The organism is Pseudomonas sp. 2, assembly GCF_056627435.1.
In genome coordinates this window covers 1-57,671 of record NZ_JBWXNG010000007.1, presented here as the reverse complement: position 1 = coordinate 57,671, position 57,671 = coordinate 1, and the positions used below count along the sequence as shown (strand labels likewise).

Here is a 57,671-nt window from a genome sequence, read left to right as displayed (position 1 = left end):
CAACTCCGTTTCGCCGAGTTCAGCGCCAGTGGCCCGCGCGCGGAAAACCAGGACGCCACGCGCCTGGTGACGCCGGCCCCAGCGCTGGCCGCCAGCAAGGGTTACCTGTTTGCCCTGGCCGACGGCGTCAGCCAGTGCGTCGATGGCGGCCTGGCGGCACGCTCGACCCTGCAGGCGCTGGCAATGGACTACTACGCCACGCCCGAGACCTGGGGCGTGGCGCAGGCACTGGATCGCCTGCTGCTGGCTCAAAATCGCTGGCTGCAAGCCAACGGCCTGCTCACCACCCTCAGCGCGCTGGTCCTGCGCGGCCGGCGCTTTACCTTGGCTCACGTTGGCGATTGCCGGGTGTATCGCGGGTTTCAGGGCCACTGGCAGCGCATCAGTGAAGATCATGTCTGGGAGCAGCCGGACATGCAGCACGTGCTCAAGCGCGCACTGGGGCTGGATCAGTACGTGGTGATGGATTACCGCGACGGCGAACTGCGCGAAGGCGAGCGCCTGATGCTGGTCAGCGATGGCGTGTGGGCGGTGCTGGGCGACGATCGCATTCGTTCGATCCTCAATGACCAGCCAGACCTCAATGCGGCCGTGCGTACGCTGGTGCAGTCGGCGCATCTGGCAGGCGGCCAGGACAATGCCAGCGCGGTGCTGATCGAAGTCACCCGGCTGGGCAGCGACGCACTGGGCGACACCTTGTTGCAGCTGCAACAGTGGCCGCTGCCGCCACCTTTGAGGATCGGCCAGATGTTCGAAGGCTGGAGCGTCCAGGCACGTCTGGGTGACTCGCGTCAGTCGCTGTTGTACCGGGTCCTCGACCCGCAGCAGCGGCCCTGGCTGCTCAAGACCCTGCCCGAGACCCGCCACGACGAGCACGGCGCTGGCCAGGCCCTATTGCTGGAAGAGTGGTTCTTGCGCCGCGTCGCCGGGAAGTTCTTCCCCGAAGTTCACCCGCTGCCCGATCGCCAGCATTTGTATTACGTGATGCGTGAATACCCCGGACAAACCCTGGCGCAAACCTTCGCCCGGCAAGGGCCAATGGATCTGAGCCGCTGGCTGAGCCTTGCCCGGGACCTGATCGGCGCGCTGGGCTTGCTGCACCGGCGCAACATCGTGCACCGCGATATCAAGCCGGAAAACCTGCTGATCGACGAGGACGGCGAATTACGGGTGCTGGATTTCGGTCTGGCCTTCTGCCCGGGGCTTTCCGTGCACATGCCGGGCGAAGTGCCCGGCACTCCGAGCTTCATCGCACCCGAAGCTTTCGAAGGTGCCGAACCTGCAGCGGCGCAGGACCTGTATGCTGCCAGCGCGACCCTGTATTTCCTGCTGACGGGGCATTATCCCTACGGCGAGATCGAGGCGTTCCAGCATCGACGATTCGCCCAGCCTGCCCCCGTCACCCGCTACCGGCCGGACGTCCCGGAATGGCTGGAAAGACATATGAATCAAGCACTTAATGCAAAACCCGCGGGGCGTTTCGAAACGGCTGAAGAATGGCTGTTGCAGTTCAAACAGGGCGAGCTTGCCACGCTGGAGAATCGTCCGCGACCGCTGCTGGAACGCGAACCTTTACAGGTCTGGAGGACCCTTGCGCTGCTTTCATTAGCGCTGAATCTGTTGCTCTGGATCTGGCTGATACGGCACTGAATAGACGTTCAATCACCGTTAAATAGCCGCCGAAGTTTGCGGATATGCATGGATATTAAATGGCCATTAACCAGACAGTTCATCAGTAGTAATGCCGATACCTTCCGGCTACATATCGGACAATATCCGGCTAATTCAGAAGCCGAATCCCGAAAAAGAAAAACCCGGCCGAGGCCGGGTTTTTCGCAAAGCGCGGGCTAATTACTTAGCTTGAGCTTCGACTTGTGCTTCTACGCGACGGTTAACAGCGCGACCGGCTTCAGTAGCGTTGTCAGCCACTGGACGGGTTTCGCCGTAGCCAACCGAGTTCACGCGGTTTGCACCAACACCATACTGGTTAACCAGTACGTTTTTGACAGCAGCTGCACGACGCTCGGACAGCTTCTGGTTGTAAGCGTCAGGACCGACGGAGTCAGTGTGACCTTCAACAGTGGTGGTGGTTTGTGGGTACTGCTTCATGAAGTCAGCCAGGTTCTTGATGTCGCCGTAGCTGTTTGGCTTGACGACCGACTTGTCGAAGTCGAATTTCACGTCCAGCTCAACACGTACGACTTCAGCAACAGCCGGGCAACCGTTGGCGTCAACGGTAACGTTGGCCGGGGTGTCCGGGCACTTGTCGACGTTGTCGCAAACGCCGTCGTTGTCGCTGTCGGAGCAGACTTCAGCCACTGGAGCAGGCGCAGCTTCGACTTTCTTGGAGCCGCCACCGAAGTTCACACCGATACCGACGCTAGGAGCCCACTCGGTGTCGCCCTGGTCGATGTTGTACTGAGCTTCAACGCCAGCACGGGCGTAGAAGTTGTCGGTGAAGTACAGCTTGGCACCGCCGCCGATGTTGGCGAAGGTGGAACGGTTACGGCCGCCACGGTCGTTCTGACCGATGCTCTGGTCGGAGAAACCAGCCGAGACGTATGGACGCAGCATGTCGCCCGGGTTGTTGAAGTGGTACAGAGCATCCAGAGCGGTGTTCGCGCCCTTGATGTTACGGCCGCTGTCGCTGCGAACGTTGTGCACTTCGTCGTAGCCCAGACGCAATTCAACGTCGTCGGTCAGGAAGTAGCCAACAGAACCGCCGAACAGGTTGCCGTTATTTTTGAAATTACGAGCGCTGTCGAACTGTTCTTTCTTGGCAAAGCCTTCGATTTCGACTGCGCCTTGGCCTTGTGCCAGTGCGCCGAACGAAGTTGCGGCAACAATAGTACCAATGGCCAAGCCCAAGGTGTTTTTCAGTTTCATCCGTTAAATCCCCATCTGGTGATTGTGAAGCAGTCCCCCTAATCGAGGGACAACTCATCGGCAAGTCTATCAGAACTTGCCTGCCCGTTAGAGATATTTGCTCCGAGTTAAGTTTCGGTAACGCCCGCAAATTTCTCACGTAATTTATCAAGTGCCCGTTTGTAGCGCATTTTCGTGGCACTCAGGCCCATGTGCATTATGTCCGCGATCTCCTGAAATTCCAGCTCTGCGACAAATCGCAGCACCAGGATCTCCCGATCGATCGGGTTCACATGCACAAGCCAGCGATCGAGCCCGCCCTTCTCTTCGGGTTTGGGCGTCTTGTCTTCTGACGCCTCCTCCAGAGGATCCAGGCTCAGGGCGTCCATCAACCGACGCTTTCGCCGCTCCTTTCGATACTGCGTGATGCATTCGTTGTAGGTGATGCTGTAGAGCCAGGTCTTGAATTTCGATTTTCCCTCGAAATTCTTCAAGCCATACAACACCTTAAGCATCACCTCCTGACAGACATCGTCAGCATCGCGATCGTTCCCTAAATACCGCGCACAGACGTTAAAAAGTGTCCGCTGGTAGCGCCGCATCAGCTCTTCGTACGCGCGCGTCACGTGAAACAGCTCGGCGTGCGAGCGCGCCACCAACTCCTCGTCGGAGAGCGCGCGGGGGTCGTAACGCAGTGAGTGCGATTGAGGCTTATTCAAAACAGGTCGTGCCGACAGTCAGGTAAATGTCCGCCAGATCCCGGCGTCCGGGATTTTGCGGCGGCATACATTAGCAGATTTGCCGGTTCAGCGGCTGCTCACTCGCTGTTCGAGAAGGATCCGGTTCGACAACGACACCAGTTCTCCTTCGTCGGTCAGCAGCGTGGTCTTGACCGTGCCAATCTCTTCGATCTGCCCTTCGACCTCTCCAATACGCACTTGTTGCCCTACCTGGTACAACTCCCTCACATAAATTCCTGCCAGAATCTGGCTCGCGATTTCGCGGCTGCCCAGCCCCATGGCCAACGCAATTGCCAGACCAACGGTAATCAATCCGATCACGATGACGTGGTTCAGCAGGTCGGTTTTCACCTCCAGCTGGCTGATCGCCACCGAAATGCTGATGATAATCACCAGCCACTGCGCCACTCGACCCAGGCCGCCGGCGTAATCCAGACCGACGCCTTCAGCCGCGCCCCGGACGACACCGTTGACCAGCTGCGCCAGCAGCACGCCGACCAGCAGCACCAGCGCTGCGCCGAACACCTTCGGCAGGTACAGCGCCAGCATGTCCAGTGTCGCCGAGACCCTTTCAAGGCCAAGGGATTCTGCCGCCGACACCAGGAAAATCAAAAGCACAAACCAATACACGATCTTTCCGATCAGCGTCGAAATCGGGACCTGGATCCCTGCGCGACTGATCAGTTTGGTCAGGCCGGTGCCCGCCATCAGGCGATCCAGACCCAGCTTGGCCAGCAGCTTGGACAACAGGGTATCGAGCAGCTTGGCCACCACGAAACCCAACAGAACAACCACCAGAGCACCGAACAGGTTCGGGATGAAGTTCGCGACTTTGGTCCACAACGCAGTCATTGCGGTGACCAGGCTCTGTGTCCAGAGATCCAATTCCATATTCAATCAGCCTTGTTTTCTGTAGTACCGGCAATCGTCGCCTTGCGACGCGAAACAGGTGAAACGTGAGCCGAGCCGTTGTTCACGGCGATCATCAACGCCTGGCTGCAGCGCCCGAGCAGGCTGAACAGATCCCCTGCCCCCACCTGACGGTTGGCGGTCTTCAACACTCGCCCCAGAACAGCGTCATCGTCCCGGCTGGCGGACGACGAGTTGAGCATGTCGCGCAGCGATTCTTCAAACGGGTCGCGCATAGGCACCTCACGTAATGTCACAGACAGACGCAGGGCGTTTTGCACAAGTCACACGAACGCACATGATTTTTCGCCCGTCACATCCAGCGCAGACGCTTGAACCACCAGATTTGCCCCACTGCCACCGCCACCATGACTGCGCAGGCGATCATGAACCCCCAGGGGCTGTCTGCACCCGGCATGCCGCCCACATTGATGCCCAGCAAACCGGTAATGAAGCTCATCGGCAGGAAGATCCCGGTGATGATGCCGAACCGGTACATGGTCCTGTTCATGCGCTCGCTGAGGCGTCTATCTTCGGCCTCCAGCACCAGCCCCACGCGCTCGCGGGTCAGTTCCAGCTCTTCCAGATAGCGGGTCAGGCTGTTGTTCAATTCGTTCCAGTAGTCCGCATCGTCTTCCACAAACCAGGGCAGCTTGCTGCGGGTCAACTGCGCGTAAATATCGCGCTGCGGCGCCAGGAATCGACGCATGCCCGCCGCTCTTCGACGGATGTGCACCATGTTGCCGTGCTCGGGCATATACCGTTCGTCGGCATCTATGCGATCTTCCATGTCGTCGACCAGTTCCGACAGCTCGCTGACCACCGCCTGCACCTTGTCGGTGAGCAGCTGAGCCAGGTAGACCAGCAGTTCAGACGCCGTTTTCGGGCCTTTGCCCTCGTGAAGCAGGCCGATCAGTTCGTCAGTGGCCCGCAGCGAGCGCAGGCGCAGGGAAATCACCCGTTGGGCCGCCGCGAAGATGCGCACCGAGACCATGTCCTCGGGCTCGGCACCGGGGTTGAGGTTGACGCCACGCAGGAACAACAGCAGCTCATCGTCCGGTAACGGCAACAGCCGCGGCCGGGTGTTTTCTTCGAGCATCAGGTCGCAAACGAATTCGCTCAGGCCACTGGCCTTGCGCAACCACGTCTGGGTCTGCGGATGGCTACGGTCCCAGTGGAGCCACACACTCTCGTGGGGCTCCAGTTGCAGGCTGTCCAGATCGGTGCGGGCGATCGAACGCGCCCCGCCCTTGCCGTCCAGCACCAGGGCATGTACCAGCCCCCACTGCGCATTGGTTTCATCGAACATCAGTTGTCCTTACTGTCCTCTAGCCCAAAACACCGGTCACTCCGGCATTTTCAAGGGGCTTGGCGATACGATGATGCCGTTGTTGTCGGCATACACATATTCGCCGGGGCGGAATGTCACGCCACCAAACGCCACGACCACATTCAGATCGCCCAGACCGCGCTTTTCGGTCTTGAGCGGGTGGCTGGCCAGCGCCTGCACGCCCAGATCGGTCTGCGCCAGGACGTCGACGTCACGTACGCAACCGAAGATGACCATGCCTTCCCAGCCGTTTTTCGCGGCTTTTTCCGCCAGCATGTCACCCAGCAACGCACAGCGCAGCGAACCGCCACCGTCGACCACCAGTACCTTGCCCTTGCCGTTCTGGTCGGCCTGCTCGCGTACCCGCGAATTGTCCTCGAAGCACTTGAGGGTGACGATCTGCCCGCCGAAGGAGTCGCGACCGCCGAAATTGCTGAACATCGGCTCGACCACCTGAACCAGCTCTGGGTAGGCGTCACACAAATCCGGAGTGATGTAGTGCATGGGTAACTCCTGTCGGTTAGGGCTCTATCGGAAGAAGGCCGGTCTGGCCTGGCATTGAGCGGCCCTCACGTCAGACCGCAGCGACCAGCACAATGCTTCCTTTATATAGAACAAAAACCTGACCGACGAGTATTCAGCGGCGGGTCCGTCAATTGGCGGCAAGCTTAGCGTCAAGTGACGACGAGCGGAATGGCTGACAACCGCTCAAGTCAGGGAGTTGCCACCATGTTCAGCGTTGATTCAGGCTGGGCGACGAAGATCTGCCGATTCAGCCAGTCTGCCACCTGCGGCCAGACCTGCGCCTGGGCGCCTTTGCTGACCAGCATCTGCACATGACCGAAGTCCTCGGCATAACCGTGTTCGCGGCCCAGACAGAGAAATTCTTTACGCTCGCCGCCAAACTGCTCGAACAGCTCGCGGCAGGCCCACTCAGGGTCCTGATGATCGCCGGCACCCGCCACGCACAGCAGCGGCACGTCGACATGGCGCAGGCCTGACCACCAGTCGTCCTTCTTGTCGCCGAAACGGCCGAACAGGCTCTGCCAGCCCATGGCCTCCAGCACGATGCCCATCGGCTCGTCCTCGGGACCACGCTTGAAGCGCGCGCCGGAGACATGATCGAAGCGCTTGAGCACCAGCCGGGTGCTCCACTGCAGCGGCGGCACTTTCAGCGGCCAGTAGCGACGACTGACCTGACTGCCGAACAGCGCGGCCGATGCCACCTGCCCTTCGGCAAAGTAATGCCCGCCCAAGGCCGCTGCCAGTGTGGTGCCACCCAGCGAGTGACCGATCCAGTGCGGCGCCTGCCCGCTTTGCTCGGCCACGAAAGCGGCAATCGCCGGCAGATCGTAACGGGCGTAATCGGCCACGCGATTGTATCGATACGCTTCATTGCGCGCAGACAAACCGTGACCGCGCATTTCCGGAATCCACACGTCGAACCCGGCGCGGGCCAGATAGGCGCCCAAGCCGATGCCCTTGGGCGAATACCAGAAACGTCGATTGGAAAAGCTGCCGTGCAGCAGGATTACCGGCACGCCCCGTACGTCAGGCGTTGCGACCAGGCCCAGGCGGGTCACGGCCAGTTCGACGGTGAAATCCATGCTGTTGCCGGGCTTGAGGCGGTATACGTCCTCGATCAGGTCGCCACGCCGCTCGGCGCTGATCAAGGCCACAGGAAAGAGATTGCTGCTGCTTTGCATAGAACTCGTGCTTGACTCGAAATTGTCGCGAAATCGGCCCAAGAAAAAGGGCGGACTCATCAAGGCCGCCCTTTTCAAGAGAACCGGCCCGCCGAAACGGGCCCGCATCTTACATCATTTTGGCGCTTCTTCTTCGGAGAGGAAGAACCAGGTTTCCAGAACCGAGTCAGGGTTCAGGGATACGCTCTCGATGCCCTGCTCCATCAGCCAGCGCGCCAGATCCGGGTGGTCGGACGGGCCCTGACCGCAGATGCCGATGTACTTGCCGGCCTTGTTACAGGCCTGGATGGCGTTGGACAGCAGCTTCTTGACCGCAGGGTTACGCTCGTCGAACAGGTGCGCGATGATGCCGGAGTCACGGTCCAGGCCCAGGGTCAGCTGGGTCAGGTCGTTGGAACCGATGGAGAAGCCGTCGAAGTACTCAAGGAACTCATCGGCCAGCAAGGCGTTGGACGGCAGCTCGCACATCATGATCACGCGCAGGCCATTGTCGCCACGGGCCAGGCCGTTTTCGGCCAGCAGGTCGACCACCTGGCTCGCCTCGCCCAGGGTGCGCACGAACGGCACCATGATCTCGACGTTGGTCAGGCCCATCTCGTTGCGCACGCGCTTGAGGGCACGGCACTCGAGCTCGAAGCAGTCGCGGAAGTTTTCGCTGATGTAACGCGAAGCGCCGCGGAAGCCCAGCATCGGGTTCTCTTCTTCCGGCTCGTACAGCTTGCCGCCGATCAGGTTGGCGTATTCGTTGGACTTGAAGTCCGACAGACGCACGATGACCTTCTTCGGATAGAACGCCGCGGCCAGGGTGCTGATGCCTTCAACCAGCTTCTCGACATAGAAACCGACCGGATCGTCGTAACCGGCGATGCGCTTGTCGACGCTTTCCTTGATGTCCAGCGGCAGGTTCGGGTAGTTCAGCAGCGCCTTGGGGTGCACGCCGATCATGCGGTTGATGATGAACTCCAGACGCGCCAGGCCGATACCGGCGTTGGGCAGCTGGGCGAAGTCGAAGGCGCGGTCGGGGTTGCCGACGTTCATCATGATCTTGAACGGCAGCTCCGGCATGGCGTCGACCGAGTTCTGCTTGATGTCGAAGCCCAGTTCGCCTTCGAAGATGTAACCGGTGTCGCCTTCGGCGCAGGACACGGTCACGCCCTGGCCGTCCTTGAGCAGCTCGGTGGCGTTGCCGCAACCGACCACGGCCGGAATGCCCAGCTCACGGGCGATGATCGCCGCGTGGCAGGTACGGCCGCCACGGTTGGTGACGATGGCGCTGGCGCGCTTCATGACCGGTTCCCAGTCCGGGTCGGTCATATCGGAGACCAGCACGTCGCCGGTCTGGACCTTGTCCATCTCGGACACGTCCTTGATGATGCGCACCTTGCCCGCGCCGATGCGCTGGCCAATGGCACGGCCTTCGGCCAGCACGGTGCCCTTCTCTTTCAGCAGGTAGCGTTCCATGACGTTGGCGGCGCTGCGGCTCTTCACGGTTTCAGGGCGGGCCTGAACGATGTAGAGCTTGCCGTCGTCACCGTCCTTGGCCCACTCGATGTCCATCGGGCAGCCGTAGTGCTTCTCGATGATCATCGCCTGGCGGGCCAGGTTGCTGACCTCTTCGTCGGACAGACAGAAACGTGCGCGCTCGGCGGCGTCGACGTCGACGGTCTTCACCGAACGGCCGGCTTTCGCTTCGTCGCCGTAAATCATCTTGATCGCCTTGCTGCCCAGATTGCGGCGCAGGATCGCCGGGCGACCGGCTTCAAGGGTGCCCTTGTGAACGTAGAACTCGTCCGGGTTGACCGCGCCTTGAACGACGGTTTCGCCCAGGCCGTAGGCGCCGGTGATGAACACCACGTCACGGAAGCCCGATTCGGTGTCCAGGGTGAACATCACGCCCGCCGTGCCGGTCTCGGAACGGACCATGCGCTGCACGCCAGCGGACAGCGCCACCAGCTTGTGGTCGAAGCCCTGGTGCACACGGTAGGAAATGGCGCGGTCGTTGAACAGCGAGGCGAAGACTTCCTTCGCCGCGCGGATCACGTTGTCGACACCACGGATATTGAGGAAGGTTTCCTGCTGGCCGGCAAAGGATGCATCGGGCAGGTCTTCGGCGGTGGCGGAAGAGCGCACGGCCACGGCGATGTCCGGGTTGCCGGCCGACAGCTCGGCGAAGGCAGCGCGGATTTCGGCGTTCAGCCGCTCGGGGAATTCAGCTTCCATGATCCACTGACGAATCTGTGCGCCGGTCTTGGCCAGGGCGTTGACGTCGTCGACATCAAGGGCATCGAGTGCTTTGTGAATCTGATCATTCAGGCCGCTCTGCTCAAGAAAATCACGATAGGCCTGAGCTGTAGTGGCGAAGCCACCAGGGACGGACACGCCTGCGCCCGCCAGGTTGCTGATCATCTCTCCGAGGGATGCGTTCTTGCCCCCCACGTGCTCAACATCATGTTTGCCGAGCTTATCGAGGGAAACTACGTACTCTACCAAGGTGATCTCTCCACTAACCGGTTTGTTGTTGGGAAAAGCATAGGTGCTTTGAATTCACTGCTTGAAACAGGCAGAAGCGATTCAGCGCACGTGTGGGTCTGGGTCCGGAAAATCTGTATCCTGAAAAAACGCGTAGAATGCGCCCAGATCATGGCGCGCAAGCCCGCCTATCATATCCAAGAATCGTCACCAGCTTAAGGCCCAAGGCGCAAATGAAACGATCCGCTTTCTTTATCTCCGACGGCACCGGCATCACTGCCGAAACCCTTGGCCAGAGCCTGCTGGCACAATTTGAAACCATAACGTTCAACAAGTTCACCAGGCCCTATATCGACAGCGTCGAGAAGGCCCGGGCCATGGTCGCGCAAATCAACAAGGCCGCCGAGAAAGACGAAGCCCGTCCGATCATCTTCGACACCATCGTCAATCAGGACATCCGGGAAATCCTGGCGACCTCCGATGGCTTCATGATCGACATCTTTTCCACCTTCCTGGCCCCGCTGGAACAGGAGCTTAGTTCACACTCCTCCTATTCGGTGGGCAAGTCGCACTCCATCGGCCACAACTCCAATTACATGGAGCGCATTGAAGCGGTGAACTTCGCGCTGGACAACGACGACGGCGCCCGCACCCACTATTACGACAAGGCGGACATCATTCTGGTGGGGGTTTCGCGCTGTGGGAAGACGCCTACCTGTCTATACATGGCGATGCAGTTCGGCATTCGCGCCGCCAACTACCCGCTGACCGAAGAGGACATGGAGCGCCTGCAACTGCCTGCCGCGCTCAAACAGCACCGCAACAAGCTGTTCGGCCTGACCATCGACCCGGATCGCCTGACCGCCATCCGCCACGAGCGCAAGCCCAACAGCCGCTACTCGAGCTTCGCCCAGTGCGAATTCGAAGTGCGCGAAGTGGAGAACCTGTTCCGCCGCGAAAACATCCCGCACATCAACTCCACGCACTTCTCGGTGGAAGAGATTTCGGCGAAAGTTTTGGTGGAAAAAGGGGTCGAGCGGCGGTTCAAATAGCGACGATATGCCGCAGGGATTTCAGCCCGACTGACATCGAAACAGGCCCCTGTGGGAGCCGGCTTGCTGGCGAATACGGTGTGTCAGTCACCGCATCTGGTGCAGCCCCACCGCATTCGCCAGCAAGCCGGCTCCCACACAAGTCCGAGTGCGTTTCAGAAACAATCGCCCGGCACGCGTACCCAGCCTTCCATCAACACCCGCGCACTGCGGCTCATGATGGCTTTTTTCACTGACCACTCGCCCTCTACCAACACAGCCTCGGCGCCCACGCGCAGGGTTCCGGACGGATGCCCGAAACGCACGGCGCTGCGCTCGCCGCCACCGGCCGCCAGATTGACCAGCGTCCCCGGGATCGCCGCTGCGGTGCCGATGGCCACTGCCGCCGTGCCCATCATCGCGTGGTGCAATTTCCCCATGGACATGGCCCGCACGAGCAGATCGGTGTCACCTACCCCCACCGTCTTGCCGCTTGACGAAACGTACTGCGCGGGCCGAGCCACGAACGCTACTTTCGGTGTGTGCTGACGCTTGGCAGCCTCATCGACATGAGCGATCAGGCCCATGCGCACGGCGCCGTAAGCGCGGATGGTCTCGAACATGGCCAGGGCTTTCGGGTCGTTGTTGATCGCGTCCTGCAGTTCGATGCCGGTGTAACCGATATCGCTGGCATTGACGAAGATGGTCGGAATGCCCGCGTTGATCATCGTGGCCTTGAAGGTGCCGACACCGGGCACTTGCAGATCGTCCACCAGATTGCCGGTGGGAAACATCGAGCCGCCGGCGCCCTCTTCTTCGGCCGCCGGGTCCATGAATTCCAGTTGTACCTCGGCGGCGGGAAAGGTCACGCCGTCCAGTTCGAAGTCGCCGGTTTCCTGGACCTGGCCGTCAGTCATGGGCACGTGGGCGATGATGGTCTTGCCGATATTGGCCTGCCAGATGCGCACCACTGCCACGCCATCGCGAGGAATCAGCCCCGGATCGACCAGCCCGTTGCTGATGGCGAACGGCCCGACGGCGGCCGAGAGGTTGCCGCAATTGCCGCTCCAGTCCACGAACGGCTTGTCGATGGAGACCTGGCCAAACAGATAGTCCACGTCGTGATCGGGCCGGGTGCTTTTGGACAGGATCACGGTTTTGCTGGTGCTCGACGTCGCACCGCCCATGCCGTCGATCTGCTTGGCGTAAGGGTCGGGGCTGCCGATCACCCGCAGCAACAGCGCGTCGCGGGCAGCGCCGGGCGTCTGGGCCGAGTCGGGCAGATCCTGAAGGCGAAAGAACACGCCCTTGCTGGTGCCGCCACGCATGTAGGTGGCGGGAATCCTGATTTGTGCGGGATGAGCCATGAAATCGTTTCCTTCAATTGAAGACCGCTTTTGTAGCAGCACGGCTTGCCAGCGGGGCGGTGGATCAGTCGACATCGCAGTGATGGGTCGACCCTCCCGCCGGCAAGCCGTGCTGCTACGAGGGCGTTGGCGTTTTGACTCAGGCCACAGCGGCTGATTCGAGGAAGTCCTGGGCGAAGCGTTGCAACACCCCACCCGCCTCGTAGATCGACACTTCTTCGCCCGTGTCCAAGCGGCAGGTGACCGGTACTTCCAGACGCTCGCCATCACGGCGCTGAATCACCAGCGTCAGAGTGGCGCGCGGCGTGCTTTCACCGATCACGTCGAAGGTTTCCGTGCCGTCGATGCCCAGCGTGGTGCGGGTGGTGCCGGATTTGAACTCCAGCGGCAACACGCCCATGCCCACCAGGTTGGTGCGGTGGATGCGCTCGAAACCTTCGGCGACGATGGCCTCAACCCCGGCCAGACGCACGCCCTTGGCGGCCCAGTCACGGGACGAACCCTGGCCGTAGTCGGCACCGGCGACGATGATCAGCGGCTGCTTGCGCTCCATGTAGGTCTCGATGGCTTCCCACATGCGCGTGACCTTGCCTTCCGGCTCGATCCGCGCCAGCGAACCCTGCTTGACCTTGCCGTTTTCCTGAACCATCTCGTTGAACAGTTTCGGGTTGGCGAACGTCGCGCGCTGGGCGGTCAGGTGGTCGCCGCGGTGGGTCGCGTAGGAGTTGAAGTCCTCTTCGGGCAGGCCCATTTTTGCCAGGTATTCGCCGGCGGCGCTGTCCAGCATGATCGCGTTGGACGGCGACAGGTGATCGGTGGTGATGTTGTCCGGCAGCACCGCCAGCGGACGCATGCCCTTGAGCGTGCGCTCGCCGGCCAGCGCGCCTTCCCAGTACGGCGGACGGCGGATGTAGGTGCTCATCGGGCGCCAGTCGTACAGCGGCTCGACTTTGGGGCCGGTGGCGTCCTCGATGGCGAACATCGGGATGTAGACCTTGCGGAACTGCTCGGGCTTGACTGACGCCTTGACCACCGCATCGATTTCCGCGTCGCTGGGCCAGATGTCCTTGAGGCGGATTTCTTCGCCATTGGCGCCGATCCCCAGCACATCTTTCTCGATGTCGAAGCGAATGGTCCCGGCAATGGCGTAGGCCACCACCAGCGGCGGCGAGGCGAGAAAGGCCTGTTTGGCGTAGGGGTGAATGCGCCCGTCGAAGTTGCGGTTGCCCGACAGCACGGCGGTGGCGTACAGGTCGCGGTCGATGATTTCCTGCTGGATCACCGGATCCAGCGCGCCGGACATGCCGTTGCAGGTGGTGCAGGCGAAAGCCACCACGCCAAAGCCCAGTTGCTCCAGTTCAGAGGTCAGCCCGGCCTCGTCCAGATACAACGCGACCGCCTTGGAACCCGGTGCCAGCGAGGATTTCACCCAGGGTTTGCGCACCAGCCCAAGCTTGTTGGCATTGCGCGCCAGCAACCCTGCAGCGATCACGTTGCGCGGATTACTGGTGTTGGTGCAACTGGTGATCGCGGCGATGATCACCGCACCGTCCGGCATCTGTCCCGGGGTTTCTTCCCAGGCGCCAGCAATGCCTTTGCTCGCCAGATCGGCCGTCGCCACCCGCGCGTGAGGGTTCGAAGGCCCGGCCATGTTGCGCACGACGCTGGACAGATCGAAGCTCAGCACTCGCTCGTATTCGGCCGTGATCAAGCTATCGGCCCAGAGCCCTGCGACTTTCGCGTAGTTTTCCACCAGCTGGACCTGCTGCTCTTCACGGCCGGTCAGGGTGAGGTAGTCGATGGTCTGCTGATCGATGGAGAACATCGCCGCTGTCGCGCCGTACTCCGGCGCCATGTTGGAAATGGTCGCGCGATCGCCCAGGGTCAGCGCGCGGGCACCTTCGCCGTAGAACTCAAGATAGGCACCGACCACCTTCTGCTTGCGCAGGTACTCGGTCAGCGCCAGCACCACGTCGGTGGCGGTGATGCCCGGCTGCGGACGCCCGGACAGCTGGACACCGATGATGTCCGGCAGGCGCATCCACGACGCGCGGCCCAGCATCACGTTTTCCGCTTCAAGCCCACCGACACCAATGGCGATCACGCCCAGCGCGTCGACGTGAGGCGTGTGGCTGTCGGTGCCCACCAGCGTGTCGGGAAAGGCCACGCCATTAAGGGTCTGCACCACCGGCGACATCCGCTCCAGGTTGATCTGGTGCATGATGCCGTTGCCCGGCGGGATCACCTCGACGTTCTTGAACGCCTGCTTGGTCCAGTTGATGAAGTGGAAGCGGTCTTCATTGCGCCGGTCTTCGATGGCGCGGTTCTTGGCGAAGGCGTCGGGGTCGTAGCCTCCGCACTCGACGGCCAGCGAGTGGTCGACGATCAGTTGCACCGGCACCACCGGGTTGACCTGCGCCGGGTCACCGCCCTTGTCGGCGATGGCATCGCGCAGGCCGGCCAGGTCCACCAGCGCGGTCTGGCCGAGGATGTCGTGGCACACCACGCGCGCCGGAAACCAGGGGAAATCCAGATCGCGCTTGCGCTCGATCAGTTGAGTGAGCGAAGCCTTGAGCGTCGCCGGGTCGCAGCGGCGTACCAGGTTTTCTGCCAGCACCCGGGAGGTGTACGGCAGCGTCGCATAGGCGCCCGGTTTGATCGCATCGACCGCCGCGCGGGCGTCGAAGTAATCAAGCGAAGTGCCGGGCAATGGCTTGCGGTATTCAGTGTTCATGCGCAGGGACTCAATCACGGAAAGTAAAGGGTGGAGAGCCCCGTAGAGCTCTCCTTTTCCCATTCAGCGCTGCTCGATTGGCACGAACTTGCGCTGTTCGACGCCGATGTATTCGGCGCTCGGGCGGATGATGCGGTTGTTGGCACGCTGTTCGAACACGTGGGATGCCCAGCCGGTCAGGCGCGAGCAGACGAAGATCGGCGTGAACAGCTTGGTCGGGATGCCCATGAAGTGGTACGCCGAGGCATGGTAGAAATCGGCGTTGGGAAACAGCTTCTTCTGCTCCCACATGGTCTTGTCGATGGCTTCGGAGACCGGGAACAGCACCTTGTCGCCCACTTCATCGGCGAGTTTTTTCGCCCAGCCCTTGATCACCTCGTTACGCGGGTCGTTGTCTTTGTAGATCGCGTGGCCGAAGCCCATGATCTTGTCCTTGCGCGCGAGCATCTCCAGGGTGCCCTTGACGGCGTCGTCGGCCGACGAGAACTTCTCGATCATCTCCATGGCCGCCTCGTTGGCGCCGCCATGCAGCGGGCCGCGCAGGGTGCCGATGGCCGCGGTGATGCAGGAGAACAGGTCAGACAGCGTCGAGGCGCAGACCCGCGCGGTGAAGGTCGAGGCGTTGAATTCGTGCTCTGCGTAGAGGATCAGCGACACGTCCATGACCTTGCGGTGCAGCTCGCTCGGGGTCTTGTCCAGCAGCAGCTTGAGGAAGTGGCCGCCAATGGAGGCTTCGTCGGTCACGCAGTTGATGCGCTTGCCTTCGTGGCTGTAGCGATACCAGTAGCACATGATCGCCGGGAAGGCGGCCAGCAGGCGATCGGTGGAGTCGCGCTGCTGCTCGAAGCGGGTTTCCGGTTCCAGATTGCCGAGCATCGAACAGCCGGTGCGCATCACGTCCATCGGGTGCGCGTCGGCGGGAATGCGCTCCAGCACTTCCTTGAGCGCCTGCGGCAGGTCGCGCAGGCCCTGGAGTTTCTTCAGGTAGGCGTCCAGTTGCGCCTGGGTCGGCAGCTCGCCGTACAGCAGCAGCCAGGCCACTTCTTCGAAACGGGCGTCGGCCGCCAGTTCGCGCACGTCATAGCCACGGTACGTCAGGCCGGCACCGGCCTGGCCCACGGTCGACAGGGCCGTCTGCCCGGCGACCTGGCCACGCAGGCCAGCGCCACTCAATACTTTTCCTTCAGCCATTGCTCTCTCCAGATCTTGTCGTTTTTGGGAATCGGCAATTCAATTCGTTTATCAGGGATCACGGAATCCGTAGCAGCACGGCTTGCCGGCGGGAGCGTTCTCAAGATCGACCCGCGGGCAAGCCCGGTTGCTACGGGACGTGCAACATCAGGCTTTCTTCTGCGCAAACAGCGCATCCAGTTTCTGTTCGAAAGCGTGGTAATCGATGCGTTCATACAACTCCATGCGGGTCTGCATGGTGTCGACCACGTTTTTCTGGGTGCCGTCGCGACGGATCGCGGTGTAGACATTCTCGGCCGCCTTGTTCATGGCGCGGAACGCCGACAGCGGATACAGCACCAGCGACACCTCGGCCGACTTCAGCTCGTCGGTGGTGAACAGCGGCGTGGCGCCGAATTCGGTGATGTTGGCCAGGATCGGCGCCCTCACCCGCGAGGCAAACAGTTTGTACATGTCAAGCTCGGTGATGGCTTCCGGGAACACCATGTCGGCGCCCGCCTCGATGCACGCGGCGGCGCGATCCAGTGCCGATTCCAGCCCTTCGACCGCCAGCGCATCGGTGCGCGCCATGATCACGAAGCTGTCGTCGGTGCGCGCGTCCACGGCGGCCTTGATGCGGTCGACCATTTCCTGCTGCGAGACGATTTCCTTGCCCGGACGATGGCCGCAGCGTTTGGCGCCGACCTGATCCTCGATGTGCATGGCCGCTGCGCCGAACTTGATCATCGACTTCACGGTGCGCGCGACGTTGAACGCCGAGGCGCCGAAACCGGTGTCCACGTCCACCAACAGCGGCAGGTCGCAGACATCGGTGATGCGGCGCACGTCGGTCAGCACGTCATCCAGGCCGGTGATACCCAGGTCCGGCACGCCGAGCGAGCCGGCCGCCACACCGCCACCGGACAGGTAAATGGCCTTGAAACCGGCGCGCTGGGCCAGCAAGGCGTGGTTGGCGTTGATGGCGCCCACCACCTGCAATGGGTGCTCGCTGGCCACGGCGTCACGGAAGCGTTGGCCGGGAGTCGTTCTTGAAGTCATTGTTCACCTCGGGCAGTTGCCGCTTGATCTTGATGGTTCTGTGCTTGATAGCGCTGTTCGATGTTGCGTTTGGAGGCGCCGATGTGGCGGCGCATCAACAATTCAGCCAGTTCGCCATCACGCTCGGCGATGGCGTCGAGAATCCGGTGGTGCTCGGCGAAGGCCTGGCGCGGCCGGTTGGGCGTGGTGGAGAACTGGATGCGGTACATGCGCACCAGTTGATAGAGCTCGCCGCAGAGCATCTGGGTCAGCGTGCTGTTGCGCGCGCCCTGGATGATCCGGTAATGGAAGTCGAAGTCACCTTCCTGCTGGTAATAGCCGACCCCGGCCTGGAACGCCGAGTCGCGCTCATGGGTGTCCAGCACATGGCGCAGCTCTGCGATTTCCTCGACCGTCATGCGCTCGGCGGCCAGGCGACAGGCCATGCCTTCCAGCGATTCGCGGATTTCATAGAGCTCGACCAGCTCGGCATGGCTCAGCGACACCACCCGGGCGCCGACGTGGGGCACACGCACCAGCAGGCGCTGGCCTTCCAGACGGTGGATGGCTTCGCGCAATGGCCCACGGCTGATGCCATAGGTGCGCGCCAGCTCCGGCTCGGAAATCTTGCTGCCCGGGGCAATCTCGCCCTTGACGATGGCCGCCTGAATGCGCCGAAAGACGTTCTCGGAAAGGGTTTCCGAATCGACCACTGCAGCCGCTGTAGAATCCATCGCTTCCAACATTGTCGACACCTTGCTCAGCAATGCAGCCAAATCTAGCCAGCAAAGCCATAAAGGTCAAAGATAATTTCAGGACTGTCGACAATCGTCTAATAACCTCAGGATCTGAGGCCCTTTCCCACAGCATTCGTCAGCAGCGCCCTTTGCTGGCGCCATAAAACCTTCATGCTAGAATGCCGACCGCATTTACCTGCTGTTACAGGTAAGTCGTTTACACCCAGGCTGGCCGCGGCCCACGCCTTTTCCAACCTTAGGGCTGAATCGAACCAGCTCCTTGTATTTCCTTCACCGCGCCAGGACCTATGAGCCGCCATCCTCTACTCTTTCTGTTGTGCCTGATGTCAGGCGCCCTGCTCGGTGATCCGGCCCTGGCAGCGGGCAAAACGGTCTACGGTCTGAACGAATACGCCGAGCTTGCGGGCATCGACCTGCAGGTTGCGGCCAAACTCGACACCGGCGCAAAAACCGCCTCGCTCAGCGCCCGTGACATAAAACGTTTCAAACGCGACGGCGAGTCCTGGGTGCGCTTCTACCTGGCCATCGACGATGCCCACGAACACCCCATCGAACGCCCGCTGGCGCGGGTCAGCAAGATCAAGCGCAGGGCCGGCGACGTCGACCCGGACGACGAAAAGAAGTACACCTCGCGGCCGGTGATCAGCCTGGATGTGTGCATGGGCGCGGCTTCTCGCACCATCGAAGTGAACTTGACCGACCGAAGTGCATTCCAATACCCGCTTTTGATTGGCTCCGAGGCGCTCAAACGCTTCGACGCGCTGGTCGATCCAAGCCTTAAATATGCTGCAGGCAAACCGGCCTGCATCACTGACGCTCAAACCGCAGAGTAACGACATGCGCTCTCTTACCCTCCATCTGAAAATCCTGATCGCGACCCTGGTCGTTCTCGGCATCGCGATCACGGCCTATCAGATACTGGCGCTCGGCATCCCCGTCACCGAAGACGAAACGGACGACCTGTGGAACATCGACGCCAAGGTCGAGTTCGTCGCCAACCCCAAGGACTCGGTCAAGGTGCAGATGTACGTACCGCCGCTCTCGCGCGACTACATCAGCCTCAATGAAAGCTTCATCTCCAACAATTACGGGGTCAACGTCAACCGCGCCGACGGCAACCGCAAGGTCACCTGGTCGGCCCGTCGCGCCACTGGCAACCAGACCCTCTACTACCGCCTGGTGCTGACCAAGCGCTACAGCGGCGAGAAAGCCAAGGTCAAGGGCCCGATCTTCCGCGACAGCATCGCCGTCGAAGGCCCGGAAAAAATCGCCGCCGACGCCCTGCTCGCGCCGATCCGCCAGCACTCGGCCGACGTCGAGACCTTCGTCAGCGAAGCCATCAAGCGTGTCAACAATGTCTCCGACGACAACGTCAAGCTGCTGCTGGCGGGCGACCCCTCGGTGCAGAACAAGGCGCGCATCACCGAAATCCTGCTGTCCATCGCCCACGTGCCGGTGGAAAAGGTCCACACCATTCGCCTGGTGGCCGACCAGCCGCAGACCCCGGAACTCTGGCTGCGCAGCTTCAACGGCAAGGACTGGCTGTACTTCAACCCGGAGACCGGCGAGGCCGGCCTGCCGCAGGATCGCCTGCTCTGGTGGATCGGTGACGACAACCTGATCACCGTCGAAGGCGGCAAGAAGGCCATGGTCAGCTTCACCCTGAACAACAGCGAGATGAACGCCATCCGCCTGGCCAAGCTGACCGACGAAAACACCGACGCCGACTTTCTCGAATACTCGCTTTACGGCCTGCCGCTGCAGACCCAGCAGACTTTCATGATCATGGTGATGATCCCCATCGGCGTGCTGGTGATCCTGATCCTGCGCAACCTCATCGGCCTGCAGACCCTGGGCACCTTCACCCCGGTGCTGATCGCCCTGGCATTCAGGGAAACCCAGCTGGGCTTCGGCATCGTGCTGTTCACCATCATCACGGCGCTGGGGCTGTCGCTGCGCTCGTACCTTGAACACCTCAAGCTGCAGATGCTGCCCAGGTTGTCGGTGGTGCTGACCTTCGTGGTGGTGCTGATCGCTGCCATCAGCCTGTTCAGCCACAAGCTGGGCCTTGAGCGCGGGCTGTCGGTGGCGCTGTTCCCGATGGTGATCCTGACCATGACCATCGAACGCCTGTCGATCACCTGGGAAGAACGCGGCGCCAGCCACGCCATGAAAGTAGCCATCGGCACCCTGTTCGCTGCGTCGCTGGCACACATCATCATGACCGTGCCGGAGTTCATCTACTTCGTGTTCACCTTCCCGGCGGTCCTGCTGATTCTGGTGGGCTTCATGCTGGCCATGGGGCGCTATCGCGGCTACCGCCTGACCGAACTGGTCCGCTTCAAGGCCTTCCTCAAGGAAGACGCCGAACGGGAAAGCGCCAAATGATCGGCTGGTGGAAAACCTGGAAAGCCCTGGAAGCCAAGGGGATCATGGGCATCAACCGGCGTAACGCCGACTACGTGCTCAAGTACAACAAGCGCAGCCTGTACCCGATCGTCGATGACAAGATCATCACCAAGGAACGGGCCATCGCCGCCGGCATTCACGTGCCGGAGATGTACGGGATCATTTCCACCGAGAAAGAAATCGACAGGCTCGACGAGATCATCGGCGGGCGCAACGACTTCGTCATCAAACCGGCCCAGGGCGCCGGCGGCGATGGCATTCTGGTGGTCGCCGACCGCTTCGAGGGCCGCTATCGCACGGTGTCCGGGCGGATCATCAGCCGCGAGGACATCGAGCACCAGATTTCCAGCATCCTCACCGGCCTCTATTCACTGGGCGGCCATCGGGATCGCGCGCTGATCGAGTACCGGGTCACGCCGGACCCGATCTTCAAGAGCATCAGCTACGAAGGCGTGCCCGACATTCGCATCATCGTGCTGATGGGCTACCCGGTCATGGCCATGCTGCGCCTGCCGACCCGCCAGTCCGGCGGCAAGGCCAACCTGCACCAGGGCGCCATCGGCGTGGGCGTGGACCTGGCGACCGGCATGACCCTGCGCGGCACCTGGCTGAACAACATCATCAGCAAACACCCCGACACCACCAACGCGGTGGACGGCGTGCAGCTGCCGAACTGGGACGGCTTCATGAAGCTGGCCGCCGAATGCTACGAGCTGTGCGGGCTGGGCTATATCGGCGTGGACATGGTGCTGGACCAGGAACGCGGCCCGCTGATTCTGGAACTCAATGCGCGCCCCGGCCTGAACATCCAGATCGCCAACGACTGCGGCCTGACCCATCGCACCACTGCGGTGGAACAGCGCCTGGAAGCACTGGCTGCCGAAGGACGCCACGAAAGCCCCGAAGAGCGGGTGAAGTTCGTCCAGGAACTGTTCGGGCATGTGTGAGCCCGGTGTCAGCAATGCGCCGTGGCGCTGCTCAACTCCGACACGCCTCTAGGACTCTTCCTACGAGAAGTCTACAATCGCTGTCCGCACGCCCTGACCGATTTGCCTCGCATGCCAACCTGCTCCGTACACCCGATCGCCTACCAGCCTGATCCGACCGGTTTTTTCTCGCTCATCCGCCACGCACCCGGCGCCGTGCTGCTGGACAGCGGCCGCCCCGAAGCCGACCGCGGTCGCTTCGACATCCTCAGCGCCTGGCCGCTGGAAACTCTGGCGCCTTTGGCCGATGAAAGTGGCGACGCTTACCTTCAGCGTCTGCGCGACAGCCTGGTGCGACTCGGCAATGCCGAGCTGCCTGAGTCGTCCCCGCTGCCCTTCGCCGGCGGCCTGATCGGCTACCTGGCCTACGATTTCGGGCGCCTGCTGGAGCCGCTTCCCGAGCAGGCCATCGATGATCTGCACCTGCCATCGGCGCAACTGGGCCTCTATGCCTGGGCGCTGATCAGCGACCATCAGCAAGGCACCAGCCAACTGGTGTTTCACCCAGCGCTGGGCGATGAAGAACGCCGGCGCCTGATCGATCTGTTTTCCCAGCCCGCGACCTGCGATGCCAGCTTTGAACTGACCTCGCCGTTCTGCGCCGACATTGGCGCGCAGCAGTACCAACAGGCCATCGAACGCATTCACGCGTACATCCAGGCCGGCGATTGCTATCAGGTGAACTACGCCCAGCGTTTTCGCGCGCAATACCAGGGCGAGCCGTGGGCAGCCTATCAGGCGCTGCGCGTCGCCTGCCCGACGCCCTTCGCCGGTTTTCTGAGCCTGGCCGAAGGCGATGCGGTGCTCAGCCTGTCGCCGGAACGCTTCGTCAAGGTCAGCCAGCGCCAGGTGGAAACCCGCCCGATCAAGGGCACCCGGCCCCGGGGCAAGACGCCCGCGGAGGACCAGGCCTACGCCGACGAACTGCTGGCCAGCCCTAAGGACCGCGCAGAAAACCTGATGATCGTCGACTTGCTGCGCAACGACCTGGGCCGCACCTGCCGCACCGGCTCGGTAAGGGTGCCGCAGCTGTTCGGCCTGGAAAGCTACCCCAACGTGCATCATTTGGTGAGCGTCGTGACCGGCGAGCTGGCCGCAGACAAAGACGCCCTGGACCTGATCGGCGGCAGCTTCCCCGGCGGTTCGATCACCGGCGCGCCGAAAATCCGCTCGATGCAGATCATCGACGAGCTGGAGCCCAGCCGCCGGGCGCTGTACTGCGGGTCGCTGCTGTATCTGGATGTGCGCGGCGAGATGGACAGTTCCATCGCCATCCGCAGCCTGCTGGCCCGGGACGGGCAGATCGCCTGCTGGGGCGGCGGCGGGATCGTCGCCGACTCGCAGTGGGAGGCCGAATATCAGGAGACCTTCACCAAAGTGCGGGTGTTGATGCAGGCGCTTGAGGCCCTGTAACGCGGATTCGTAACCCTGATGAAACCCTGTGGGAGCCGGCTTGCTGGCGAATGCGTCTGGTCAGTCACTGCAAGGGTGAATGACACGCCCTATTCGCCAGCAAGCCGGCTCCCACGCGGTAAGTGGCGTGCCGACTAAATCACCAAATCCCGATTCGACGCCTTGATGAACTCCTGCTTCAAATTGTCGAACGTATGCACCGCCGGAAACTGCGGAAACTCGCGAATCACGTTATCCGGCGCATGGAACAGAATGCCCGCGTCCGCCTCGCCCAGCATGCTGGTGTCGTTGTAGGAATCCCCGGCGGCGATCACCCGGTAGTACAGGCTCTTGAAGGCCAGCACCGACTGGCGCTTGGGGTCTTTCTGGCGCAGTTGGTAATCCACCACCCTGCCCGCGTCATCGGTGATCAGACGGTGGCACAGCAAGGTCGGGAAGCCCAGCTGACGCATCAGCGGTTGCGAGAATTCGTAGAAGGTGTCCGAGAGGATCACCACCTGAAAGCGCTCGCGCAGCCAGTTGACGAACTCCACGGCGCCGTCCAGCGGTTCAAGGGTCGCGATCACTTCCTGGATGTCGGCGAGCTTGAGCCCGTGCTCATCGAGGATCTTCAGCCGCTGCTTCATCAACACGTCGTAGTCGGGGATGTCGCGGGTGGTGGCGCGCAGCGACTTGATGCCGGTTTTCTCGGCAAACGCGATCCAGATCTCCGGAACCAGCACACCTTCGAGGTCAAGACAGGCAATTTCCACAGCTCACTCCTTGTGCGCCTCTTGCGAGGGATTGTGTCGGGATGCAGCACTCTAACCAGCTTGCCGTGGCGCAGGCAAACACAGGTTTTGCGGCAATCGGACGAAGGTTTTTGTTACCATCTGCGCCATTACGAGCGCCTAAGCGCCACTCTTGATTAGGAAGCCGCCTGATGAGTCACCCTTTCGACGTCGACGAAATCGCCTCGACCTACGCCAACAAGTCCGCTCAGGACATCCTCAAGTTCGCCTTCCAGCACTTTGGCGACGAACTGTGGATTTCCTTCAGCGGCGCCGAAGACGTGGTGCTGGTCGACATGGCCTGGAAGATCAACAAGAACGTCAAGGTGTTCAGCCTGGACACCGGCCGCCTGCACCCGGAAACCTACCGTTTCATCGATCAGGTGCGCGAGCAGTACAAGATCGACATCGACATCGTCTCGCCAGACCGCGAGAAGCTGGAGCCCTTCGTCAAGGAAAAGGGCCTGTTCAGCTTCTACAAGGATGGTCATGGCGAATGCTGCGGCGTGCGCAAGATCGAGCCGCTGCGCCGCAAGCTCAAGGACGTCAAGGCCTGGGCCACCGGCCAGCGTCGCGACCAGAGCCCAGGCACCCGCAACAACGTGGCGGTGGCCGAGATCGACGGCGCGTTTTCCACGCCCGAGCGCACGCTGTACAAGTTCAACCCGCTGGCGCAGATGAGCAGCGCCGAGGTGTGGAACTACATCCGCATGCTGGAGCTGCCGTACAACAGCCTGCACGAGCGCGGCTTCATCAGTATCGGCTGCGAACCCTGCACCCGCCCTGTCCTGCCGAACCAGCACGAGCGCGAAGGCCGCTGGTGGTGGGAAGAAGCCACGCAGAAGGAATGCGGGCTGCATGCGGGGAATCTGATCTCCAAAGCTTGAGCCTTGCATAGCAGTCCGGCTTGTCGGCAGCAGCGATCTTCAGGACGCATTCGCCAGCAAGCCGGCTCCCACGACCTTCGGCCAGAATCTGATCGGTGAATCAACACCGACCGTAGCAGCACGGCTTGCCGGCGGGAGCGTCCTCGAGATCGCCCCCGCCGGCAAGCCGTGCTGCTACAGGATCCGGGTATTCGCAGGATCAGCAACCACCCGTGGGATCAATGCTCGGGCAGTTCCACACCCTCGAACAGCTCTTCGAGCTCCTGCTTGTTGTGGCACTGGATCGCCTTGGCCATGACGTCGCGGGTCAGGTGCGGGGCGAACTTTTCGATGAAGTCGCACATGAAGCCGCGCAGGAAGGTGCCGCGGCGGAAGCCGATCTTGGTGATGCTGGCTTCGAACAGCTCGCTGGCATCGAGCACCACCAGGTCGCTGTCCAGCTTCGGATCGACCGCCATCTTGGCGACGATGCCAACGCCCAGACCCAGGCGCACGTAAGTCTTGATCACGTCGGCGTCGGCGGCGGTGAACACCACTTTGGGGGTCAGGCCGCGATGGCTGAAGGCTTCATCGAGCTTGGAGCGGCCGGTGAAACCGAACACGTAGGTCACGATCGGGTATTCGGCGAGGATTTCCAGGGTCAGCTTCGGCAGCTTGGTCAGCGGGTGGCCCTGAGGCACCACCACGCAGCGGTTCCAGGTGTAGCACGGCATCATCACCAGATCGCCGAACAGCTCCAGCGCCTCGGTGGCAATGGCGAAGTCAACAGTACCGTCAGCGGCCATTTCGGCGATCTGCATCGGCGAGCCCTGATGCATGTGCAGCGCGACGTCCGGGTACTGCTTGATGAAATTGCTGATCACCGGCGGCAGCGCATAGCGCGCCTGGGTGTGGGTGGTGGCGATCGACAGGGTGCCTTTCTTCTCGTTGGAGAACTCCTGGGCGATCTGCTTGATGCTCTCGACCTTGCGCAGGATTTCCCCTGCGGTGGTAATGATGCGCTCCCCCGCCGGGGTCACGCGGGTCAGGTGCTTGCCGCTGCGCGCAAAGACCTCGACCCCCAGCTCGTCCTCCAGCAGACGGATCTGTTTACTGATGCCCGGCTGCGAGGTGTACAGGCTCTGCGCCGTCGCCGAAACGTTGAGGTCGTGGTGCGCCACTTCCCAGATGTAGCGCAATTGCTGAAGCTTCATATGTATCCCTCAAAGCCGGAAGACGCCACGGGCATCACGACGGTATATAACTGGATTAATGGTCAAGAAGGAAAAGCTAGAACTTTTTATAACTTTTAGCCAGCACTTTCAGACAGTAATGGCACACTGCTTCAAGTCGTGCTCGGTATCCTCCCCCTTCAAACCCACGAGCCACTGCGGTTCTGCACCATCGGCACCATGTACACCGGCACCTGGGAAAGCTGCAGGATCCGCGCGGCGGTACGGCCTATCGGCGTGTCCCCCTCGGCGCCGTGGCTGTGACTGCCCACCACCAGCAGATCGACTTCAAGGCGCTGCGCCTGCTGAAGAATCACGTTGGAAGGGTCCCCCTGAACCACACGGACGCTGCGGATCAGCGCCAAGTCCTGATGATCTTCCCCCAATTCGTCGCGAAAGCCGGCCATCACCCGGGACTCGATGCCTTCGATCACGTTGTTGATGCCTTCGCTGTGCAACTCGCGCAGCACATCTTCGGCCAAGTAGCTCTGCAGCACCGACTCGGCAAATAACCCCATGGGCTCGACCACGTGGACCACATGCAGCTCGGCGTCGAACGACCTGGCCAGCGCCAGTGCATGCTGCAGGACAAATGGCGCATAAAGACCCAGATCCGTGGCATACAGCATCGAGCGAACCATGTGACCTCCAGACAGCCTCGCAAGGCCCAGACACACAATGAGCGTAGCAGCGCGCGGAGGAATCGGCGGCTTTGATACAGCTTTCCGGTCTAAAGGTTCAGAGTTTTAGCTCATTGCTGATGCCATGGGGGACGTGCCCAGTGGCCACCACCTCCCGCGCCTTTTCGCAGTGGCCGGGCTGGTCGTCGAAGAACACGTCGGCGGCGAACGCTTCCAGGAACGCCGATTTGTCCAGGCCGCCGAGAAACAGCGACTCGTCCAGACGAATGTCCCATTCGCGCAGGGTGCGGATGACCCGCTCATGGGCCGGCGCCGAACGCGCTGTCACCAGCGCGGTGCGGATCGGGCAGGACTCTTCGGGAAATTCGCGCTGAAGCAGGTTCAATGCCGCCAAAAACGGCTTGAACGGCCCGCCGGGCAAGGGTTGCCGGGCCGCTTCGCGCTCGTTGGCCTGAAACGCCGCAAGCCCGCCCGACTGATAGACCCGTTCGGATTCGTCGGAGAACAGCACAGCATCGCCGTCGAACGCGATGCGTAGTTCAGCACTGGCCGCCCGCCGTGCGCCGCCGGACAGAATGGTCGCCGCAGCAAAACCTGCATCCAGCGCACTGCGCACGTCTTCGGCGTGGGTGGAAAGAAACAGATGGCTGCCAAACGCCGCCAGATAAGGAAACGGACTACGACCGCCGACGAAAGCTGCACGTGAGATGTCCAGACCATAATGCTGGATCGAGTTGAACACCCGCAGCCCGGTATCGGCGCTGTTGCGCGACACCAGAATCACCTCGACCCGCGCCTGGCTCAGGTTGGCGTTGAGGCTCAGCAGTTTTTCCACCAGCAGAAAGGCATCGCCGGGCTCCAGCACTTCGTCTTCGTGGTCGATCTGATACTGGCGATAGGCAGCCACGCCGTCGCGCTCATAAATGGCATGGCTTTCCCGCAGGTCGAACAGCGCCCGCGAGGAGATCGCCAGGATCAGCTTGTTGCTGGCGGTTTTCAGGGTCAGATCGTGGGCCATGGCTCCCCCCGGAGTGTTTGGCTATGGGCGGTTATGCCGGTCGATGAACGCCAGCGCGTGGTACAGGGCGCGAATCTTCGGCATGTCGCAACCGGCCGCCAGCGCCGCAGCCAGCGGCCTGGCGTAGATGGCGTCCAGCTCCAGCGGGCGTTTTTCAGTGAAGTCGTGGTGCATGCTGGGACGATAGTCCGGCATCTGCTCGGTCATCTTGAACAGCTGCGCCGCGTAGCCCTCGGGCAACGCATGGCCGCAGGCCTGGGCGCCCTGCACCACTTCGGCCATCAAGCCTTGAATCAACTCCCGGCTGTCGGCATCGGTCATCAGCGGCGTGGTGCTGGCATTGAGCAAAACCGAGAGGCCGTTATAAGGCACATTCCACACCAGCTTCTGCCAGCGCGCCTGGCCGAGATTGTCCATGGCCAGCGAGTCGATCCCGGCGGCGTGGAACAGCGCGGCACCCTCTTCGACGATCGCAAGGCTTGCAGCAGCGTCTGCGGCAGGCCCGCTGTGGTAACCGATATTGACGGCACCGAACGCCTGGTGGGTGATCTTGCCCGGCGCGGTGCGATGCACGCAGATGAAACACAGGCCGCCCAGCAGATGCAGCGAATCGGGCAGCACCGCACGCAGTTCGTCTTCCACTGCCAGACCGTTCTGCAGCATCAGCACTTTGGCGCCGGGGGCGGCCGCCTGAGCGATGGCCGGGGCCACGCCGCCGGTGCCGGTGGACTTGGCGCCCACCAGCAGCCAGTCACAGGGCGGCATGTCAGCGGCCGAAGAATACGCCTGCACCTTATCAAGGCTCAGGGCGCCGTGAACCTGACTGTTCACCTGCAGGCCCTGTTGCGACACCGCACTGAACTCGCTGCGCAACAAGAAATGCACATCGAAGCCAGCGCGCGCCAGCATCAGGCCATAAAAGCCGCCAATGGCGCCGGTGCCGATAATACCGATGCGCGGCTTGCTGTTATCAAGGGTTGGGCTCATGAGGTTCTCGATTCAAGGCTATGGATTCAGGGCAACTCGTCAGGCGCACGGTCCAGCGCCTGCTCAAGACCCGCGATGAGGGTTGGCGCCGAAAGCTGGCTGCGCAGTGCCCCGTAGAATTCGCCGTCGCGCACCACGAACAGCGCCGGCAGATGAAACACCCCATAACGCTGCACCGCGCCGCCGTTTTCTTCGGCATCGATCCAGCACAGGCGTTCGATGGGCAATGCTTGCTCAGGCAAATGCTGTCGCGCCCAACGGCAACTGGAACAGCCAGCGCCGGTAAAGATGAGCAACGACGTGCCGGTCAGTGTCAGCAGTTGTCGATCGACGTCGAAATCCGTCAGTTGCAGTTGATCCACACCGATCTCCCCAGGGTCTGGCGCACACTCTATCCGCACACTATATTCACAGCCCCTGCCCGCTTCGCAAGCCAAAGCACCGCGCAAAGTAGCGCCATGGAGGCAAACGGTTGCGATAAGCCAGCATGATTGGACGAAAGCTTCGGGTTACCCATTGTCGAAGTACGGCTTAACGCGCTAAGGTTCGGCACCCCCGCTGCCCTCAATCACGCTAGGCTCCGCCGCACGGGGACCGTTGGCGGCCAGCACCCGTGACCTGATGAGTAACACGATGGCTGATTTACCGATTGACGATCTTAACGTCGCCTCCAACGAGACCCTGATCACGCCGGATCAGCTCAAGCGCGAAATCCCCCTCACCGCCGCCGCCCAGGCCACCGTGAGCAAGGGCCGCGAAGTGATCCGCAACATCCTCGACGGCAAGGACCACCGCCTGTTCATCGTGATCGGCCCGTGCTCGATCCACGATATCAAGGCCGCCCACGAATACGCCGAGCGCCTCAAGGCGCTGTCCGCCGAGCTGTCGGACACCCTGTACCTGGTGATGCGCGTCTATTTCGAAAAACCGCGCACCACCGTCGGCTGGAAAGGCCTGATCAACGACCCGTACCTGGACGATTCCTTCAAGATCCAGGACGGTCTGCACATCGGCCGCCAACTGCTGCTGGACCTGGCCGAAAAAGGCCTGCCGACCGCCACCGAAGCGCTGGACCCGATCTCCCCGCAATACCTGCAGGACCTGATCAGCTGGTCGGCGATCGGCGCACGCACCACCGAATCCCAGACCCACCGCGAGATGGCCTCCGGCCTGTCTTCGGCCGTAGGCTTCAAGAACGGCACCGACGGCGGCCTGACCGTGGCCATCAACGCCCTGCAATCGGTTTCCAGCCCGCACCGCTTCCTGGGTATCAACCAGGAAGGCGGCGTTTCCATCGTCACCACCAAGGGCAACGCTTACGGCCACGTGGTACTGCGCGGCGGCAACGGCAAGCCCAACTATGATTCGGTCAGCGTCGCTCTGTGCGAACAGGCCCTGGCCAAGGCCAAGGTCAAGCTGAACATCATGGTCGACGCCAGCCACGCCAACTCCAACAAGGACCCTGCCCTGCAGCCGCTGGTCATGGAAAACGTCGCCAACCAGATTCTGGAAGGCAACGAGTCGATCATCGGCCTGATGGTCGAGAGCCACCTGAAATGGGGCGCGCAGTCGATTCCGAAAGATCTGGCAGACCTGGAATACGGCGTGTCGATCACCGACGCCTGCATCGACTGGGAAACCACCGAGAAAACCCTGCGCAGCATGCATGCCAAGCTCAAGGACGTACTGCCCAAGCGCAAGCGCGGCTGATCCGGATTTTGCAGCTGTAGAAACGACAACGCCGAGCATCTGCTCGGCGTTTTTCATGGTGTTGCTTCAAGAAGCTTTCAGATCTTTGCGGCCTGACGCTGATGACGTTCCATGTAGCGTTCGACGTAGGAGCAGGATGGAATCACGGTGTAGCCCATGCTCTCGGCATAATCGAGCGCCACTTCGGTCAACGCCGCTGCAATGCCACGGCCGCGCAAGGCGTTGGGCACGAACGTACGGTAGATATCCAGGGTCTGCTTCCCCAGATCCATGTACGTCAGGTAAGCACGGTGACCGTCGATGTTGATTTCGAACTGGTGACCGGTCTTGTCATGGTGAATGGACAGCGCCTCGCTCATCACTACTCCTCGCGGGTCTTGGATTTTGACCCCTACCTTACCGATGTTTGTCCGGCGAAGGAACCTCTTCAGTCAGGGCCAACGCACCGCTGCGTCCGCGCACTGCCTGCTACGCCACCCCGTGCCTGGTTTGGACACCGAGACGAGCCCTTGCTGATCTCAAACAAACGAGCACCTGCAAATAGTAGGCACCATTGTGCAATCTGCTCAAGTGAATATGCAGTAAAAGCCTGGCCGCGTATCCGGCCTCTGTGCCTGCGTCCGTGATCCGACTCGCCGGAGAATGCTCATTGAGACGGTATCGGGGAGGCAAAGTCACTTAAAGCAACAAAATTCGAGCATCCTCGCCGATCATCGTCTATACAAAGAAGGTTGCAACGTGGTTCAACGTCTCCCGGCCACCGCCTGGACGAAGTACTGCCGACCCACTGATGACGTCGCACCGACAGACGTAATTGCCTGACAGGGCGAGGTTTTTTCTGGACAAACAGGGTTAGGAATCGCACGGAAGGCGTTCAAAGCTAAGAATTTTGTGCTGTTCTTGCGCTTGGTCCGTTTACTTACTACAAACAATGGGTACTATGTACGCCGGTCATTTTCTCATTTTCGAGAGATGATTAACTTGAAAGAAGTCCTTTAAGGGGAACACGATGAACAACGTTCTGAAATTCTCTGCTCTGGCCCTGGCCGCCGTTCTGGCCACTGGTTGCAGCAGCGCCTCCAAAGAAACCGAAGCTCGTCTGACTGCTACCGAAGACGCCGCTGCTCGTGCACAAGCTCGTGCTGACGAAGCCTACCGCAAGGCTGATGAAGCTCTGGCTGCTGCTCAGAAAGCTCAGCAAACTGCCGACGAAGCCAACGAGCGTGCTCTGCGCATGCTGGACAAGGCTAGCCGCAAGTAATAATCCTTCGGGGTTATTGATAAGCCGATCCGTTTGCGGGTCGGCTTTTTTATTGCCTGCGTTTTGATGTGGTGATGGTTCTGGCTGCGATCAATCGGGCCTTGAAGCGATGCTGGCTTTTTGGGCTCTGCCTAACGGCAGACCTGTTCCGGCTTCGCCGGGTTACTTGGAAAAGACCCCCAAGTAACCAAGGGGTCCTGCTCCTGGTTTGGGTCCTCCTTCGTCGGACTTCCTTCATTCCGGTCCCGCTCCGTGGGCCCGGCGCGAATGGGCCATCCATGGCCCCGCGCCTCGCGCGGCATCCTGCCGCTTGACCCACTCCGCGAGACCTCCATTCAGCCTGCACCCAAGTCGCGTTTTGTGTCGTCTGTGAGATGTGTATTCGGGAACACCAAACCTTCCCGTAGCAGCACGGCTTGCCGGCGGGGCGATCTTGAGGGCGACCCGCGAGCAAGCTCGGCTGCTACGGGCACCGCGTAAGCCGGGGGCTCTTGATCTGGCTTTTGATCTTCATGCGCGATAGCCCAGACGACGCCAAACGCGACTTGGGTGCAGGCCGAACGCAGGCGATGTGGAGTGGGACGAGCGACAGGATGTCGCGAGAGGCGCGTGGGCCATGGATGGCCCATTCGCGCCGGGCCCACGGAACATCGCCGGAGTGAGGGAACCTCGACGAAGTCGAGGCCAAACCAGGAGCAGGACACCTTGGTTACTTGGGTGTCTTTTCCAAGTAACTCGACGAAGTCGAAACAGGTCTGACGTTAGGAAGAGCGCTCTTGATCCTGATTCGGCGAAGCCGAAACAGATCTGGCGTTAGCCAGAACAACGATCTCCAAGCCAACAAAAAGCCCCGCTTCTAAACGAAGAAAACGGGGCTTTTCAACCAGTCGAATCAAACCATCACTGCAGCTGAACCGGCGCCTGACTCACCACCGGCGCGCCATTGCCAGGCACCGCGATCTCGACCGGCATGCCATCCTCGGCTGCCACGACGTCCCGCACCTCATCCCAATTGATCCGCAGATTATTGGCCAGGTCCTCACGCTTGAGCAGCGCATTGATCACCGCCGTGTGCTTGTCCACCACCGACGGATTGCCGCTCTCATCCAGCGGCGTATGCGCCTCCAGATACACCTTGCCGCCGCTCACACCAAACTTGTAGGGCTCGGAAATGATCCGCACAGTCGTGCCCACCGGCACCATGTCCGCCATCTCCAGCACGTTGTTGTTGTACATGCGGAAGCAACCATGGCTGGTACGCATGCCGATACCGAACTTCTTGTTCGAACCGTGAATCAGGTAACCCGGAATGCCCAGGCCGAACTTGAACGGCCCCAGCGGGTTATCAGGGCCAGCCGGTACTACGTTCGGCAGAATGTCGCCGTCGGCAGCGTGCTCGGCCTTGACCGATGCAGGCGGTGTCCAGGTCGGGTTAGGCGTCTTGGCCGTCACCTTGGTGGTGGAGATCGGCGAACCCCAGCCCTCGCGACCGATACCCAGCGGGAAGGTGTACACCACGTTCTTGCCTTTCGGGTAGTAGTACAGGCGGTACTCGGCCAGGTTGATCACGATGCCTTCACGCGGGCCGGGCGGCAGGATGAAGCGGGTCGGCAGCACGATCTGCGTGCCGGCACCCGGCAACCAGGCGTCGACGCCCGGGTTGGCGGCAATCATTTCCAGATAGCCCAGGTCGTACTTGGTGCCCAGGTCAGCGAAGGTGTCTTCGTACTTGGCCGTGACGGTCTGCACCTGGCCAATGATGTCTTCGCCCGGAGGCGGCAGCGGGAACTCGAGGGCAGAAGCAGGGCCCGCCGCACACAGTGCAGCAAGCGACAGACAGCGGGCGAAAGCTGGAAGGCGCGACAACATCCGGGGAATCCTTGGGTAACGGAAGGCTTGAATGGGCCCGATTGTACACGCACGCCCGCCCCTTCGGGAGTAGGCGCGACAGCCCGCAGGCACGGGCGTTCACCTGCCGTTCAGTTCGGGTGTGAAATGGCGGTCAGCGGGGGTATTTCAGACCGTCTGGTCCAATTCTGGCCAGATCGGCTGCCAGCCGCGGCGCTGGGCATCGATGATCGCCCGACACAGCGGGCACAGGCGCTCGTCCTTGTAGATGCCCTGCTCCACCTGCGACCAGCGCGGTTGCGCAGGCAACAGCGAGCCGCACAGCGTGCGGTCGGCGGAACCGGCCAGCTCCAGTTGCCGGGCGGCTAGATGCACACGAACTTCCTGGCACGCGAACAGGTCGAGCTGCTCATCGGGCTCGATCAATTGATAGGCAAACAGGGACCAGGCAGGACGGCGCATCGGGGGCTCCAGATCGGGGGCGCAACATTAGCCGAAAGCCCCCACCCAGAAAAGGGCCGCAGGCCTTTAATTTTCGGGATTGGGGTGTTTTCTAGGTTGGCTTGGGATCGCGACTCTGATGCCCTGTCGGGCCTATTCGCCAGCAAGCTGGCTCCCACATTTGCTTAAACGTGCCATGGCCTGATGAACCGAGTCGCCAGCCTTTGGGTTCACTTGAGCTCGAGTTGGAATGCCAAAGGCGGACAAGGAGATCCTCCAGACCATGGCACGTTGCAAAAAATGTGGGAGCCAGCTTGCTGGCGAATAGGCCCGAAGGGCAACAGAGTAAGAATCCAAAGCCAAAACCTAAAGCAACGCCTTCAACTGCGGCCAGACATTCTCAAGCAGCCGTGGCTGCGCGTTCGCCGCCGGATGCAAGCCATCCGCCTGAGTCATCTCCGGCACCCCGCCGACGCCTTCGAGCATGAACGGCACCAACGCCACCTGCTTCTGCTCGGCGAGATCGACGTACACCTGCTTGAACGCCTGGGTGTAGCGCGCGCCGTAGTTGGGCGGGATCTGCATGCCCAACAGCAGCACCTTGGCACCTGCCGCGCGGGAGCTGTCGATCATCGACGCAAGATTTTGTTTCAATTGTTCAGGCGGCTGCCCGCGCAGGCCGTCATTACCACCAAGTTCGAGGATCACCAGGTCCGGCTTGTGCTCGGAAAGCAGCGCCGGCAGCCGCGCCTGGCCCCCGCCACTGGTGTCGCCGCTGACCGAGGCATTGACCACTTTGTCCTTGTAGCCCTGCTCTGCCAGGCGCTTTTCCAGCAGGCTGACCCAGCCCACCCGGGTATCCAGGCCGAAAGCCGCGCTGATACTATCGCCAACGATCAGCACCGTGCCTGCTGCCGCTGTCTGACACACCAGCAGCAACCCCAGGCCAGCACTCAATAACCACGCACGCATCGGATTCTCCATGAGCGAAAGTATTCTCAGTGCCCGGAACCTGAACAAAGTGGTCCCCAGCACCGAAGGTGACCTGACCATCCTGCACGAACTTTCCCTGGAACTGAACAAGGGCGACACCCTGGCCATCGTCGGCGCCTCGGGCTCGGGCAAGTCGACCCTGCTCGGCCTGCTGGCGGGCCTGGACTTGCCGAGCACCGGTTCGGTCACTCTCTCGGGCCGCAACCTCAGCGAGCTTGACGAAGACCAGCGCGCACGGGTGCGCGCCGAGCACGTGGGCTTCGTGTTCCAGTCGTTCCAGTTGCTGGACAGCCTCAACGCCCTGGAAAACGTCATGCTGCCCATGGAACTCGAAGGCCGCCGCGACGCGCGCGAGCAGGCGCGGCATCTGCTGGAACGGGTGGGCCTGGGCCAGCGTTTGACCCACACCCCGCGCCAGCTTTCCGGTGGCGAGCAGCAACGCGTGGCCATCGCCCGCGCCTTCGCCGCCGACCCGGACGTGCTGTTCGCCGACGAACCCACCGGCAACCTCGACAGCCACACCGGCGAGCGCATCAGCGACCTGCTGTTCGAGCTGAACCAGGAGCGCAACACCACACTGGTGCTGGTCACCCACGATGAACGCCTGGCCCATCGTTGCCGGCGCCTGATCCGTCTTGAAGGTGGCCGTCTGGTCACCCCCATGGAGCCTTGATGGCACGTCTGCCGTTCGCCCGTCTGCTCAGCCTCGCCGCCCGCCAACTGCTGCGCGATGCCCGCGCCGGTGAGCTGCGGGTGCTGTTTTTCGCCCTGGTGGTCGCCGTGGCCGCCAGCACCGCCATCGGTTACTTCGGCTCGCGCCTGAATAGCGCGATGCTGCTGCGAGCCACCGAGTTTCTCGGTGCAGACCTGATTCTCAGCGGCTCGACACCGGCCAAACCCGAGCAGATCGAAGCGGGTAAATCGCTCAAGCTCGATCATTCGCAGATCGTGATCTTTTCCAGCGTGGTCGCCACCGACAACGGCATCCAGCTGGCCAGCGTCAAGGCCGTGGACGCGGCCTACCCGCTCAGGGGCGAACTGAAAAGCGCCGACGCGCCCTACCAGCCCGAGACCGCTGGCGGCGAGCCGGGGCCCGGAGAAGCCTGGGCCGAAGCCCGGGTGCTGGTGGCGCTGAACCTGAAGGTGGGCGACAGCATCGATGTGGGCTCCACCACCCTCAAACTCACCCGCGTGCTCACTTACGAGCCCGACCGCGCCGGCAATTTCTACAGCCTGACGCCGCGGGTGATGATCAACATGGCCGACCTGGAAGCGACCAAGGTCGTGCAGCCCGGCAGCCGCGTCAGCTTCCGTGATTTGTGGCGCGGCACCCCGCAGGATCTGGCCGCGTATCGCAAGGCCATCGAGCCTGCTCTTGCGCCCAACCAGAAGATCGACGACGCCCGTGACGGCAATCAGCAGATTGGCGGCGCGCTGGGCAAGGCCGAGCGTTACCTGAACATGGCCAGTCTGGTCGCGGTACTGCTGGCCGGGGTGGCCGTGGCATTGTCGGCGGCGCGTTTTGCCGTGCGCCGGTTCGATGCCAGTGCGTTGCTGCGCTGCCTGGGCCTGTCGCGCAACGAGGCCCTGGTGCTCTTCAGTCTGCAACTGGCGATGCTCGGTGTTGCGGCAAGCGTCACCGGCGCCCTGCTTGGTTGGCTGGCACAACTGGGGCTGTTTCATCTGTTGGAAAATCTGCTCCCGGCGGCCGTCCCACCCGGCGGCTGGCTGCCGGCGCTGGCGGGCATCGGCACTGGCCTTGTGGCACTGGCCGGTTTCGCCCTGCCGCCGCTGGCCGCGCTGGGTCGCGTGCCGCCACTGCGGGTGCTGCGCCGGGACATGCTGCCGATCCCCGCCAGCAGTTGGCTGGTGTACGGCGCCGCACTGCTGGCGCTGGGCCTGATCATGTGGCGCCTGAGCCTGGACCTGATCCTCACCTTCGCTCTGTTGGGTGGCGGGCTGGTCGCGGCGATCATTCTCGGCGGCGTTCTGCTGCTGGCCCTGCAAAGCCTACGGCGCCTGTTGGCCGGTGCCTCACTGCCCTGGCGTCTGGGCTTGGGCCAGTTACTGCGCCATCCCATGGCTGCTGCCGGTCAATCCTTGGCATTTGGCCTGATTCTGCTGTCCATGGGACTGATCGCCCTGCTGCGCGGCGAGTTGCTCGACACCTGGCAAAACCAGTTGCCCAAGGACGCGCCGAACTATTTCGCGCTGAACATCCTGCCCGCCGAGCGCGACAATTTCGGCGAGCGCATGAGCCGTCTGTCGACCCACGCCGCGCCGCTGTATCCGATGATTCCGGGGCGCCTGATGAGCATCAATGGCGAGCCGGTGAGCAAGTTCGTCACCAAGGATTCGCGCGGTGAAAACGCCACTCAGCGCGACCTCAACCTGACCTGGGCGGCCAACCTGCCGGAAGGCAACACCATCACCGAAGGCCAGTGGTGGAACGACCAACAGGCGCCCGCCGAGGGCATTCCCGGCGTCTCGGTGGAAACCAGGCTGGCCAAGAGCCTGGACATGAAACTGGGCGACACCCTGAGCTTCGTGATCGGCGGCGCGACCCATGAGGTCAAGGTCACCAGCCTGCGCGACATCAACTGGGACACCTTCCAGCCCAACTTCTTCATGATCTTCCAGCCTGGCACCCTCAAGGATGTGCCGACCACCTACCTGACCAGCTTCTATCTGGCCCCGGGCAACGACCAGCAGATCGTCGAGCTGTCCCGCGCCTTCCCGGCGGTGACCATCCTGCAGGTCGAAGCGCTGCTCGAGCAGCTACGCAGCATCCTCGATCAGGTCACCCTGGCAGTGCAGTACGTGCTGCTGTTCGTGCTCGCCGCCGGCCTTGCGGTACTGTTTTCCGGCTTGCAGGCAACGCTGGACGAACGCATCCGCCAGGGCGCGCTGCTGCGGGCACTCGGCGCCAACCGCGCGCTACTGACCAAAGCTCGGCGCATCGAGTTCGGCCTGCTGGGTGCGGTCAGCGGCGTGCTGGCGGCGCTGGGCTGCGAGCTGGTGAGCTTCGTGCTGTATCGCTACGCCTTCTCGCTGCAATGGCATCCACACCCGTGGCTATTGCTGCTGCCGCTGATCGGCGCGCTGTTGGTGGGAGGCGCCGGGGTGTTCGGCACCCGCCGCGCGCTCAACGCCAGCCCTCTGACCGTGCTGCGCGAAGGCTGACCAGGGTTGACCCGCTTGATGCCGACAGCAAAGATGTCGGCATCGTGCATGGAGCACCCTTGCTCACCACCGAGCCCTTTATTGAGAAGCACCTTGAGCACCAACATCTGCACCCGCGAAGGCCACACCGCCCTCAAGCAAGAACTCGATCACCTGTGGCGCGTCTATCGCCCGGAAATCACCCAGAAAGTCGCCTGGGCGGCATCGCTCGGCGATCGCAGCGAGAACGCCGATTACCAGTACAACAAAAAGCTGCTGCGCGAAATCGACCGCCGCGTGCGCTACCTGCGCAAGCGCCTGGAAGACATGCGCGTGGTGGACTATTCCCCTGAGCAGGAAGGCCGGGTGTTCTTCGGCGCCTGGGTCGAGATCGAGAATGACGATGGCGAAACCAAGCGTTTTCGCATCGTCGGTTACGACGAGATCTATGGGCGCATGGACTACATCTCCATCGACTCGCCCATGGCCCGGGCGCTGCTGAAAAAAGAGATCGGCGACGAGGTGGTGGTGCAGATTCCGGACGGGCAAGCGACGTGGTATGTCAACGAAATCAGCTACAACCAGACACCTCCCGCCAGTTGATCACTCCGGCAAATCCATCCACTGCTTGAGCAATCGCAGATGCCGCTCCTGGGCGAGCTCTTGCACGACAGGCGTCAACCGCAGTTCGGTACCGGGCAAGCACTGGGCCAGACGCGCCAGCGACTCGGGCGTCAACGCGCCCAGGCGCGGGTAACCGCCAATGGTCTGCCGATCATTGAGCAGCACGATCGGCTGGCCGTCGGGCGGGACCTGAATCGCGCCCAGGGCGATGCCCTCGGAAATCAGTGCCTTGCCCTGATACTGCAGCACCGGGCCAATCAGCCGAATGCCCATGCGGTCGGCGCGCGCGTCGACCTGCCAGGCGCTGTTGAAGGCATCGAACAGGCTCTGCCCCGAGAACTCACCGATCTGCGCGCCGAGCACCGTTTCCAGCGGTCGGGCGGACGACAGATCCGGAATCAGCCCGGCGTCCAATGCTTTGGCTGCCGGAGAAACACCGGACCAACTCAGCAGCGCGCCCTCTTCCACCGCCTTGCCATCGCCAGCGAGGCCACCGAGCCCTTCCCGGCAAACCGTCGATTTGCTGCCGAGCACCGCCGGCGCATCGAACCCGCCCGGTGCTGCCAGATACGCCCGCGCACCGACAATCGGCTGGCTGAACGTGAGACGTTGACCACGGCGAATCTGAAAACTGCGCCAGGGCTGCAAGGGCTGGCCGTCGAGCTGCGCACCCAGGTCGGCACCCGCCAGCGCCAGGCAGGCATCGTCCTCGGCGATGACACTCAACCCTCCGAGGGTAACCTCGATGGCAGCGGCGTCGAGCGGATTGCCCAGCAGCCAGTTGGCCCATGACAGCGAGATCCAGTCCAACGCGCCGCCCTGGGTGACGCCCAGATGACGACTGCCGAAGCGACCCGCATCCTGCAGCAGCACCAAGGGCGTACTGCGTTCTACCAACAGCCCGCTCATAGCACTGCCTCCAAAGGTGTGTCGTCGCCGCCCAGGCGGATGAATTCGTCATGACTGACCGGCTCGAAGCGCACCCGGTCGCCCGGCTGCAGCAGGCTGTAACCGTCCAGTGCGTGATCGAACAGTTTTACCGGGGTGCGCCCGATCAGGTTCCACCCGCCCGGCGAAGCCTGCGGATAGGCGGCGGTCTGACGCTCGGCGATGCCGACACTGCCCGCCGCCACGCGCTTGCGCGGGGTGCTCAAACGGGGGCTAGCGAGCACTTCTTCGACTAGCCCCATGAAGGCGAAGCCGGGCACGAAGCCCAGGGCAAACACCTGATATTCGTGGCTGCTGTGACGGTGGATGACGTCCTGCACCGATAACCCGCTGCGTTGCGCCAGCACTGTGAGCTCAGGCCCGACGCTGGGGTCGTACCAGGTCGGCAGGCTGAGCAAGCGCCCGTTGCCCGACGCCTCGGGTTGCAGATCATCCAGCGCCTCGGCGATCAAGGCGCGGGCTTCACGCACCAGCAGCTGGCGCAGATCGTAATGAACCATCAGCGTGGTGTACGAAGGCACCAAGTCGATCAGCGCCTGGCCGAAACGCTCACGCAAACGCCGTGACGCCGCCAGCATCCAGGGCATGTTGGACTCGTCGATGGCGCTGAACAGCCGCACCATCAGGCAATCGACCCCAGCGACCTCAATACTGAACTTCATGCCTGCTCCAACTCGGCGAAGGCCTGGCGAATCCGCTGCACGGCCGCAATCGAGGCAGCGTTGTCGCCGTGCACGCAAAGGGTATCGACGTGCAGGTTCAACTCGCTGCCGTCGCTGGCGATCAGGCTTTCGCCTCTGGCCAGAATCAACGCCTGATTGACCACGGTGTCCGGATCATGGTGCACGGCGCCGGGCAGGCTGCGTGACACCAGATGGCCCGCCGGATCGTAGGCACGGTCGGCGAACGCCTCCAGCCAGATCGGCACGCCGAATTCCTCGCTCAGCGCCATGGCCGTGCTGTTGTCGCGCTGGGCCATCAGCATCAGCTTCAATTCGCCTTCATAGGCCGACACCGCCTTGAACACCGCACGAAGCTGGCGGCTGTCGCGCATCATGTCGTTGTACATGGCGCCGTGCGGCTTGACGTACTCGACCCGGCCACCCTGGGCGCGGCAGATGCCGGCAAGCGCGCCGATCTGGTAGAGGACCATGTCTTCGATTTCCTGCGGCGAGCAGCTCATCGAGCGTCGCCCGAAACCCACCAGATCCGGATACGCCGGGTGCGCGCCGATGCGTACGTTGTAAGCCAGCGCCAGGCCCACGGTCTTGCTCATGATGCCGGGATCGGAGGCGTGGAAGCCGCAGGCGATGTTGGCGCAGTCGATCAGGGGCATGACGTCGGCGTCGCGGCCCATCGTCCAGGCGCCGTAGCTCTCGCCGATGTCGCAGTTGAGTAAGGGTGTTTTCATGGTGAATGTTCCCGCTTGATCGGTTCAGAAAACCTTGCAACACACCCGGGACAGGTCAATGCCCCGGGCGCCCGCTGCCTTGGCTTTTTACTTTTCCCACGCGGCCTTTGGAATCATCAGACCGTGGTTGCCGTTGTAGCTGGCACGCTGCGGTGATTTCCAGCCTTCCAGCACGCTGTCCTCGAGACGATAGATTTCCACGCCCAGCGGACGGCAGACCGTAAGCGGATCTTGCGCATCAGGCCCCCACATTGGCAACGACAGATCGCCACCCGGGCAAGTGGAAAGCGCGCAGAGCAGATCGATTTCGGCAAAAAACTCCAGGTAATCGCCCTGCTTGGCCGGACAGGCCTTCATGAAGTACATGTCGTCGTGGTTCAGGCCCGTGCACTGGAAAATGTTCAGCACATCGTGCACGTCGAACTCGGTCAGGCCGTAGGGCAGTACCGCCCGGGTCAGGTTCGAGTGGCAGTGGTGATGAAAATCCTCGCCGGTGAGCATCTTGTTCACGTAGGGGTCGCAACGGGTGCCGAGCAGATCGTGCAGGCGGCCACCGTGCTCATCGATGCCGTACTCGGCCAGGCTGTCGTCGGTGATGGTGACCATCGGCCGCAGAAACGGCAGGTTCGACCAGAGCCGATCGTAGGTAGTGACGTGAGCGCCCTGCAATTGACGAGTGCGCGAAGCCCACATGCGCTCGCGCGGATCATCGGCGCTCCAGACGTTGAAGTCACCCACCTGCGGGCCCACCGGCGTGGTCACACGAAACACGTGGCCGGCCGGCACCTTCCAGGCACGGCCGGTGCGGATCGGCACTTCGAACTGTTCGATAAGGGTGCGGCTGTCCTTCGACTCGCGAATGCGGTCGTAGAACGCTTTGTCGACCTGCAGGGCGGCACCTTTGCTGACCTGATACGCGGCGGGATAGTCCTTGTACATGATGTGTCCTCATTCAGGGTTTGGGGCTGCTGCTCAGGATGTCCAGCAGCAGGGATTCGGAATCGTGCAGGTAACTGGCCAGGGCCTCGCCTGCTTCTTGTTTATGGCCATCGGCGAGCAGGTCGTGGATGTGCCGGTCACGCTCCAGCCACGGCCGCTGGAAGCTCTCTTCACTGGGGGCGCTGGAAAACACCAGGCGCATCTGCGCCATGACCTGGGTGAAGAACTCGTTGAACAACGGGCTGCGCATCAGGCCGACGATGTGCTGGTGAAACTTCAGGCTGTGAGTACCGAAGGCCTGCCAGTTCTCTCGTTCCTGAGCCAGTTGCGCCGCTTCGATGGCCTCCAGCATCAGGTCCGACTGATACTCGCGCAGCGGCTTGCTCAGGGTGATCGCCTGCAACTCAAGCGTGCGCCGCACCTTGAAGATGTCGCGCACGTCGTCGACGCCCAGGCGCCGCACCACCACGCCCTTGTTGCGCACGTAGCTGGCCAGCCCTTCGCGCCCCAGATGATGCAAGGCCTCGCGCACGGTATTGCGCGACGCGCTGTAGGCGTTCACCAGTTCGCTTTCCACCAGCGGCATGCCGGGCAGCAGGCGGCCACCAATGATGTCCTCGCGCAACTGCACGGCGACCTGATCGGCCAGCGACAAGCTGGGCTCTTTTGCCTGACTCACAGTAATGCTCCCAAGGCTCACGCCAGTTGTACGTCTTTGAGGAACTTGCTCATGCGCTCGCTGCGCTGATCGAGCATGTCGCGCGGTGCCGCGTCCTGAATGATCCTGCCGCCTTCCATGAACACCACGCGGTCGGACAGCTTGAAGGCGAAGTTCATTTCGTGGGTGACGATCACCATGGTCATGCCTTCGCGGGCCAGCTCTTCGATCACCGCCAGCACGTCGCCGACCAGCTCCGGGTCCAGCGCCGAGGTCGGCTCGTCGAACAGCATCACCGAAGGCCGCATCGCCAGGGCCCGGGCAATAGCCACCCGCTGCTGCTGGCCGCCGGATAATTGATGAGGGTATTTACCGGCGTGATCGAGCATGCCCACCTTGCGCAGCAGCGCCAGGCTGAGCAGACGCAGCTCCTCAGCGCTGCCATGAGCATGGTAGAGCGGCGCCAGCATCACGTTTTCAAGCACGGTCTTGTGCGGGAACAGGTTGAAGCCCTGAAAGACCATGCCGACATGCACGATGCCATTCATGTGCACTTTGGCACTCAGCGCGCCTTCAGGCTCGTCGATGCCGCGCAGGAACGGCTCGCCCTGCAGGGTGATCTGGCCGCGATTCAAGGTTTCCAGGCCATTCATGGTGCGGATCAGCGTGGTCTTGCCGGAGCCCGACGGGCCGATGATCGACACCACCTCGCCCCAGCGCACGTTGAGGTCCACGCCCTTGAGCACTTCCAGCTCGCCGTAGAACTTGCGCACGCCCTGTGCCTGCAAGGCGAATTCGCCAGTCTTGGGTTGCGCATCGTCCCGGCAAGTCGACACCGTGTTCAGTTGCGCCGGCGCGACAACCTTGGGCTTGCGCCGGGTGACATCCAGGTGATTCTCCAGCACGCGTAGCAGGCGGCTGAACACAGTGACGATGAACACGTAATAGAAGGCCACCGCGAGCATGGTCTCCATCACCAGAAAGTTCTGGGTGTAGAGCTGCTGGCCCACCAGCAGGATTTCGGACAGCGAAATCACCGACACCAGCGAGGTGAGTTTGACGATGGTGATGTATTCATTGGCCAGGGTCGGCAGGGCCACCCGCAATGCCTGCGGCACGACGATCAGCCGTTGCACGCCGCGATAGCGGATGCCCAGCGCCTTGCCGGCTTCCAACTGGCCCTTGCCCACCGCCAGCAGGCCGCCCCGGTGGATCTCGGCGATATAGGCCGCCTCGCTCAACACCAGCGCGATCAGGCCCGCAGAGTACGGATTGGACAGCAGCACACTGGTCGAGGGAAATGCCTGTGGCAGGTTGTAGACGAAGATCAGCAGCACCAGCAACGGCAGGCTGCGGAAGAACCAGATGTAGAACCCGGCGCTGTCACGGACCCAGCGACGCTGCGACTGCCTTGCCAGGGCCAGGAAAAAGCCGAAAACGATACCCAGGATCCAGGTCTGAAGACTGAGTTCGACCACCGTGCCCACGGCCCGCCAGAAGTCGCCGTTCCACAACAGGCTCAGTGTGTAGTGCCAATCGAATTGCATGAATGTACTCCGCATTGCTGTGACCGCTGCCGCGCCGGGCAGCGGTCGGTGGATCCGCTATAAGCGCGCGTCAGTTGCCCAGTGCCGCACTGACCTCTTGCTCGGTCGGCTCGCCCAGGTTGTAGCGGGCCAGCAGTTGGCCGTAGCTGCCGTCCTGTTTGATCTGGCTCAGCGCGCCACTCAAGGCGGTCAGCAGCGCAGGGTTGTCCTTGCGCACGGCAAGCCCCACCACCACTGGATAAATCAGCTCGCTGGAGCTGATGGCGATCTTGCCCTGGAGTTTTTCCACGGTGATCTTCGCCACCGCCGCGTCTTCCATCTGCACATCGACCGCGCGGGCCAGCAAGGCCTGGGCGGCTTCCGGCGAGGTCGGGAACTCGCGGGATTCGATGGCCGGCTTGCCAGACGGGATGCAGTAGTCGGCAGAGACCTTGTTGAGCTTGGGGATCCACGACGCGCCCTTGATCGAGCCCACGCGCTTGCCACACAGATCCTCGGGGCGCTGCGGCTTGAAGTCTTCGCTGCTACGCACGATCAGCGAAGAACCCGTCTTGAGGTAGCTCAGGAAGTCCACCTGCTTGGCCCGCTCCGGGGTGACATACAGCGCCGAGGCGACCACGTCGAAGCGCTGGCTGTTCACGCCCATGATCAGGTTGGCGAAGCGGGTGTCGAGGAACCGGGGCGCCAGGCCCAACTGCTTGCCGATCAGCGCCATGAACTCGGGATCGAAGCCCGCTGGCTGCTTCTGCTCAAGATAGGTGTAAGGCGGATAGGTCAGGTCGGAGCCGATCGACAGCTCGCCCTGTTTCAGGACGTTGACGCCGGCTGCCGCAGACACCACAGGTGCGACGCAGGCCAGGGTGATCGCAGCCAGCAGGCTGCGGGTGGTTTTCTTTGCGACAGGACGTTTGTGCATGCTGAAACTCTCGGGCTGGGTGCTGGACGGTCTGGATTGTTCAACAATCTTGTAGAAGGCATTAATCTATTTTCGTGCCAACTAATAAAAAACCGCGAGAAAGACAGCTTTAAAGAGAAAAATTTCTGCTCGTGGGTTTGCCTCCAAACGCTATGACGGGCGCCGACTTGGTGCATCGCTTCGCTGATTGCATCGTTACAGGGCAGAAAAAGCGTCGTCCGACAGGATGGGAATGCGAGCTGTCACCCATCTACCCACCTCCCATTTCAGCGAATCGGACGCCACCCCTTGTCCCCATCCTCTATCACCGGACTGCACCGTCGGTTACACCCTCGCCCGCCTTTGTAGAAAAATAGTTACATTCTGCATAGTAATAAGAATCGTTATCTGTATTATGGCATTCCATTTTTACCCCCACTAATCCGAGAAAACTCAATGCGTTACGCGTTTGCTTCGCTGTGCGTGCTCAACACGCTTTCACCCATGGCATGGGCTGAAGTTTCAACGGCAATGGATTTGCCCGCCGTCGATATCCAGGCCAGCAGCCTGAGCACAGCCAGCGAGCAGGAGGCGTACCGGGCCACGCGCACGTCCAGCGCAACGCGTACCGACACCGATATCCACGAAGTGCCGCAATCGGTTTCGGTCATCACCCACAAGGTGCTGGAAGACAGCAACGTCACCCGCCTGCAGGACGCGTTGGACTACGGCGGCGGCATTGGCCGGGCCAACAACTTCGGCGGTCAGGGGCTGACCACCTACACCGTGCGCGGCTTCACCACCGGCGAGTTCTATCGCAATGGCTTTCCGGTCAACCGTGGCTACCCGAATGCGCCGGACGCCAACACCATCGACCACGTCGACATCCTGCGCGGCCCGGCCGCGACCATGTATGGCCGCAGCGATCCGGGTGGCACCTTCAACGTGGTGACCAAGCAACCCGAAGCCGAGCAGAAGACCACCATCGGCGGGCAGATGGATGACCAGGGCATGTATCGCGGCACGCTGGACACCACCGGTGCGCTCAACGATTCGAAGACCCTGACCTACCGCTTGAACCTGCTGGGCGAAGGCGGCGACTCGTTCCGCGATCACGTCGAAACCGAGCGCTACGACGTGGCCCCGGTCATCGAGTGGCAGGCCAGCGACGACACGCGCATCACCTTCGAAGGTGACTACATGCGTAACAACCACCCGCTGGACCGTGGTAACACTCACTACGGTGCCCAGTCCGGGATCGGCAATCGCGACACCTACGTCTGGGAAAAAGGCTCCGACAACCTGCTGCACAACGACAACAACGTCAGCCAGTTGCGCTTCGAGCACCTGCTCAACGACAACTGGAAACTGAGCGGCGGCGTGCAGTGGCTCGACGGCCAGCTCAAGGGCAACGCGGTGGAGGCCAACGGCATTCAGGCCGACGGTCGCACCCTGGGGCGCAACTTCAACTGGCGCAAGCTGGACTGGAACGATCAGGACTACCAGTTGAATCTGTCCGGCACCTTCCACACTGGCAGCATCGAACACACCCTGCTGACCGGCCTGGAATATGAGGAATACGACTATAAGTCGATCATCTTGCGTTCCAGCGGCGCCCTCACCGCCTACCCGATCGACATCTTCGACCCGGTGCTCGGCCAGGCGCGCCCTGCCCTGACCCGCACCACCACCCATGACCATGAAACGCTGAAAAGCACCGCGGCCTTTGTTCAGGATCAGATGCGCCTGACCGAGCGCTTGAAGTTCCTGGTCGGCGCCCGCATCGAGCGCGACGAACACGATTACGACAACAAGCTGCCCAACTCGGTGGACTGGAACAAGAGCGAAAGCGCCGTCACCCCGCGTTACGGCCTGGTCTACGACCTGACACCCGATGTTGCGCTGTATGGCAGCTACTCGGAATCCTTCAAACCCAACACCGGCGCCTCGCGTCAGGGCGGCGGGTTCGACGCCGAAGAAGGCAAGTCCTACGAGCTGGGCGTGAAATGGAAAACCCTGGAAGACCAGCTGACCGTCGACGCAGCGATCTTCCATACCCTCAAGGAGAACGTGCTGACCCTCGATCCGCTCGACTCCAACTACAGCGTCGCCGCCGGGCGTGTGCGCAGTCGCGGATTCGATCTGAACGTCGCCGGCAACATCACCCCTGAATGGCGCGTGCTGGGCGGCTACTCCTATGTGGACGCCGAAGTGGTGAAGGACAACTCCCTGGAAACCGGCACACGTCTGGCGAACATCCCGCGCAGCAGTTACAACCTGCTCAACGTGTACGAGTTCCACGAAGGCCAACTGAACGGGCTGGGTCTCGGACTGGGCGTACGCCACGTGGCCGATCGCGCCGGCCAGACCGCCAACTCGACCTACAACATGGCCGCCTACACCGTCGCCGACCTGCTGAGCTTCTACCAGATCACGCCGAAGCTGCGGGTCAACCTCGATGTGAAGAACGTCTTCAACGAAGACTACGAAGAAGGCGCGTTCAACCTGTACGCCTATCCGGGCGCGCCACGCACCGTGCAGACCGGGTTTACCTACACCTTCTGATCGCCCGCCTCGCCGCCTGCCCTGTCGCCTGACAGGCGCAGGCATCGCTGATCAATCAACCCCAAACCTTGCGACACAAGCATGTCGAACTTTTGATATGAGTCGTCGGGTTGGCAGGACGTGCCACAGGGCGTTTGCCCTTATCGTTTCGCCAACCCCACGGAAACATATCAATGAACAATAATAATTTCCTGATCGACAGCCATGTGCACTTCTTTACCGCCGAAGATCTGGCGGTATTGGGCAACGATCTTCCCTATGCATTACCGGCGGCCAATCCGCTGGCGGATTATCTCGAAAGTCTCGAGCGTCAGGGATATGTTCCGACGCTGTTGAATAATGTCCACCTCAGCATACTTCCGGATTCGGCGAACGTATTTGCCTCTTTCGAAGCACTGGATCGCCTGAAAAAACAGCATCCCGGCAAATACGATAACGTCAGGTTGGTCGGCACGATCAAGGCCGATCCTGACTATGCCGACAGTGCCCGTTTGAATCATCCGCAAGTTGTCGGCATTCGTATCGTTTTGCATGACGCGCCACTGGACAGCATCCGCAGCGACAGTTTCAGCACGCCGCAGTGGCAGGCAATGTATGGCCGTCTGGCGGCGCATCAACATGTTCATGTCTATGCCCAATCCGCGGCCGTCAACTTGCGCGTGCTACAGCAGATTCCCGCGCACATTCGCCTGATCATCGACCATCTCGGCACCTGCCACGGCAGCAAGGGCGCGGACGACGCGGCCTTAATTCAGTTGCTGGAGGCGGCGCGCCAGCGCGGCAATGTCTGGTTCAAGGGCCCGGGATACCGGACTTCAACCTCTATTGAACAGGCTGCGCCCTTCGTCCAGCGCATCGTCGAAACCCTGGGGCCTGAGCACCTGCTGTTGCAGGCGACCGACGCGCCCCATGTCGGCGCTGATGATTCAGGTGTCGCCTATGCAGCCCGATTCAATCCGGCCCGTGCGTTCGAGTTCGTCCGCCAGTTGGCCAACCTTGCCTCGACACGCTGCGCTACTGATCCCGATGTGCTGCTTAACGGCGCAGCAACAACGCTCTTTCCCAAACAAACAAGCCATAAGGCCACAGGTGAAACCATGAGCTCCATCTCCACCCGCGAAATCAAGTTCGACGTCAACTTCGACGGCCATGTCCTGAGCCTCAACGGCACAGTTTTCGAACCTGCCACACCCGATCCAAAGTTACCGCCGGTGGTATTCAACTCGGGGTTCACCGGCGGTGTGTCAATGTACGGGCAATTGTTTGGTCGCGCACTGGCGGCGCGCGGTTACCGGGTGATGACATATGACGTGGCCGGTTTCTTCAATAACAAGAGCATTCGCAATACCGCGCAAGTGGGCGGCAAGACTGTAACCAACGTCAGCCTTCAGGATCAGAAAAACGAAGTGCTCGGCGCAGTGGCCTGGGTGCGCAAAGCGTTTGGCCAGATGCCGGTGGTGGCGTCCTGGGCGATGGGCTCGGTGGCGAGCCTGGCGGCGATCTCGGAACTGACGCGCAACAAGGCCGAACAGGTGAAATTCTGGGTGCCGATGAGCTACACCAGCATCCGCTCGCTGCAAGCCCTGCGCGCTGACGTGGGCGGCGCCGACGCGGCCATTCAGGCGCTCGATCCCGAGGCAGCGATTCCGCCGTTCGATACCGGCACCGACGCCACGCGCCTGGGTTACTACCCGCTGGATCCGGCCACCCAGCAATACGTCGACGAGCAGCTGGGCTCCTACACCGAAGCCGGTGGCGCGGATCGCTGGCCGGGCTGCGCCTGGGTCACCGCCAAGTCCTACACCTCCTACGTGGCGTTCGATCCGGAGCCGGAAATCGAAGGCGCCAGCGGCTTTCCGCCAGCCCTGATCGTCCACGGTGCGAAGAACTCGCTGCACATGCCCGCCGAATCCGAGCGCCTGTACCGCCTCTATCCGGGCAACGCCGGGGATGGCGTGCTGGTGCTGTCGGACATGCAACACGGCCAGCAGAACGAGGCCAACAACCCGGTGTTCCAGGCCATTATCCAGAACATCGACGAAGCGGTTCGTCAGCACCTGTAACAGATGCATCAGTGACAGGGGCTCCATCGAGCCCCTTTCTTTTTTCTGCCTCGCCTCCTCCCCTCGCCACCCGCACCCTACGCTCCGGTATTCTGACCGTCATGCGAGCCCGCCCGTGGCTCCCACCGTCCCGCCAACCGGAGTGCTCCATGACACAAGCGGCAACATCCAACGACGGCTGCAAACGCATCGGCCTGCTGATTCTGCCGCAGTTTTCGATGATGGCCCTGGCCGGCGCCAGCGAGCCATTGCGGGCGGCCAATCGCCTGGCCAGCAAGCCGCTCTACGAGTGGCGCCTGCTGTCGGAAACCGGCGGCATCGTCTCCTCCAGCAGTGGCGTGGAAATCAGGACCCAGGCCCTCGACGAAGCCGGTGAACTGGATCGCGTGTTCGTGCTGGCCAGCCTGGACATCGAGCACCAGCGCCCGCCGAAAATGCTGCGTTTCCTGCAACGTGCGGCCTCCGGCGGCAAGACCGTCGGCGCGTTCAGCACCGGTACTTTCATCCTCGCCCGGGCGGGCCTGCTGGACGGGCGCAAGTGCACGCTGCACTGGGAGTCGATCAACGAGTTCGCCGAGGAATTCCCCGGGATCGAGGTCACGCGCGAGCTGTACGTCAACCATGACAACCGCTGGACCTGCGCCGGGGGTACGGCAGCCATCGACCTGATGCTGGCGCAGATCTCCACCGACTACGGCGGCAAGCTCGCCGCCGCCGTTGCCGAGCAGTTTTTGCACGCACGTATCCGCGGCCCCGAAGAGCACCAGCGCATGTCGATCCAATGGCGATTCGGCGTGCACGACCGGCGCATCACCGCCGCCATCGGTTACATGGAAGACAACTTCGAACACGTGGTCAGCATCGAAGACGTCGCCGCCGGCTGCAACCTTTCCCAGCGGCAACTGGAGCGGCTGTGGCACCAGCACTTCGGCATGACGCCGCAGCGCTTCTACCTCGAACTGCGTCTGGCCGAGGCACGCCGCCTGCTGCGCGAGAGCAGCAAGTCCATCGCCTCGGTGGCCTACTCCTGCGGCTTCGTCTCGGCCTCGCACCTGGGCAGCGCCTACCGCAAGGCCTGGGGCTGCAGCCCGGGTGAGGAACGTCGAAAGTTTGATAGCTAAGCAACTATTTTTAATGCCGCAAAGGTATGGGGATGTCGAATTTCTGATAAATGTCGTCGAACCTTAATCTCAGCTTTTGCCTTGCCCAAGGTTAATGTTCGGTCACTACCGGCATCCTCTCCCAGATGAACCGGCGAACAATAATCCTGCGGAGAAAGGCACAATAAAAATGGAAACATTGAGTTTCATCACCTCGAACCTGGGTCTGATTTCCCACCTGCTCGGGCAACACCTGTACATCGTCTTCACTGCCGTTTTCCTGGCGATCCTTACCGGTGTGCCCCTGGGCATTTTCGTGTCCCAGCATCCACGCACCGGGCGCTGGATCCTCACCTTCGCCGCGATGCTGATGACCATTCCGTCGGCCGCGCTGTTCGGCCTGATGATCCCGGTGCTGTCGATCTGGGGTCAGGGCATCGGCATGGTGCCGGCAATCATCGCGCTGTTCCTGTATTCCCAGCTGCCCATCATCCGCAACACCCACACTGCCCTCTCCAACGTCGAACCCTCCCTGCGTGAAGCGGCGCGGGGCATGGGCATGTCGTCCTGGCAGCGCCTGTGGAAGGTCGAACTGCCCCTGGCCACGCCGCTGATCATGGCCGGCGTGCGAGTGGCCACGGTGATCAACATCGGCATTGCCGCCATCGCCGCCTACATCGGCGCGGGCGGGCTGGGCAGCCTGATCGTGCGCGGCATCGCCCAGTCCGACACCCGTCAGCTGATCGCAGGCGCCATCCTGATCAGCCTCATCGCGGTTGCGGCGGATTATGGGTTGTCCCTGGTCCAGCGTGCGCTGACGCCCAAAGGGCTGGTCAAGCTTCAAAACCTCAGCATGAAGGAAGCGACATCGTGATCCAGATCAATAATTTGAATAAGAAATTCGGCTCAATCACGGCAGTGGAAGACGTTTCCTTCACGGTTCCGGAAGGCAAGATCTGCGTGCTGCTCGGCCCGTCCGGCTGCGGCAAGACCACCACCCTGAAAATGATCAACCGGCTGATCCCGCCCACCTCCGGCAAGGTACTGATCGGCGGGCGCGACACCGCCGAACTGGACACCGTCACCCTGCGCCGCTCGATCGGCTACGTGATTCAACAGGTCGGGCTGTTCCCCAACATGACCGTCGAAGACAACATCTGTGTGGTGCCGGACATGCTCGGCTGGGACAAGAGCAAGAGCCGCAAGCGCGCCGCCGAACTGCTGGAAGTGGTCGCTCTGGAGCCGTCAAAATTCGCCAAACGCTTCCCCTGTGAACTGTCCGGCGGGCAACAACAGCGCGTCGGCGTGGCCCGCGCCCTCGCCGCCGACCCGCCCGTGATGCTGATGGACGAGCCCTTCGGCGCCATCGACCCGATCAACCGCGACAGCATTCAGGACGAGTTCATGCGCATTCAGCGCCAGGTCGGCAAGACCGTGCTGTTCGTCAGCCACGACATCGACGAAGCGGTGAAAATGGCCGACTGCGTGGCGCTGTTCAACGCCGGACGCATCGAGCAGTTCGGTACACCGGACGATCTGCTGGCCCGCCCCGCCAGCGATTTCGTCGCCAACTTCATGGGCAGCGACCGCATCATGAAACGCCTGCGCCTCTTGCAGGCCGCAGACGTCGCCTGCCAGACCCCGCCCCAGGAGCATATGCAGATCGTCGGCGACCAGACAGCCGCTTCGACCTGGAACAGCATCAGCGTGCTGCCCAGCGATGACCTGCGCCAGGTGCTCTGCCAGATGCTCGGCCAGGGTCGTGAATGGGCGGTCTGCAAAGACCGGCAAGGGCAATTCATCGGCTTCGTCCATCAACGCGACATTCTGGCGCGCCTGATCGACAACACGGCAGCGGTGGCGTAATGGACATCCTCAACAACGTTCAGCAGTGGCTTCAAACCTACTGGAGCGAGGTGCTGTACCTGTCGCTGCAGCACTTGCACATCGTCGCCATCAGCAGCTTTCTGGCGATCATCATTGCCCTGCCGGTCGGCATCTGGATGAGCCGACCGAACAATCAGCGCCACGCGCTGGCGGTGATGCAGGTCCTCAACATCGGCCAGGCAGTGCCCAAGCTGGCCCTGCTGGCGCTGGCGATGACCCTGGTGGGTGTCGGTGCCCCGGCGGCGATTTTCGCGCTCTGGGTCGCCACCCTGCTGCCGATCACGGTGAACACCTACGAAGGCTTGCGCAGCGTGCCGCGCCATCTGCTGGAAGCCGCCGAAGCCATGGGCATGACGCCCCGGGAGATTCTGCTCAAGGTCGAGCTGCCCAATGCCATGGTGGTGATTTTCGCAGGGCTGCGCACCGCGCTGGCGATCAACGTCGGCACCGCGCCCCTGGCGTTTCTGGTCGGCGGCGGAGGCCTGGGCGAGCTGATCTTCACCGGCATCGACCTGAACGACTACAACATGATGCTGACCGGCGCCATCGCCACGGCCGGCCTGGCCTTCCTGATGGACATGTTCTGCGGAGAGGTGCAGCACGTCTCGGTGTCGCGCGGCATCCGCTTGGCGGCACGATGAACACAACCTACAACGACAAGAACAGGTGCCGTATGTCCGTACGATCACTCGCATTCGCCTGCATGGCGCTGCTGACCGGGGCCAGCGTGGCCGCTGAACCCTCGGCGGTGGTGGGCGGCAAGAAATTCACCGAGCAGCAACTGATCTCCGAGATGACCAGCCAGTTGCTCAAGAGCAACGGGTTCGCCGTCGACAAGCGCTCTGACCTTGGCTCGACGGTGCTGCGCGCCGCCCAGGAAAACGGCCAGGTCGACATTTACTGGGAGTACACCGGCACTTCGCTGATCATCTACAACAAGGTCAAGGAGCGTCTGGATGCGCGCCAGACCTACGAGCGGGTCAAGCAGCTGGACGCCGCCAAGGGCCTGACCTGGCTGGCACCTTCCCGGGCCAACAACTCCTACGCCTTCGCCATGCGCAAGGATGACGCCCAGGCCAAGGGCATCGCGTCGATGTCGGACCTGGCCGCCCACGTCAACGCCGGCGAGCACTTGAAATTCGCCTGCAACGCCGAGTTCTACTCCCGCCCCGACGGCCTGCGCCCGCTGCAGGATCGCTACGGCTTCAAATTCGAGCGCGACGACGTGATGCGCATGGACGGCGGCCTGACCTATCTGGCGCTGCGCCAGAGTCAGGCGGACGTGTCACTGGTGCTGTCCACCGACGGTCGCGTGTCGGCGTTCGGCTTCATCGTGCTCAAGGATGACAAATCGTTCTTCCCCAGCTACGCCCTGACGCCCGTGGTGCGCACCGCCTTTCTCAACGAGCACCCCGAGGTCGCCCCGCTGCTCGACAAACTCTCAGAAAGCCTGGACAGCGAAATCATCGGCGCGCTCAACGCCCGCGTGGATGTGGGCCGGGAAGCCGTGGAAAAAGTCGCCCATGAATACCTCGTGCAAAACCGGCTGATCACGCAGTAATCCACCCATTCTGTCAGGCAAGTTTCAACCGCCGGCAGGGCTCGATGCCCTGCCCCGGCCGGCTGAGTCGCGCCCGACTGCCCGATACATTTTTCCGACAAAGGTACTGCTATGCTCTCGCACTCCAGACTCATGCTTGCCTGCACCCTGTCCCTGATGATCAGCGCACCCGCCATGGCCCAGAACCTCGACGCCCTGAACCTTCGCCAACTCCGGCAAGCGCTGGACGAAGGCAACGTCAGCGCCGAGCAGCTGGTGCGCTTCTATCAGGAGAAGATTCAGCAGAACAACCGACAAGGCGACCGCATCAACGCCGTCATCAGCCTCAACGAGTCAGCCCTCGAACAGGCCCGTGCCTGGGATGCGGCGAGGGCGAAAAATCCGGCGGCAATCCATGGCACGCTCTCCGGCATTCCCTACCTGGCCAAGGACAACATCGACTCCAGGGACGTTGCCACCAGCGGCGGCTCCTGGGTATTGCGCGACTCGCGACCGTCCAGTGACGCCTACATCCTCAAACGCCTCTCGGCCGAGGGCGCGATCCTCCTGGGCAAGACCAACCTCTCGGAACTTGCGGCGTCCTATGGCTGGCTGGGTTACAGCTCGCTGGGAGGGCAAACCCTCAATCCGCACAATCTGAAGCACGATGCGTCCGGCTCCAGCAGTGGCTCGGCGGCGGCGGTTGCCGCAGGCTTCGCACCCTTTGCCCTGGGCTCCGATACCAGTGGTTCGATCCGCGCACCGGCCAGCGTGACCGGCACCGTCGGGCTGCGGCCATCGCTGGGCCTGCTCAGCCGTACCGGTATCATTCCGCTGTCGCTGTCATTCGACACGCCCGGCGTGATTACCCGCACGGTGCTCGATCAGGCCATTGTGCTGGACGTGATCAAGGGTCGCGACGAGCATGACGCCGCCACGAGCAATGTCGATTCGGCAGCGATCAAGTTCGCCGACGGCATCGAAAAAGCCAGCCTCAAAGGACGCACCCTTGGCGTGGTGACTAACTTCATCGGTGCCAATTCGCAAGTCGATGCCGTATTCGCCGCAGCCCGCAAACGCGCGCAGGATCAAGGCGCCCGCCTTGTAGAGCTGAAACTGCCGACCCGCTATGAGCAGTTGTGGGCCAGCGTGCTCGGCCCAGTCGGAGACGCCGAATTCACCTCCCAATTCGAAGGCTACCTGCGCACCCTGCCAGCGAAAGAACCGAAAACCCTGACAGCTTTCGTCGCCCTCGCCGAGCAGCATCAGGGCGAACAGAAAGATCACCTGATGAATCCCAAACGGCTGAAGGCGTTGAAAAAACTCAGCGAGGAGCCGCAAAGCGATTCGCCGCTGTACATCTCGATCCTCAGCAACAGCATTCCGTCGCTCAGGTCCGAGTTGATTGCGCTGATGCACCGCGAAGGCGTCGAGGCACTGATGTTCCCGACCATCAATTGCCCAGCGTCACTGGTAACCGGGCAAACCGACCCGAGTTACGTCTGCAAGAGCGAAGACACCTACGCGTCCTCGTACATAGCCTCGGCGACCGGCTTCCCCGAGATTTCAGTGCCAGCAGGGATCGTCGAGGGCAATCTTCCGGTGGGGATTTCTTTCCTGGGAGCGTTCGGCACGGATGATGAAGTGGTGAAGCTGGGGTACGCGTTCTCACGCAAGTGATCGGATAAACCCGCTGACGTGGCAATCCCGAGCACGAACGCCTTCCCGTAGCAGTCCGGCTTGCCGGCGGTCTGGTGCGAAGCGCCAGCAAACCCTGTGCACGCGGTCTGCCTGACACGGTCGGATCGCCTGATTTTACTGGTGCTTCGCACCAGACCGCCGGCAAGCCGTGCTGCTACGGAGATTCTCTTTCCTGCGCCAGTGATCAAGGAGGGCCCGCCCGGGTGGGTTTCCGCCAGAGAATCTCACCCTGGCGTTGTTGATAATAATTATCATCCGCCTTAGAATCCCGCGCTCCATTTTCCGGGCCCTGGCGTCAGCGGCCCTCTCCTGCCGGGCAGCGCCTTACTTTGACGGATGCAACACTCAAGCTGTACCTGGCTCACCGCGCCGCATTGATCGACTACGCCGAGCCCATCGTCGGCTGTCGCGCCAGGGCCGAGGACGTGGTGCAGGAAGCCTGGCTGCGTTTCAGTGCACTGGGCGATGACGCCGAGATCCGGCACCCGGTCAGCTACCTCTACCGCATCGTGCGCAATCTGGGCCTGGACGCCACGCGCCGCACCGCCACCGAACGGGTGCAGGCCGGCGGCGACGAACTGCTCCACGAGCTCCCTGCCAGCACCGCTTCGCCGGAACAGGCCGTCAGCCGCCAGAACGAACTGCAAGCCATCAGCAATGCCCTGGCGCAATTGCCTGCGCGCACACGGCAGGCCTTCGAGATGCATCGCCTGGGCGGCATGACCTTGCAGCAGACCGGCGCGGCGCTGGGCATCTCCACCGCCCTGGTCCATCAACTGGTGCACGATGCGCTGCGCCATTGCATGGAGTGCCTGGACGATGAATGAAAAAAATCCGGATGCGCTGAAAAACCTCGGGGCTGATGCGTCTTTTGCTGCACAGGGAGAATCTGTGCGACCCTGCGCGCCGCTGTTTTTTACCGGAGACATTCCGTATATGCCGTCAATGGATCACGCTGCCGTTCGCCAGGATGAGGCGCTGGACTGGCTGCTGCAGTTGCAGCAGCGTCCGAACGACGCGGCCGTGCAAGCTGCCTTTCAGCGCTGGCACGAAGCAGACGACGCCAACGCCCGCGCCTTTCGCAAGGCCGAGCGGGTCTGGCAACTGACCGGGCAATTGCCGGCGACCACCCGCGCGCAGTGGCCAGCACCGCCCGCAGCGCAAACGCCCGGCCCTGCGCCAACACCGGGCATCCGCCGCCCACGCCGACGGTTACGTTGGGTGGGTGCCGCACTGGCGGCCTGCCTGGTCATCGCCATCGCCCCGTCGCTCGGCCAGCGCTGGCAGGCCGACTACCGCACCGGCGCGGATGAAACCCGCGACGTGACGCTGGCCGATGGCAGCGTCGTGCAGCTGGACAGCGATTCGGCGATCGCCATTGATTTCGACGGGCAACATCGCGGCGTGCGGCTGCTGACCGGGCAAGCGTTTTTCAAGGTCACGCCGGACAAGAGCAAGCCGTTTCAGGTTCGCGCCCAGGCGATGCAGGTGACGGTGACCGGCACCGCGTTCAACGTCGGGCTCACGGCCGGGCATGCTTCGGTGGCGGTCGAGCATGGTTCGGTGCGGGTCGACGACTGGAAAGCGGGCAAGGCACTGGCCGCGCTGCTGCCCGGCCAGCGCCTGGACTACCGCGACGGCCAGGCCACCCAACGAACGTTCGACCCCGCCCAGGCTGCGGTCTGGCGCCAGGGCCAATTGATCGCCAACGACACGCCGATCCGTGAAGTGCTGGAGCAATTGCGCCGGTATGTGCCGGGTGTGGTGGTCATGAGCGACGCGGCGCTTGGCGGCCAGCGGATTACCGGGGTTTACGATATTCGCCATCCGCAGGCGGCGTTGCGGGCGATAGTCAAGCCTTATGGTGGGCGGATTGAGGGTTACAGTCCCTGGGTTTTGGTGGTGCGTGGGGGGCCTTAGATTCGATGTGTCTGGTGTC

General features: G+C 62.1%; 53 protein-coding genes (1 of these 53 running past the window's edge). 23 read left to right on the top strand and 30 right to left on the bottom strand.

The annotated features are described in order from the left end of the window. Nucleotides 1-1,650, top strand: partial view of a bifunctional protein-serine/threonine kinase/phosphatase gene (locus AC1MEK_RS13375; protein WP_480396767.1) — the 3' portion only. Its footprint begins 45 nt before the window's first position; the window shows 1,650 of its 1,695 coding nt (coding positions 46-1,695); its start codon lies off the left edge, out of view; the stop codon is at nt 1,648-1,650. Nucleotides 1,651-1,851: 201 nt separating this feature from the next. Here AC1MEK_RS13375 and AC1MEK_RS13370 read toward each other — a convergent pair whose 3' ends face one another. The 8 genes from AC1MEK_RS13370 to ppsA form a co-directional block, all read right to left on the bottom strand. Continuing rightward, nucleotides 1,852-2,886 (bottom strand): OmpA family protein, encoded by a 1,035-nt coding sequence (locus AC1MEK_RS13370; protein WP_480396766.1) that lies wholly within the window; start codon nt 2,884-2,886, stop codon nt 1,852-1,854. A 107-nt stretch (nt 2,887-2,993) separates the two neighbouring features. After that, nucleotides 2,994-3,584: an RNA polymerase sigma factor SigX gene (gene sigX / locus AC1MEK_RS13365; RefSeq protein ID WP_480396765.1), complete on the bottom strand. Its 591-nt coding sequence runs from the start codon at nt 3,582-3,584 to the stop codon at nt 2,994-2,996. Between the two features lie 87 nt (nt 3,585-3,671). Next, nucleotides 3,672-4,496 (bottom strand): mechanosensitive ion channel family protein, encoded by an 825-nt coding sequence (locus AC1MEK_RS13360; RefSeq protein ID WP_480396764.1) that lies wholly within the window; start codon nt 4,494-4,496, stop codon nt 3,672-3,674. Nucleotides 4,497-4,498: 2 nt separating this feature from the next. After that, the gene (locus AC1MEK_RS13355; RefSeq protein WP_480396763.1) at nt 4,499-4,750 is read right to left on the bottom strand and encodes a CrfX protein; all 252 of its coding nucleotides are present in this window, start codon (nt 4,748-4,750) and stop codon (nt 4,499-4,501) included. A 77-nt stretch (nt 4,751-4,827) separates the two neighbouring features. Continuing rightward, on the bottom strand, nt 4,828-5,823 hold the full coding sequence (locus tag AC1MEK_RS13350) for a zinc transporter ZntB (RefSeq protein ID WP_480396762.1): 996 nt from the start codon (nt 5,821-5,823) through the stop codon (nt 4,828-4,830). Nucleotides 5,824-5,859: 36 nt separating this feature from the next. Further along, nucleotides 5,860-6,348 carry a ribonuclease E activity regulator RraA gene (rraA, locus tag AC1MEK_RS13345; protein ID WP_480396761.1) on the bottom strand — a complete coding sequence of 163 codons (489 nt, stop codon included), beginning with the start codon at nt 6,346-6,348 and terminating at the stop codon, nt 5,860-5,862. A 209-nt stretch (nt 6,349-6,557) separates the two neighbouring features. Beyond that, nucleotides 6,558-7,550, bottom strand: coding sequence for an alpha/beta fold hydrolase (locus AC1MEK_RS13340; protein WP_480396760.1), 993 nt, complete (start codon nt 7,548-7,550; stop codon nt 6,558-6,560). Nucleotides 7,551-7,664: 114 nt separating this feature from the next. Next, nucleotides 7,665-10,040, bottom strand: a complete 2,376-nt coding sequence (ppsA, locus tag AC1MEK_RS13335) for a phosphoenolpyruvate synthase (RefSeq protein ID WP_480396759.1) — start codon at nt 10,038-10,040, stop codon at nt 7,665-7,667. Here ppsA and AC1MEK_RS13330 point away from each other — a divergent pair. Both AC1MEK_RS13330 and ppsR read left to right on the top strand, forming a co-directional pair. Continuing rightward, nucleotides 9,987-10,238: a hypothetical protein gene (locus tag AC1MEK_RS13330; RefSeq protein WP_480396758.1), complete on the top strand. Its 252-nt coding sequence runs from the start codon at nt 9,987-9,989 to the stop codon at nt 10,236-10,238. The genes ppsA and AC1MEK_RS13330 overlap by 54 nt on opposite strands. A gap of 14 nt (nt 10,239-10,252) precedes the next feature. After that, complete coding sequence (gene ppsR / locus AC1MEK_RS13325) at nt 10,253-11,071, top strand: posphoenolpyruvate synthetase regulatory kinase/phosphorylase PpsR (protein WP_480396757.1); 819 nt, start codon at nt 10,253-10,255, stop codon at nt 11,069-11,071. Between the two features lie 155 nt (nt 11,072-11,226). Here the strand turns inward: ppsR and prpF are convergent, their stop codons facing one another. The 5 genes from prpF to AC1MEK_RS13300 form a co-directional block, all read right to left on the bottom strand. Further along, nucleotides 11,227-12,417: a 2-methylaconitate cis-trans isomerase PrpF gene (gene prpF / locus AC1MEK_RS13320; RefSeq protein ID WP_480396756.1), complete on the bottom strand. Its 1,191-nt coding sequence runs from the start codon at nt 12,415-12,417 to the stop codon at nt 11,227-11,229. Nucleotides 12,418-12,556: 139 nt separating this feature from the next. Further along, nucleotides 12,557-15,151 carry a Fe/S-dependent 2-methylisocitrate dehydratase AcnD gene (acnD, locus tag AC1MEK_RS13315; protein ID WP_480396755.1) on the bottom strand — a complete coding sequence of 865 codons (2,595 nt, stop codon included), beginning with the start codon at nt 15,149-15,151 and terminating at the stop codon, nt 12,557-12,559. Nucleotides 15,152-15,214: 63 nt separating this feature from the next. Then, complete coding sequence (prpC, locus tag AC1MEK_RS13310) at nt 15,215-16,342, bottom strand: bifunctional 2-methylcitrate synthase/citrate synthase (protein ID WP_480396754.1); 1,128 nt, start codon at nt 16,340-16,342, stop codon at nt 15,215-15,217. Nucleotides 16,343-16,489: 147 nt separating this feature from the next. Then, nucleotides 16,490-17,380, bottom strand: a complete 891-nt coding sequence (prpB, locus tag AC1MEK_RS13305) for a methylisocitrate lyase (protein WP_480396753.1) — start codon at nt 17,378-17,380, stop codon at nt 16,490-16,492. Next, the gene (locus tag AC1MEK_RS13300) at nt 17,377-18,105 is read right to left on the bottom strand and encodes a GntR family transcriptional regulator (RefSeq protein ID WP_480396752.1); all 729 of its coding nucleotides are present in this window, start codon (nt 18,103-18,105) and stop codon (nt 17,377-17,379) included. The genes prpB and AC1MEK_RS13300 overlap by 4 nt, the downstream gene beginning before the upstream one ends. A 299-nt stretch (nt 18,106-18,404) precedes the next feature. Between AC1MEK_RS13300 and rloA the strand changes: the two genes are divergently transcribed. The 4 genes from rloA to pabB all read left to right on the top strand — a co-directional run bounded on the left by rloA (nt 18,405) and on the right by pabB (nt 22,925). After that, nucleotides 18,405-18,950, top strand: a complete 546-nt coding sequence (rloA, locus tag AC1MEK_RS13295; protein WP_480396751.1) for a retropepsin-like aspartic peptidase RloA — start codon at nt 18,405-18,407, stop codon at nt 18,948-18,950. Nucleotides 18,951-18,954: 4 nt separating this feature from the next. Continuing rightward, complete coding sequence (gene rloB, locus AC1MEK_RS13290) at nt 18,955-20,505, top strand: osmotic stress tolerance membrane protein RloB (RefSeq protein WP_480396750.1); 1,551 nt, start codon at nt 18,955-18,957, stop codon at nt 20,503-20,505. Further along, nucleotides 20,505-21,473: an alpha-L-glutamate ligase-like protein gene (locus tag AC1MEK_RS13285; RefSeq protein WP_480397020.1), complete on the top strand. Its 969-nt coding sequence runs from the start codon at nt 20,505-20,507 to the stop codon at nt 21,471-21,473. Before rloB ends, AC1MEK_RS13285 begins: the two co-directional genes overlap by 1 nt. 111 nt (nt 21,474-21,584) lie before the next feature. Then, nucleotides 21,585-22,925, top strand: a complete 1,341-nt coding sequence (gene pabB, locus AC1MEK_RS13280; protein WP_480396749.1) for an aminodeoxychorismate synthase component I — start codon at nt 21,585-21,587, stop codon at nt 22,923-22,925. A gap of 134 nt (nt 22,926-23,059) precedes the next feature. On the opposite strand, the gene thrH is transcribed toward pabB, so the two are convergent. Beyond that, nucleotides 23,060-23,677: a bifunctional phosphoserine phosphatase/homoserine phosphotransferase ThrH gene (thrH, locus tag AC1MEK_RS13275; protein ID WP_480396748.1), complete on the bottom strand. Its 618-nt coding sequence runs from the start codon at nt 23,675-23,677 to the stop codon at nt 23,060-23,062. A 170-nt stretch (nt 23,678-23,847) separates the two neighbouring features. Here thrH and AC1MEK_RS13270 point away from each other — a divergent pair, with 170 nt between their 5' ends. After that, entirely contained in the window at nt 23,848-24,582 is a 735-nt protein-coding gene (locus AC1MEK_RS13270; RefSeq protein ID WP_480396747.1) for a phosphoadenylyl-sulfate reductase, read from the top strand. A gap of 218 nt (nt 24,583-24,800) precedes the next feature. Here AC1MEK_RS13270 and cysB read toward each other — a convergent pair whose 3' ends face one another. The 5 genes from cysB to AC1MEK_RS13245 all read right to left on the bottom strand — a co-directional run bounded on the left by cysB (nt 24,801) and on the right by AC1MEK_RS13245 (nt 28,801). After that, on the bottom strand, nt 24,801-25,775 hold the full coding sequence (cysB, locus tag AC1MEK_RS13265) for an HTH-type transcriptional regulator CysB (protein ID WP_480396746.1): 975 nt from the start codon (nt 25,773-25,775) through the stop codon (nt 24,801-24,803). Nucleotides 25,776-25,933: 158 nt separating this feature from the next. Beyond that, nucleotides 25,934-26,434 (bottom strand): universal stress protein, encoded by a 501-nt coding sequence (locus tag AC1MEK_RS13260; protein ID WP_480396745.1) that lies wholly within the window; start codon nt 26,432-26,434, stop codon nt 25,934-25,936. Between the two features lie 97 nt (nt 26,435-26,531). Continuing rightward, on the bottom strand, nt 26,532-27,452 hold the full coding sequence (locus AC1MEK_RS13255) for a 5'-nucleotidase (protein ID WP_480396744.1): 921 nt from the start codon (nt 27,450-27,452) through the stop codon (nt 26,532-26,534). Between the two features lie 21 nt (nt 27,453-27,473). After that, a complete protein-coding gene (locus AC1MEK_RS13250; RefSeq protein ID WP_480396743.1) occupies nt 27,474-28,439 on the bottom strand; it encodes a putative 2-dehydropantoate 2-reductase in 966 nt (321 codons plus the stop codon). A gap of 26 nt (nt 28,440-28,465) precedes the next feature. Further along, nucleotides 28,466-28,801: a YbbN family protein gene (locus tag AC1MEK_RS13245; RefSeq protein WP_480396742.1), complete on the bottom strand. Its 336-nt coding sequence runs from the start codon at nt 28,799-28,801 to the stop codon at nt 28,466-28,468. A gap of 271 nt (nt 28,802-29,072) precedes the next feature. Here AC1MEK_RS13245 and AC1MEK_RS13240 point away from each other — a divergent pair, with 271 nt between their 5' ends. Then, nucleotides 29,073-30,149: a 3-deoxy-7-phosphoheptulonate synthase gene (locus tag AC1MEK_RS13240; RefSeq protein ID WP_480396741.1), complete on the top strand. Its 1,077-nt coding sequence runs from the start codon at nt 29,073-29,075 to the stop codon at nt 30,147-30,149. 77 nt (nt 30,150-30,226) lie between these two features. Here the strand turns inward: AC1MEK_RS13240 and AC1MEK_RS13235 are convergent, their stop codons facing one another. Then, nucleotides 30,227-30,508: a GNAT family N-acetyltransferase gene (locus AC1MEK_RS13235; protein ID WP_274136801.1), complete on the bottom strand. Its 282-nt coding sequence runs from the start codon at nt 30,506-30,508 to the stop codon at nt 30,227-30,229. A gap of 650 nt (nt 30,509-31,158) precedes the next feature. Between AC1MEK_RS13235 and oprI the strand changes: the two genes are divergently transcribed. Then, nucleotides 31,159-31,410 carry an outer membrane lipoprotei OprI gene (gene oprI, locus AC1MEK_RS13230; protein ID WP_025113130.1) on the top strand — a complete coding sequence of 84 codons (252 nt, stop codon included), beginning with the start codon at nt 31,159-31,161 and terminating at the stop codon, nt 31,408-31,410. A gap of 900 nt (nt 31,411-32,310) precedes the next feature. Here oprI and AC1MEK_RS13225 read toward each other — a convergent pair. The 3 genes from AC1MEK_RS13225 to AC1MEK_RS13215 form a co-directional block, all read right to left on the bottom strand. Continuing rightward, nucleotides 32,311-33,279 carry a L,D-transpeptidase family protein gene (locus AC1MEK_RS13225; protein WP_480396740.1) on the bottom strand — a complete coding sequence of 323 codons (969 nt, stop codon included), beginning with the start codon at nt 33,277-33,279 and terminating at the stop codon, nt 32,311-32,313. 147 nt (nt 33,280-33,426) lie between these two features. Next, nucleotides 33,427-33,720, bottom strand: coding sequence for a hypothetical protein (locus AC1MEK_RS13220; protein ID WP_480396739.1), 294 nt, complete (start codon nt 33,718-33,720; stop codon nt 33,427-33,429). A 345-nt stretch (nt 33,721-34,065) separates the two neighbouring features. After that, nucleotides 34,066-34,671 (bottom strand): arylesterase, encoded by a 606-nt coding sequence (locus AC1MEK_RS13215; protein ID WP_480396738.1) that lies wholly within the window; start codon nt 34,669-34,671, stop codon nt 34,066-34,068. A gap of 10 nt (nt 34,672-34,681) precedes the next feature. Here AC1MEK_RS13215 and AC1MEK_RS13210 point away from each other — a divergent pair, with 10 nt between their 5' ends. From AC1MEK_RS13210 to greB, 3 genes are all read left to right on the top strand, one after another. After that, nucleotides 34,682-35,365: an ABC transporter ATP-binding protein gene (locus tag AC1MEK_RS13210; protein WP_480396737.1), complete on the top strand. Its 684-nt coding sequence runs from the start codon at nt 34,682-34,684 to the stop codon at nt 35,363-35,365. Then, nucleotides 35,365-37,875 (top strand): ABC transporter permease, encoded by a 2,511-nt coding sequence (locus AC1MEK_RS13205; protein WP_480396736.1) that lies wholly within the window; start codon nt 35,365-35,367, stop codon nt 37,873-37,875. Before AC1MEK_RS13210 ends, AC1MEK_RS13205 begins: the two co-directional genes overlap by 1 nt. Nucleotides 37,876-37,968: 93 nt before the next feature. Next, on the top strand, nt 37,969-38,457 hold the full coding sequence (greB, locus tag AC1MEK_RS13200) for a transcription elongation factor GreB (protein ID WP_480396735.1): 489 nt from the start codon (nt 37,969-37,971) through the stop codon (nt 38,455-38,457). Here greB and AC1MEK_RS13195 read toward each other — a convergent pair whose 3' ends face one another. The 7 genes from AC1MEK_RS13195 to AC1MEK_RS13165 form a co-directional block, all read right to left on the bottom strand. After that, nucleotides 38,458-39,387 (bottom strand): 5-oxoprolinase subunit C family protein, encoded by a 930-nt coding sequence (locus AC1MEK_RS13195; protein ID WP_480396734.1) that lies wholly within the window; start codon nt 39,385-39,387, stop codon nt 38,458-38,460. Then, nucleotides 39,384-40,088 (bottom strand): 5-oxoprolinase subunit PxpB, encoded by a 705-nt coding sequence (gene pxpB / locus AC1MEK_RS13190; protein ID WP_480396733.1) that lies wholly within the window; start codon nt 40,086-40,088, stop codon nt 39,384-39,386. Before pxpB ends, AC1MEK_RS13195 begins: the two co-directional genes overlap by 4 nt. Next, entirely contained in the window at nt 40,085-40,837 is a 753-nt protein-coding gene (locus AC1MEK_RS13185; RefSeq protein WP_480396732.1) for a 5-oxoprolinase subunit PxpA, read from the bottom strand. The genes pxpB and AC1MEK_RS13185 overlap by 4 nt, the downstream gene beginning before the upstream one ends. A gap of 87 nt (nt 40,838-40,924) precedes the next feature. After that, entirely contained in the window at nt 40,925-41,776 is an 852-nt protein-coding gene (locus AC1MEK_RS13180; RefSeq protein WP_480396731.1) for an urea carboxylase-associated family protein, read from the bottom strand. A gap of 13 nt (nt 41,777-41,789) precedes the next feature. Then, a complete protein-coding gene (locus AC1MEK_RS13175; protein WP_480396730.1) occupies nt 41,790-42,455 on the bottom strand; it encodes a GntR family transcriptional regulator in 666 nt (221 codons plus the stop codon). A gap of 17 nt (nt 42,456-42,472) precedes the next feature. Then, nucleotides 42,473-43,981, bottom strand: coding sequence for an amino acid ABC transporter permease/ATP-binding protein (locus tag AC1MEK_RS13170; protein ID WP_480396729.1), 1,509 nt, complete (start codon nt 43,979-43,981; stop codon nt 42,473-42,475). A gap of 70 nt (nt 43,982-44,051) precedes the next feature. Beyond that, the gene (locus AC1MEK_RS13165; protein WP_480396728.1) at nt 44,052-44,897 is read right to left on the bottom strand and encodes an ABC transporter substrate-binding protein; all 846 of its coding nucleotides are present in this window, start codon (nt 44,895-44,897) and stop codon (nt 44,052-44,054) included. A 435-nt stretch (nt 44,898-45,332) separates the two neighbouring features. On the opposite strand from AC1MEK_RS13165, the gene AC1MEK_RS13160 reads away from it, so the two are divergent. From AC1MEK_RS13160 to AC1MEK_RS13115, 10 genes are all read left to right on the top strand, one after another. Next, complete coding sequence (locus AC1MEK_RS13160) at nt 45,333-47,441, top strand: TonB-dependent siderophore receptor (RefSeq protein ID WP_480396727.1); 2,109 nt, start codon at nt 45,333-45,335, stop codon at nt 47,439-47,441. Nucleotides 47,442-47,614: 173 nt separating this feature from the next. Further along, nucleotides 47,615-49,504 (top strand): amidohydrolase family protein, encoded by a 1,890-nt coding sequence (locus tag AC1MEK_RS13155; RefSeq protein ID WP_480396726.1) that lies wholly within the window; start codon nt 47,615-47,617, stop codon nt 49,502-49,504. 149 nt (nt 49,505-49,653) lie between these two features. After that, entirely contained in the window at nt 49,654-50,625 is a 972-nt protein-coding gene (locus AC1MEK_RS13150; RefSeq protein WP_480396725.1) for a GlxA family transcriptional regulator, read from the top strand. Nucleotides 50,626-50,794: 169 nt separating this feature from the next. Further along, nucleotides 50,795-51,478, top strand: coding sequence for an ABC transporter permease (locus AC1MEK_RS13145; protein ID WP_480396724.1), 684 nt, complete (start codon nt 50,795-50,797; stop codon nt 51,476-51,478). Continuing rightward, entirely contained in the window at nt 51,475-52,470 is a 996-nt protein-coding gene (locus AC1MEK_RS13140) for an ABC transporter ATP-binding protein (protein ID WP_480396723.1), read from the top strand. The genes AC1MEK_RS13145 and AC1MEK_RS13140 overlap by 4 nt, the downstream gene beginning before the upstream one ends. Continuing rightward, nucleotides 52,470-53,132: an ABC transporter permease gene (locus tag AC1MEK_RS13135; RefSeq protein WP_480396722.1), complete on the top strand. Its 663-nt coding sequence runs from the start codon at nt 52,470-52,472 to the stop codon at nt 53,130-53,132. Before AC1MEK_RS13140 ends, AC1MEK_RS13135 begins: the two co-directional genes overlap by 1 nt. A 32-nt stretch (nt 53,133-53,164) precedes the next feature. Further along, a complete protein-coding gene (locus tag AC1MEK_RS13130; protein WP_480396721.1) occupies nt 53,165-54,052 on the top strand; it encodes a glycine betaine ABC transporter substrate-binding protein in 888 nt (295 codons plus the stop codon). 111 nt (nt 54,053-54,163) lie between these two features. After that, nucleotides 54,164-55,711, top strand: a complete 1,548-nt coding sequence (locus tag AC1MEK_RS13125; RefSeq protein WP_480396720.1) for an amidase family protein — start codon at nt 54,164-54,166, stop codon at nt 55,709-55,711. 350 nt (nt 55,712-56,061) lie between these two features. Beyond that, nucleotides 56,062-56,559, top strand: coding sequence for a sigma-70 family RNA polymerase sigma factor (locus AC1MEK_RS13120; protein WP_480396719.1), 498 nt, complete (start codon nt 56,062-56,064; stop codon nt 56,557-56,559). Nucleotides 56,560-56,668: 109 nt separating this feature from the next. Beyond that, on the top strand, nt 56,669-57,652 hold the full coding sequence (locus AC1MEK_RS13115; protein ID WP_480396718.1) for a FecR family protein: 984 nt from the start codon (nt 56,669-56,671) through the stop codon (nt 57,650-57,652). The last annotated feature ends 19 nt before the right edge of the window (nt 57,653-57,671 follow it).

Bases quoted from the DNA above. Each gene is read 5' to 3' on its own strand.
- AC1MEK_RS13340 (WP_480396760.1), bottom strand. From the start codon at position 7,550: ATGCAAAGCAGCAGCAATCTCTTTCCTGTGGCCTTGATCAGCGCCGAG.
- AC1MEK_RS13260 (WP_480396745.1), bottom strand. From the start codon at position 26,434: ATGGTTCGCTCGATGCTGTATGCCACGGATCTGGGTCTTTATGCGCCA.
- AC1MEK_RS13235 (WP_274136801.1), bottom strand. From the start codon at position 30,508: ATGAGCGAGGCGCTGTCCATTCACCATGACAAGACCGGTCACCAGTTC.
- rloA (WP_480396751.1), top strand. From the start codon at position 18,405: ATGAGCCGCCATCCTCTACTCTTTCTGTTGTGCCTGATGTCAGGCGCC.
- AC1MEK_RS13350 (WP_480396762.1), bottom strand. From the start codon at position 5,823: ATGTTCGATGAAACCAATGCGCAGTGGGGGCTGGTACATGCCCTGGTG.
- AC1MEK_RS13240 (WP_480396741.1), top strand. From the start codon at position 29,073: ATGGCTGATTTACCGATTGACGATCTTAACGTCGCCTCCAACGAGACC.
- prpF (WP_480396756.1), bottom strand. From the start codon at position 12,417: ATGGCTCATCCCGCACAAATCAGGATTCCCGCCACCTACATGCGTGGC.
- oprI (WP_025113130.1), top strand. From the start codon at position 31,159: ATGAACAACGTTCTGAAATTCTCTGCTCTGGCCCTGGCCGCCGTTCTG.
- AC1MEK_RS13165 (WP_480396728.1), bottom strand. From the start codon at position 44,897: ATGCACAAACGTCCTGTCGCAAAGAAAACCACCCGCAGCCTGCTGGCT.
- AC1MEK_RS13170 (WP_480396729.1), bottom strand. From the start codon at position 43,981: ATGCAATTCGATTGGCACTACACACTGAGCCTGTTGTGGAACGGCGAC.
- pxpB (WP_480396733.1), bottom strand. From the start codon at position 40,088: ATGAAGTTCAGTATTGAGGTCGCTGGGGTCGATTGCCTGATGGTGCGG.
- AC1MEK_RS13135 (WP_480396722.1), top strand. From the start codon at position 52,470: ATGGACATCCTCAACAACGTTCAGCAGTGGCTTCAAACCTACTGGAGC.
- AC1MEK_RS13255 (WP_480396744.1), bottom strand. From the start codon at position 27,452: ATGGCCCACGATCTGACCCTGAAAACCGCCAGCAACAAGCTGATCCTG.
- rraA (WP_480396761.1), bottom strand. From the start codon at position 6,348: ATGCACTACATCACTCCGGATTTGTGTGACGCCTACCCAGAGCTGGTT.
- ppsR (WP_480396757.1), top strand. From the start codon at position 10,253: ATGAAACGATCCGCTTTCTTTATCTCCGACGGCACCGGCATCACTGCC.
- AC1MEK_RS13360 (WP_480396764.1), bottom strand. From the start codon at position 4,496: ATGGAATTGGATCTCTGGACACAGAGCCTGGTCACCGCAATGACTGCG.
- AC1MEK_RS13145 (WP_480396724.1), top strand. From the start codon at position 50,795: ATGGAAACATTGAGTTTCATCACCTCGAACCTGGGTCTGATTTCCCAC.
- AC1MEK_RS13215 (WP_480396738.1), bottom strand. From the start codon at position 34,671: ATGCGTGCGTGGTTATTGAGTGCTGGCCTGGGGTTGCTGCTGGTGTGT.
- AC1MEK_RS13205 (WP_480396736.1), top strand. From the start codon at position 35,365: ATGGCACGTCTGCCGTTCGCCCGTCTGCTCAGCCTCGCCGCCCGCCAA.
- AC1MEK_RS13195 (WP_480396734.1), bottom strand. From the start codon at position 39,387: ATGAGCGGGCTGTTGGTAGAACGCAGTACGCCCTTGGTGCTGCTGCAG.
- AC1MEK_RS13370 (WP_480396766.1), bottom strand. From the start codon at position 2,886: ATGAAACTGAAAAACACCTTGGGCTTGGCCATTGGTACTATTGTTGCC.
- pabB (WP_480396749.1), top strand. From the start codon at position 21,585: ATGCCAACCTGCTCCGTACACCCGATCGCCTACCAGCCTGATCCGACC.
- AC1MEK_RS13130 (WP_480396721.1), top strand. From the start codon at position 53,165: ATGTCCGTACGATCACTCGCATTCGCCTGCATGGCGCTGCTGACCGGG.
- AC1MEK_RS13250 (WP_480396743.1), bottom strand. From the start codon at position 28,439: ATGAGCCCAACCCTTGATAACAGCAAGCCGCGCATCGGTATTATCGGC.
- AC1MEK_RS13300 (WP_480396752.1), bottom strand. From the start codon at position 18,105: ATGTTGGAAGCGATGGATTCTACAGCGGCTGCAGTGGTCGATTCGGAA.
- cysB (WP_480396746.1), bottom strand. From the start codon at position 25,775: ATGAAGCTTCAGCAATTGCGCTACATCTGGGAAGTGGCGCACCACGAC.
- AC1MEK_RS13160 (WP_480396727.1), top strand. From the start codon at position 45,333: ATGCGTTACGCGTTTGCTTCGCTGTGCGTGCTCAACACGCTTTCACCC.
- AC1MEK_RS13225 (WP_480396740.1), bottom strand. From the start codon at position 33,279: ATGTTGTCGCGCCTTCCAGCTTTCGCCCGCTGTCTGTCGCTTGCTGCA.
- AC1MEK_RS13270 (WP_480396747.1), top strand. From the start codon at position 23,848: ATGAGTCACCCTTTCGACGTCGACGAAATCGCCTCGACCTACGCCAAC.
- prpC (WP_480396754.1), bottom strand. From the start codon at position 16,342: ATGGCTGAAGGAAAAGTATTGAGTGGCGCTGGCCTGCGTGGCCAGGTC.
- AC1MEK_RS13155 (WP_480396726.1), top strand. From the start codon at position 47,615: ATGAACAATAATAATTTCCTGATCGACAGCCATGTGCACTTCTTTACC.
- AC1MEK_RS13150 (WP_480396725.1), top strand. From the start codon at position 49,654: ATGACACAAGCGGCAACATCCAACGACGGCTGCAAACGCATCGGCCTG.
- prpB (WP_480396753.1), bottom strand. From the start codon at position 17,380: ATGACTTCAAGAACGACTCCCGGCCAACGCTTCCGTGACGCCGTGGCC.
- AC1MEK_RS13125 (WP_480396720.1), top strand. From the start codon at position 54,164: ATGCTCTCGCACTCCAGACTCATGCTTGCCTGCACCCTGTCCCTGATG.
- acnD (WP_480396755.1), bottom strand. From the start codon at position 15,151: ATGAACACTGAATACCGCAAGCCATTGCCCGGCACTTCGCTTGATTAC.
- AC1MEK_RS13185 (WP_480396732.1), bottom strand. From the start codon at position 40,837: ATGAAAACACCCTTACTCAACTGCGACATCGGCGAGAGCTACGGCGCC.
- AC1MEK_RS13180 (WP_480396731.1), bottom strand. From the start codon at position 41,776: ATGTACAAGGACTATCCCGCCGCGTATCAGGTCAGCAAAGGTGCCGCC.
- AC1MEK_RS13210 (WP_480396737.1), top strand. From the start codon at position 34,682: ATGAGCGAAAGTATTCTCAGTGCCCGGAACCTGAACAAAGTGGTCCCC.
- AC1MEK_RS13220 (WP_480396739.1), bottom strand. From the start codon at position 33,720: ATGCGCCGTCCTGCCTGGTCCCTGTTTGCCTATCAATTGATCGAGCCC.
- rloB (WP_480396750.1), top strand. From the start codon at position 18,955: ATGCGCTCTCTTACCCTCCATCTGAAAATCCTGATCGCGACCCTGGTC.
- AC1MEK_RS13355 (WP_480396763.1), bottom strand. From the start codon at position 4,750: ATGCGCGACCCGTTTGAAGAATCGCTGCGCGACATGCTCAACTCGTCG.
- AC1MEK_RS13115 (WP_480396718.1), top strand. From the start codon at position 56,669: ATGCCGTCAATGGATCACGCTGCCGTTCGCCAGGATGAGGCGCTGGAC.